Source organism: Mycoplasma imitans ATCC 51306, assembly GCF_000518305.1.
In the GTDB taxonomy this organism is placed as follows: Bacteria; Bacillota_I; Bacilli_A; order Mycoplasmatales; family Mycoplasmoidaceae; genus Mycoplasmoides; species Mycoplasmoides imitans.
This window is the reverse complement of record NZ_JADI01000004.1, coordinates 1-57671: the sequence shown is the minus strand read 5'-3', so window position 1 is coordinate 57671 and position 57671 is coordinate 1. Positions and strand designations below refer to the sequence as shown.

The following is a 57671-nucleotide window of genomic DNA, read 5'->3' as shown; positions in this document are numbered from 1 at the left end:
AAGCTGCTGCATTCATTTTTTCCAAATTATATGAAACATCTTCACCTGGTGAAGTGTTTGATGTTAAAAATAATCTTAAAGCATCAGCACCATATTGTTCAATAACCTTGATTGGATCTATTCCATTATTAAGTGATTTAGACATCTTACGGTTTTGTTCGTCTAAGATCAAACCATGCAATAATAAATCCTTAAACGGAATTGATTTTTTTAATAACCATGACATCATGATCATTCTTAATACTCAGAAGAATACGATATCATAAGCAGTTACTAAAAGCGAATTTGGGAAATTATCATTAAACTCTTTATCATCAATTCCTTCATCAAAACAGATTAGTGGTCAAAGTGCTGAAGAAAACCAAGTGTCAAGCACATCACTATCCCTGATGTAATCATCACCAGGCGAACTAATGCTTACTTTAATATCATCAGGATTATCCTTGTGATACCAAGCGGGTATCTGATGACCTCAAACTAATTGACGTGAAATACATCAATCCTGATTTGAATCCAATCAGTTATTAATCGTATCTGAAAATCTTTTTGGATAGATCTTGATATTTTCTTCGTTGTTAACTAAATTTTTAATCTCATCAACAAACTTGGTTGTGATTAAAAATCATTGTTTAGATAACAACGGTTGGATAATCGTATTAGAACGATCTGAATAACCAACATTACTGATGATTTCTTCAAATTTAATATATTTTTTTTCGTTAATTAACTTATTAACGATTAATTCTCTGGCTTTATAAGCGTCAACGCCGTTAAATTCTAAAGCTAATTCGTTTAAGGTTCCATCGTAATTAATACAACTTAACTCTTCTAAGTTATGTTTTTTTGATAATGCGTAGTCATTATAGTCATGACCAGGAGTACATTTCATCACTGCACTACCAAATTCCATATCAATGTATTCATCAACAAGGATCGGGATGCTCTTATCATTTAAGGGGTTGATTACTTTCTTGTTGTGATACTTAAGATATCTTTCATCATTCGGATTAACAAATATTGCAGTATCAGCATATATCGTTTCTGGACGAGTTGTTGCAATCACCAAATAATCATTACTATCTTCTAAGAAATACTTAATGTAATGAAGTTTTTGGCGAGTTTCTTTATTAATTACTTCGATATTTGAGATTGCAGTATTTAGTTTCGTATCTCAGTTAACAAGCGTATACTTTTTAGTTATGTAACCTTGTTCATACAACTTAAGAAATACGTCTAAAACGTATTTGTTTGATTGAGGTGATAGAGTAAACTTCTCTTTTTTCCAATTAAGTGCTAAACCTAATGATCTAGCTTGATTCTTAATATTTTTTGAAGATTCTTGCGACCAATTATAAATATTGTTAAAGTGAGTAACTCGATCATCTTTACGATAATCAATATTTTTAGTTCTTTGAATTGATTCAAATTTAGTTTGGGTTGCAATCCCTGCATGATCAGTTCCAGGGATTCAGTTAATTTTACCCATCACCAGTTTTTGATAACGAACAATTAGATCTTGAATTGACAGATTCCAAGCATGCCCGATATGTAAGATCCCTGTTAGGTTTGGTGGGGGCATAATTACGCTAAAAGGTTTAGCGTTTGGATTGGCGAAATCCGAATCTTGGTTAGCATAATCTGTTTCTAACCAAAAATCAACTACACCATCACTAACGTTTTTATGATCGTATTTTTCGTTTAAATCAATCTTTTTTAATCGCTTCATAATTTAAAAAATAATTAAGATATCACATCAATGATCTTCAGCATCAAATTATTTAAATTTTGTTTATTTTTTGCGCTGATTAAGATAATTCTGTCTTCATTGACTTTAAGAGCTTCTAAGATCCTATCTTTGTTGTTTTGATAAGCCGACTTGGGATATTTATCGATTTTATTAAAAACAATATAATACTCAACATCTAAGGTGGTTAATAACCTTACAATCTCAATATCTTGTTGAGTAATCACCCCAAGATCTAAGATCAAAAAGATACCTACTAAATTCTTGCGATGATTTAAATAATCGCTTAAAAATAATGAGATCTCTTCTTTTTGCGACTTTTTAATTCGCGCATAACCATACCCAGGGAGATCAACAATTCGCTGATTACTAATCTCATAAAAGTTCATCGTAACTGTTCGTCCTGGTGTTTTTGATGTTTGAGCTATCTTTGCATTAGCTAGACCGTTGATAAGAGTCGATTTACCAACGTTAGAGCGACCGATTAAGCACACCTCTTTTTTAGAATCGTTAATGCAGTCTTTTAAACTAGTTGCACTTTTAATAAAACGATTCATGATCGTTATTTTGTTTCCTTAGTATAAGCACGCATCATTTGTTTGATCTGTGCTTCTGAAGGTTTTCGTCCCATTTGGGCGTAAAGACTTCGAATCTGAGATTCGGTAATCGGTGGATTTTTACGCATCTGACGTTTGAACACCTTCATTGATACGAAATATCCCACAAGTGCCCCTACGATTAAACATAAAGGAATACTTAAACCTAACGCTAAACCTAAGACCATGTTATTAACTCCTAATTATTTGTTTTTGTGATCCTTATTACTTAAATCAATATTTGATTTTAAACCATTTTCGTTGTTTTTGTTGGCAACTTTATTTTGCAAACATAACAAAGATTGTTGATGATTTGCTTCTTTTTTAAGAAGTTGTTCATTTGAACCATCAACTTTAGATTTATTATCTAATGTTTTTATTTTATTATGACTTTTTTGTGCACGTCTGGTTTTCTTGAAATTAGTTGATTTGTTTGATGCTTCATGATCAACTTCAGGTTGGTTTTGTGATAACACATAACCTCAAGCTTTATTTTGCGCTCTTGAAATGAAATAACTTGGCAGATTATTTAGTAACACTGATTTTGATACTGCATCAATTTGATCAAAATCTGTTAGCGAGATTACCGAAATAATTCTTGCTGAAATATTGTTTTTTAACAATTTTTGACGAAAATCTAACGCCTTGATTAGATCACTACCTGTCGTTACAATATTTACTGTAGAATAACTATCGCTATAAAGTTCATAACCTGCAAACGTAATTTCGTTCACTTCAGAACTAATCAATTCGTTTGAACAAGGTAAAACAAGATAAGTTTTATCTTTGTTTTTGCTACCAAAATTACCAATCGTGTATTTTAATTCTTCGTTTGTTCCAGGTTGTAAGACAACTGCGTTTTTTTGTTCTGAAATAAAATCAAGCAAACTGTTAGTATATTTAGTTGATAACTCTTTACAATTATCAACTAAATATAAAACCTTGCTTTCATCTTGATAAAAACTAAAAGATGGGATTGTTTTAGAAATTAAATTAATATCTGCACTAATCACTGGTAAGTGAATCTTATTATCAGCAATAGCTTTAGCAATCACATTCGCTAATTCAATTCAATTACCCAACAGAACAATACGACTAGGATCAATTAATTTAATTTCGTCTTCTAATTCATCATCGTGATCGCTAACGTGTAATAAAACACTGTTAGGTTGATATCTAATCAAGCTAGCTTTAAATTTAACTAGCGGCTCATCACTACTAATCTGATCTAATGAGATTTGTCAGTCTTTAAATTCACTTAAGTAGCTAGGAATTACTTTATCTTCTTGTTTAAGTGTATCTAGTTGATCGTTAATTAATTGTTTTAATCTATTGATCCGTTCAGTGATAGTTGGATAAATATCATTAGCACTCTCATAAAGAACACTAAATTCCTCACCGCTGTATTCTAAACGTTTCATCAAGTCATTAAGTTGTTCTTGGGTCAAAGAACTTCTTAATGTTTGTTTTGTGCTAGCATCATCACAACCGTGCCCAACGATCGTGTTAATATCAACAAAAACCGGTTTCTTAGCATTAACTGCGTAATGAAAACCAGCATCAATCTTATCAAGATTGTTACCATTAAAGATATTGATGTATTTAAATCCCATATCTTTAACAATCCCCGTAAAATCGGTAACTAAATAATCTTCATTCGATCCACGCTCTTCGAAATGATTATTATTATAAATAATAATCAAATTATCTAAATTTTGATTAACAGCGGTTCTTAGTGCTGATAATCCATAGCTTGAATTTAAATCAGCTGTACTAACAACGCAATAAATCTTATTAGTAATCGTGTCGTGAGATGCTTTGTTTGCTAGTTTTGAATCGATTGCTAAACCAACTGCATATGCTAGATTATATCCTGGCTGATGATTTGAAAAATCATATAGATTTCGTACTGGCCTTTCATAAGAAAAGTTAACTAAATCTTCCAACTTAATGTCGGGGTGTTTTAATAAATAAAAACACGCCTTAATATTGGGCCCACCAATCTGTTTTGATACTACCAACTTATCATTATAGTTGGCATCAACATTATTAATATCCATAACAAAATAGTTACGGAATAAAACATAAAGATAACTAGCTGCACCAAATCCGTATGCAGCTGTGCCAATAAAATTGTTATTGACTGTATCAAACATTAAAAATCTAAAGTTATTAACGATTGAATTTGCGTTTTTAGGAAAGGGCTTGTTTTGATAAATCGACTTAATAACCATTTTTTTAAAATTTAGTAACTATCTGAACAATCGCTTATTTTCACCACTTTTTAATCTTTCTCTTAGATTGTTTGGCACCTTGAAAATGTAGTTAGAAGCCACATATTGGTTTCTTAACGGAATGATAATTTGTTTTTCAAACTTATCTTTAACAGGCAAAGCTGAACTGCGATATTCAATTCTTACTTGATCTATTATACTGGTAATTATACTAGATTTAAAATCGTTTAATCGGTCTTTAATTGACACATAATTACTGAACCACTCAACCATTTTAGGGTATTCGTTTAAGATGTAACGATATTTAGCATCTAAGAATTTAAAACGCTCTAAATCATAGTAATTGTCGCATTCAACAAAATTAATTGTAGGCTTTCATACAACTCTAAAAAAGTCGCAGTTGGCTAATAAATCATATTTAATAAAGAAATCTGGTATGTATGGATTTTTGCCAAACTTCATATCAAGAGCTTCAAAAAAGTTCTTTTTAATTAACATTCCTTGAGTATAGAAAGAATTGCCAAATATGTAATCGACCGAATTTCGATCAGACATTTTTTTATCGTTTGTTGGAATGTCATACACACCTTTCATGGGGTTAGCCGAGTTACCTACCATGTTTCTACCCATAACGATTTCTGTGAATTGTTCAATGATTGAAACCATGCTTTTGATCGCATCTTGGTTAAGAGTGTTTGGTGTTTCTAAAAACATAAAGAAATGCCCTGATGCGTATTTCACCAGTTGATCATAAACAAAACCTCTACCCTTCTGAACTGAGTTGCGATAAATTCTGATATTTTGTTCTAATGTTTCAAACCGTTTTAGCACTTGATATGAATTGTCATTCGAGCAATCATCGATGCAGATGATTTCGACGTTTTTATAGCTTTGAAACAGAGCTGAACTAACCGTAATTTCTATATTCTTAGCATTATTATATATAGGAATTAAGATAGAAATTAAAGGGTTTTTAACATGATAAAACTCAGAAGATCTTGAATTGGTTTCATTCATAGCGCATTTTCTTGGCGTGCTTATTAATTAAATTATAAAAGCAATTTTAGCAGTTTCAAACGGCCTTTTTAATAATTTTTCTAATAATTTAATATATATTTAAATTATTGTTTTTAATGGACCGAAAAATTATTTTTCACATCGATTTTGACGCCTTTTTTGCTTCAGTTGAAGAGAATTTTAATCCCCAATATAACAACAAACCGTTAGTTGTGGGATCTAAATCAAAAGGGTCGATTATTTCAAGTGCAAACTATATTGCTAGAAAATTTGGCATACGCTCAGCTATGCCTATTTTTCAAGCTAAAAAACTGTGTCCATCATTAATAGTTGCTGAAGTAGATTACCCAAAATACGAAAGAGTGTCGTCTTATGTTTTTTCATATTTAAGGGATTTTGTTTCTAATAAAATGGAAGTTGCATCAATTGATGAGTGTTATATGGATGTAACGAGCATACTTGAAAAGAATCCAGAAATGGATGCTGCTGATTTGGCTAAAAAAATTCAAAAACAAATTTACGAGTTAACAAGATTAACGGTATCTATTGGTATTAGTTCAAATTTGTTTTTAGCTAAAATGGCTTCTGATCAAAATAAACCAAATGGTATTTATGAAATTTGACCAGATGAAATTGAGGAAAAATTATGACCCATTGATATTAAAAAAATGTATTTAATTGGTTCTACAAAAATACCTGTTCTGAATCAATTAAATATCAAAAACATCGGTAATTTTGTACAATTTAAAGATAAAGAAAAATTAATCGATATTTTCAAAAATATGTTTTGAACTCATTATAATCACGCTAACGGAAAAGGAAGCAGTTTTGTTGATTACGAAAGAAGTTCAAGAAAATCAATTTCAGTTTCTAGAAACATAAGATATAAAGTTAGTTACTATGAATCTTTACTAAAGATTTTTAATGAATTATTTGATGAAGCTTTTTCTAGATTAAAAAATCACAATTTTTTAGCAAAAGGCGTTTCAGTTTCATTAAAAACGGAAAAAGTTAGGTCATTATCATTTAGTTTTAAACAATTTTTAGACAAAAGAACGTTGTTTTATAAAAAAGCTACTGAATTGTTTGAAAGATTACATAATAACCATTTAGTAGCTAACATTAGCATCTCATTTAATAACATCACTAATAAATATAAGTTTATTCCTAATATTAATATTTATCAAGAGCTGTCTAAAGATCAAAAAGATGCAATTTTATTAAAAAAAATAGTTAATCAAATTAATAAAGAACACAATAAAGAATTAGTCAATATTGCCGTCGATTTTGATTATTTTAAGTTTCAGAAATAAGCTTTTTTAGCTCGCTAAAATTCTTTTTAAGAAGATTTAAATATCGAAATAAACTTTTGTTATTTCCATAGGGAATATTAAGTTTATTGCACAACTGTAATCTTTTGTTTTTGGTGTTTAAATCTAAGGATAAATATTCTTCTCAAGTAATAGATTTTTTAATACATTCATCAAAACTAATTAAATTATTAAAAGCAGATAAAATTACTTGATCGTTAGCTTCTGCTATTCCTTTTTTCTTAGAATCTTTTAATTGATCTAAATCAATAAAAGCTTCTTTATATTGTTTTAATTCTTTAATCAGTCTTGCTCTAATCTTTTTACCTTGATAATCTGGATCTAAAAATAAGATAACACCTCTGCTTAGACTTAATTCTTTAATTAAATTAATAGTTTGATCAGATATCTCTGATCCGTTAGTTTCTATGGTTTCGCAATCAAAGAGCGATTTAAGCTTAACTGTATCGGTTTTGCCTTCAACAATAATAATTTCGTTTATTCTATATCTTTTAGAATATTCTTTAGATCTGGTGATTTTACTCATTCTTGATAAAGTGAATAAACTTCGCTAATCGAACCACCGTTGATGTATTTGTCTAAAACTAAACTATAAAAGTGGTCTAATTTAACTACTTTAAATTCTTTTTTGTCTTGTAAATTGTTTTTTGTTTGATCAATTGTATCCGTTACATAAATCTTATCGATTTCTTTTTTCTTGTAACATTCATCAAACAAATCAATTGCATTTTTATTGAACAGACCGTGTGTAGCCATTACTAAAACTTTTTTAGCTTTGTGCTTGTTTAGTAATTTAGCAGCCGAAATAATCGTTCCACCAGTATCGATCATATCATCGACGATAATACAACATTTATTCTTAACTTCACCCAAAATATTAATTGATTCAGCTACATTAGGTTTTGGTCTTCTCTTATCAATAATCGCTAAGGGAACGTTGATAGATTCTGCAATTTTTCTCGCTCTTTTAACACCACCATAGTCCGGCGAAACAACTACAAGATCATCAATTTTGTTATCTACTAATACGTGAGATAATAAAACAAAAGATGCCTTTAGAGTATCAACTGGGATATCAAAAAAACCTTGAGTTTGATCACTGTGGATATCAGTTAATGTTACTCTAGTAGCTCCTGCTTTAGTAATTAGATCGGCTACTAATTTTGAAGTAATTGGTTCTCTACCTGCAGATTTACGATCTTGTCTTGCATAACCATAATAAGGAATTAATGCAGTAATTGATTTTGCTGATGCTCTTTTTGCAGAATCAATAGCAATTAACAATTCCATCAAGTTGTCATTTACTGGTGAATTTGTTGATTGAATAAAAATAACTTCTCTGTCTCTTAGAGTGCAGTCAGGTCTAACAAAAACTTCATCATCAGCAAATTTTTGAATCGTGATCTCACCTGGTTCAATAGCTAATCTTTTGCAAATTGAATCGGTTAATTTTTTTGCGGATGATAAACCAAAGATTATATGATTATTTTTAACGTACATGGCAATTGTTACTATAACAATTCTAAAATATTAAATTGTTATCTAGGAATATCTGCAAAACAAGATAAAAATATATCTGTTTTTCTTTTGTAGCTTAAAAAAAATGAATAAGCAAATACTTATTCATAATAAACTTCATATAGGTATAACCCACTAGCTGGAGCTTTTGTAACCGCTTTTCCTTTTTTGGGGTTTTCTAATAATCATTTGAGATGATTTAGATCATATTTTTTGATCCCGATATTATAAAGCGCAGCCACAATCATTCTTACCATTGACCGTAAGAAGCCATCACCAGTGACATAAATATAAATCTTATTTCCTTGTTGTTTAAAATCAATCTTATGAATTGTTCTTAAACCCTTATCTTTATCAGCAGTTGAGAACGATCAAAAATTATGTGTGCCTTCAAGGATCGGAATCGCTTGTTTGATTAGATCGAAATCCAATTTAAAATTTACTACCCAAGCATGATCATAAAACAATGGATTATTAGCACAATAATCAATTAGATAAAGATAAGTCTTAGCTTTTGCACTAAAGCGTGCATGAAAACTGCGATCAACTTCTTTAATCCATTTAATGTATCATTTGTTTTGTCCATAACGGTTTAAGATCTCTCTTAGTTTTTCTAAACTAATTCGATCATCAATATAAAAACTGATATATTGATTAATCGCATGAACACCTTTATCCGTACGTCCACTAGCATTCACATAGATCTTTTCTTCATAGATCCATTCTAATGCGTCTTGTAGTTTGGATTGTACCGTTTCATAGTGATTTTGAACGGCGTAACCATGAAACTTCGTTCCATGGTAAGAGATATTAATTAAAACGTTTTTATTAAACTTGGCCAACGTTTTCACCTAAACCAATTGTCATTCATTCTGGTGAACCAAACACACCAAATAAGATTCTTGAAGCTGCTACATAGATAAAGAATCCTAATAAGATCATTAAAAACGTATAAACAACAAGATCTAGTGCATGAACTTTAAAGATACGGTATCTCGTTCTTGCAAATCTTGGGTTATAACTTCTTGCGTCCATTGCATTAGCTAATTCACCCGCGTTTCTAAACGCAATTGAAACCATTGGAATAATTAATGAGACCAATGAACGCATTCGTTCGATCGTATTACCGTTTTTAAAGTCGATTCCTCTTGATGCTTGAGCATTTAGAATTCTTTGTGATTCTAATAATAATGAAGGCACAAAACGAATTGAGATACTAATTGTCATCGCCAATGAATTAACAGGGACTTTTAGTAATTTTAATGGTGATAATAGTTGTTCAATTCCAAATGTTAATTCAATTGATGTACTTGATGATGTTAATATTGTTGCTAATAAGATCATCATGAAGATTTTTAAAACAATTGATAAAGTAATAAATAAAGTTTTAAAACTTAATGCGTATCATTCAAAGATTAAAACCGGTTTTAATACTAAGCTAGTTGGATTGAAATCAAATTGTTTTAGTTGTGCTCCAGCAACTTTGGGGACGGCGATTCTAAAAAATTCTTGTAACTGTAATGGTGTTAGATCAGTTCTTTTTTCATGAACTAAATTTAGCACATCATCAAAGCTGATGAACATCTTTGTTTTAGTGTTCATGATCATTGGTGTTTGTGATTTGAAAAAATCAAAATCATAAAGATTAGCCACAGAATGATCGTTATAGTTACCAATTAAAATGTAATTATGCTTGCTATTTGCTAATACTGATATGTTTAAAAATCCAGGGTTCCGATAGGTAAACCAGTTGATCAAAAACAAGAATAAAAACATTATGATAATCGTTTTTAGTGTTGATCAATAGATTCTAAACGGTAGTTTTGAGATCGCAAAAATCAATGAGATAATTGATAAAACGATCAACTGGAAGATTAGTCCGGTTGGTAAAAAAATAATTACAACAAAAGCAATAAAAATCATCAACTTAATTGATGGATTTGTCTTGTGGACAACTGAATTGCTTAATATATACCCATTAATTGCGTTTTTCATAGTTATTAATTACTTCATTTATTGCTTTTGCTAACTCTTTAACAGTTCTTGGTTCGTACTCATACAGTTTTTTAAACACAGGATTTTTTAATGACAAGTCATTAATTACTTGAACAACATGAGGTAGTGCGATTGATGTTGTTTGCATGATTTCGGGATTGGTGAAAATCTGATAAGGAGATCCAGATGTTAAGATCTTACCTTTGTTTAATAATATTACTTCATCAGCAATCTCTAGCACTTTTTCCATCTGGTGAGTAATTACAATTACGGTTTTATTCTCTTTTTTTGATTCAAGAATCAAATCAACCATCTCACTTTCACCTTTAGGGTCCAAACCTGCAGTTGGTTCGTCGAAAATGATAATTTCAGATTGAATTGCTAAGATTCCAGCGATCGCCACTCTTCGTTTTTGACCACCCGATAACTCAAATGGACTCACATCTAAATAAGAAGAATCAAGGCCCATTCGATTAAGATAGAATTTAGCTAATTTTGCTGCTTCTTCTTTATGAACACCAAGAGCAACAGGACCAAACATAATATCTTTTTGTACCGTGTCTTTGAACAACTGGTATTCGGGGAATTGAAACACCATCGAGATGATCTTTCTTAACCGCTTGAAATTTTTAATCTTCTTTGTGTTAGGTGAGATCACAATATCGTGATTGTTCTTGAAATCACGAATAGATAACGTTCCGTATTTTGATGTTAATAAACCATTAAAGTGGGTAACTAAAGTTGATTTTCCACTCCCAGAATTACCAATAATACAGTAAATCTTATTCTTTTCAAAGGTAAAATCAATTCCGTTAAGTGCCCAAAACTCCTCTGAAGTTTTTTCATCAAAAACACATTTTAATCCTTCAGCACGCAATACCTGATTATCAACTAAAGGAGCTGGTGTATACTTTAATCTTTTTGATCAACTCTTGAACATATATTATCGATTAATTCCTTATATCTTAAAGTCGAATCAATTTTCTCATCCAACTCATTTAATTGCATTGCTAAGTCTAAAGTAAAAGGGATATCTAAATTGATATCTTTTAAAAATTGTTTGTCTTTAAAAATCTCATCAGGACTACCTTGCTTGATTAAATTTCCGTGATCCATAACCAACACACGATCGCAATTAACTACTTCTTCCATATCGTGGGTAATCGAGATTACAGTCTTACCCTGATTACGTAGTTGGAGCATAAAACTCTTAATATCTTTTTTACCCTTAGGATCCAACATTGATGTTGATTCATCGAATAAGATAATACTTGGGTTGATCGCTAAAACTGAAGCAATTGCAACACGTTGTTTTTGTCCACCAGACAGTTTGTGTGGCTCAAATTTCAAGATATCTTTAATTCCTATTCGATCTGCTACAGATTCGATTATTCTTTTAATCTCTTGACGGGGAATCTTACGATTCTCTAGCCCAAAGGCAATATCATCTTCAGCAGTAATTCCAATAAATTGATTATCAGGGTTTTGAAAAATGATCCCAACGTTATCGCGTAAAAACTTAATGTTGTCGCGCGAAATGGCATAACCAAATAAATAGATCGTACCTGCAAGTGGTTTTAAGATCCCAGTCAACAATTTTGACATTGTTGATTTTCCAGACCCATTATGACCAACGATACAAACGTATTCTTTTTCATAAATTTCATAAGATACGTTTTTTAGTACTTGTTTTTTTGAATTATATGAAAACGATACGTTTTCAAACTTAATAACACAATTCTTATTATCCATTTATCTAATTATAAAAACCAAACGACTAATTTTGATCAAAAATAGATTAAATTAGTGATTCTTGATCCATCTCTTTAGGAATAGCTATTCCTAAGTATTTTAAGATTGTTGGTGCAACGTTAGCTAAAATACCCTGTTTTTTAGTAAATTTTACTGACGAATCGGTAATACTAAACGGAACAACATTAGTTGTGTGCTTAGTAACTTTTTGATTGTTTTCATCAATCATTTCTTCTGCATTACCATGATCTGCTGTAAAGAATACAGTGATATTATTTTTTTTAGCATCAGCTAACAATCTACCGATTTGTACATCTAAAGCTTCTAGACCTTTAAGAGTTGCTTCGTAATTACCAGTGTGTCCAACCATATCTGGGTTAGCAAAGTTTAAAACTGTTAGATCATATTTCGTATAAACTTTTAATAATTGATCAACGATCGCTTCTGCTGACATTTCGGGTGCTAAATCATAAGTCTTAACATCTTTTCTAGAAGGGACTAAAATTTTGTCTTCGTTTTCATATTCAACTTCAACACCCCCATCAAAGAAGAAAGTTACGTGAGCGTATTTTTCAGTTTCAGCTATTCTTAATTGTTTTTTCTTAGCGTCTTTTAATACTTCACCCAAGGTGTTCTTTTCAATCTTAGGTGGGTAACAGATTGCTGAAGGATTAATTCCTTCGTATTGCATCATGATTACAAAGTATAGATTGTTTCTTCTGATCTCTGGGTTTTTATCATAGTAATTAGAACCAAAGATATAATGACTTAATTGTCTTGCACGGTCAGGTCTGAAGTTAGCAAACACAACACTATCATTGTCTTGAATTGTAATTTGATCGATCTTGTAGTTACTATTGTAAGCTGGAACGATAAATTCGTCGGTTACATTATCTTTATAAGATTGTTCTACATAAGTTTTGATCTCATCAAAACTTTTACCGGTGTTAAATAAAATATTGTTATAAGCTAAATCGATACGGTCTCATCTTTGATCACGATCCATTGCATAAAATCTACCAGAGATACTACCAATTTTAGTGTTAGTTGCTTTAGCTTTTCTTAATAACTCATCCAAATCAGATAATAATTGTGTTGGCGGAACATCTCTACCATCACCAAAGATGTGTAACACACTTAATACACCGTGTTGGTGTGCCATTTCCATAATCGCGTAGATATGATTGATATGAGAGTGTACCCCACCTTTAGATACTAAACCTAAAATATGTAATTTAGATTTATTTTTCTTAGCATGTTGGATTGCATTTAATAACGCTTGGTTATTAAAAAATTTTTTATCTTCAATCTCTTTGTTAATCAAAGATAAACCAGTGTAGATGATTCGACCAGTTCCGATATTTAAGTGACCTACTTCAGAGTTACCAATCTGATTTTTTGGTAAACCAACATCTTCACCACTAGCTCCTAGCATAATGGTCGGATTATCCTTCATTAAACTGTCTAAATGTGGTGTGTGTGCATTTTTAACGGCATTACCGTGGGTGTGGTTACTAATTCCATAACCATCAAGAATCATTAATAGTGCTTTTTTCATAGTTTAGTTTGCTTCAATTAGTTGAATGAATTTTTGTGGGTCTAATGAAGCTCCACCAACTAGTGCTCCATTGATATCTTTTTGTGCTAATAATTCTGATACATTATCAGGAGTAACTGAACCACCATAAAGGATTGGTACTTTCTTAGCCACTGCATCTGAAGATAATCTAGCTAATACTTCTCTTACATAAGCGATTGCATCTTGAGCAATTTCACTTGATGCAGTTTTACCTGTTCCGATTGCTCAAACTGGTTCGTAAGCAATAATTAAGTTTTTAAAAAGTGCGCTGTCAATCTCTTTAAGATCTTTTTGTAATTGACGTCTAAGCACGTTTTTGGTTTGTTTTTTTTCGTATTGTTTTAATGTTTCACCAATACATAAAATTGGTGTCATCTTATTTTCTAATAAAGTCTTAACCTTTTGGTTAATCATTTCATCAGATTCGTGAAATAATTTTCTTCTTTCAGAATGACCGACAATTACATGCTTAACACCAATGTCTTTTAGTTGTTCATAACTAACAGTTCCAGTGTTTGCTTTATTCATTACGTAGTTAGCATCCTGAGCTGCTACTAAACATTCAGATCTTTTTAGTTCATTTGCTAAGCTTAAATAAACAAAAACTGGTGCTACACCAAAAACAACATCTTGTGTTTTAGTTAACTTTGCTTTATTCAAAACACTAAAGAAGTCTTTTACTTCTTTGATGTTTTTATATGTTTTTCAATTTCCGAATATGTATCTTTTCATATTAATTTATTCTATTTGGTTATTTAATTAAACCGATGTATCGCTTCAGCGTTTTTGTTATCTCGTCTGCTTCGTGTTTTAATTGCTTTAGCGAATTACCATAGAAATTATAATAAAATTTAAATTTCGGTTCAGTACCTGAAAGTCTAAATCTGATTCAAGAATCGTTTTCTAAAATCCAGTCTAAACAATCACCATCTTCATTTCATTTGATCGTTACAATCTTGCGATCATTGATATAAGATTGGTTGTATTTTTTAAACATTTCCATTCAGCTGTTAGCTTTTTTCTTCCAATCTAAATCATTAATTAGTGTTGTGATCGTATCGTTATGAATAAACCCAAATTGTGGGTAGATTTCTCTTTCTAAGAAATCAACCATAGTAATCCCACGTTTTAGACATTCATTGTGAATTTCTAAAGCTAGTGCTGAAGTTTGGAACGAATCTTTATCTGAAGCAATTGTTGTAGGTAGTGCACCAATCGCTTCTTCAAAACCTAAGATGAAATCTTCTTTGTCTTTATGATCAATTGCTTTATTACCAATTCACTTAAATCCAGTGCCTACGCGATAAACCACACCGTTGTATTTAGCAATAATACGATCAGTTAAATTAGTTGATACATATGATGAAACGATATAAGGACGTTTAGTTAGTTTTTTGTGTTTTAAGATGTAGTATGAGAAAATAATTCCTATTTCATTACCACTGAAATACCTAAATTCGTTCTTGTGTCTTACAGCAACTGCTAATCGGTCAGCATCAGGGTCTGCAGCTAGCATAATATCAGCTCCGTAGTGATCAGCATACTTAACTGCTAAATCTCAAGATTCTCTGGCTTCTGGATTAGGTGTTCTTGTGTATGTGAAGTTTTCGTCATACTTGCATTGTTCTTTTACAGGAATAACGTTGTAATTAAATCTTTTTAGCATCTCTGGTAATCAGTATGATGCAGCTCCGTGTTGAGCAGTGAATACCACTTTAAAGTCTTTAACTTCTTTGTGATCAGTTGTGTATAGATCGCGATAAATATCAGCAAAATAACGATCATACACATCGTCAGTAATAAACTTAACCAAACGATCGTTTGGTTCATATTCAAGATTTAAGATTTCATAGCTTTTTGGCATGAAATCAATGATCTTTTGGCCATCTTCTTTTAAAAGTTGTGCACCTTTTTCATTGTATGTCTTAAAACCATTATCGGTTTTTGGATTGTGAGATGCTGTTACATTAATTCCACCATCAGCATTAAATCTTGGGATTGCATAAGATAGCATTGGTGTTGAAGTGATCGCATTATTATCAAATAAATAAACTTCAATACCCATTGAAGTCAATACGTCAGTTATCACACTTGCAAAATGAACACCGTTTTTACGGTTATCATGCGCAATAATACATCTAGGTGAATAACCGAATTTATCAATTAAAAAACGACCATAACCAAATGCCATTTGCGCATATGTAAAGTGGTTTAAATATTGGTATCCAGGGCCCATCTTTTGTCTGATTCCAGCCGTCCCAAAACCTAATGGTTTTTCACTAAAAGCATATGCTAGTTCTTCTTCTGACATTGCTTTTATCTGTTCTTTTAGTTCATCGCTTACTTTTGGATGAGCTAATCAATATTTAACAATATTATTCATAGTTCTTATTCCTTAAAAAAAATTATTTAGTATTCAGCGCTTTATTATTAAAACCTAATGGTAATAATTGTTTGAACTGATAAGTCTTTTTGGTCTGATCTTTATAGTAGATCGTAACTAAAGTATTATCATCACTAAACTCTCATAATGCCTGGCGACACATTCCACAAGGTGAAGAGTTCTTATCAATTGAATCTGTCATTAAGTGAATGTGCTTAATCGTTGGTAAATGATCAGAATTATTGTTAGTTATCATACTACCAATCGCATTTCTTTCAGCACATAGGCTTACTGGGTAGGATGCACATTCAACATTTACTCCTTTATGTTCATTATCTTGATCATCTACTAGAATGCAAGCAACATGAAAGTTAGAATAAACACAATAAGCTTTATTTAATAGTTGCAATAATTCGTTATGTTTCATATCTTATTGTTTGATTGGCTTTATCAATGATTGATTGATTAATTGGTTTTGATGAATACAAGGTCATAATTGGTTCATTAACATTAATCTGATCATCATTTTTCTTGTGTAAGTAGATTCCAGCTTGGAAATCAATTGGTTGATCTTTAACCATTCTTCCAGAACCTAATTCAACTGAAACCATTGCTAAATCAACTGGTGAACTATATTTAATATTCCCTTTTTGTTTTGCTTTAAGAATATATTCATATTTCGGGTGAAAATATGTATCGTTAATAACTGCTTGATAATCACCTTTTTGTGATTTAATTCAACTGATAAATTTATCAAATGGTTTGGTTGTTTTTAATAATTCGTTTAGTGCTATTAATGCTTGTGTTTTATCACTATACTGTTTGGTTTCAACTAAAATTTCAGCAATCAAATTATCCATTAAAAGCTTGAATGAATTATTAGCTGCTAATTCGTTTTTTAGATAAGCAACCGCTTCTTTAATTTCAATTGCATTACCAATACTATTACCTAGCACTTCATTCATATCGTTTAGTTCACATTTTAAATGACGATTGAACTTATTAGCTAAATTAAGCATACGTTTTTTCAATTCATTAGCTTGTTCAACCGTCTTACAAAACGCTCCTAAACCATACTTAATGTCGATGAAAATATAATCCGAATTAAGTGCGAATTTTTTCGAGATAATTGATGAAGCAATTAGATCTAAACAATCTGTAGTTGAGGTAACGTCTCTTAGTGCGTATAAAATTTTGTCAGCCAAAACTAAATCGTTAGTTTGAGCAATGATAAACATATCATTGGTTTTAAGAATTTCTTTAGCTTGATCAATACTAATAAAACAATCTACACCAATTGCTTCTAGTTTATCGATCGTTCCACCTGTATGTGCCAACCCTCTTCCAGACATCTTAGCTACTTTGAAATTAAAGCATGCTAAAATTGGTGCAAGCGCGATTGATACCTTATCACCAACACCACCAGTTGAATGTTTATCGATTAATTTTTTATTATTTGATTCAAAATTTAACGTTTTTCCTGATTTAATCATGAAATCAGTTAAGTAATATAACTCGTCCTGATTCATGTCGTTGAACCAAATCGCCATTAATAATGCGCTAATCTGGTAATCAGGGATTGTTTTTTTTACACAACCATCAATGAAATAACCGATTTCTTCTTTAGTTAAAACTTGTTTTGTTTTTTTCTTCTCAATGATCTCAATAATATTCATAGCTTTTTTGATTATTTAGCTAAATCCAATGTTTTCAACTCTTCCATCAGTTTAACTGAACGCGATGTTCCAATTCGATCAGCACCAGTCTTGACGAATTCAACTAATTCTCGAGCAGTTGAAATTCCTCCACTAGCTTTGATTAGGATCTTATCTTGACCTGCTTTTTTCATAATCTTAATATCGTTTAAGCTAGCACCTCGAGTTGAAAAACCTGTTGATGTTTTAATGAAATCAGCTCCAGCATCAATACATGCTAGTGTCGCTTTTGCGATTTGTTCTTCTGTTAGTAAAGCGGTTTCTACAATTACTTTTAAAACTTTTTCACCACACACTTTTTTCACTTGTCTAATCTCATCAATTACACAAGCACAACCATTAATTAATTCTGAGATATTAATCACCATATCAATTTCATCTGCACCCATTTTGATCGATGTTTTAGCTTCGTGAACTTTTTGTTCGGTAAATGTTTGACCTAACGGAAAACCAACAACAGTACATACTTTTACTGGTGATTTTGCTAAGATCTTTTTAGCTGTTTTGATGTAAGCTGGATTAACACAAACGCTGAAAAAATTATGTTCAATTGCTTCATGACATAGTCTTTCGATCTCTTCGTATGTCGCGTTGGGTTTTAAGTTAGTGTGATCGATTAATCGATTAAAATCTAAAATGCTCATATTCTTTATAGTTTTGTAGCAACATTAAGTGCTAATTCAATCATATTCTTAAATGTAGTTTGTCTTTTATCTGGACTCATTGATTCATGAGTAATTAATGAGTCAGATACAGTTAAAATAGTCATTGCATGTTTTTTAGCTTTTGTTGCATTTGCATTTAATGCAAATCCTTCCATTTCAACCGCAATTGCTTTTCATTTTTCATTTGCTTCTTTTGGTGTGTATAAGGTCTGATAAAACGCATCTTCACAGATTACTAAACCTTCGTGATATTTCATCTTTAATTCTTGCGCTGTTTGTCTTGATAAATCTAATAATTTCTTTGAAGGGTAATTTGTTTTATTAACCACATCAACACCAATTAACATCGCATAGGGCGATTCACTATATGCTTGACTTTCTAAGATCACATCGCCTAAATTAACATCCTTAACTAAAGCACCACATGAACCAACACGGATGATATTTTCAACATCATAAAAGTTATAAAGTTCATGAGTATAGATCCCGATTGAAGGGTTTCCCATACCATGTCCCATAACTGTTACTTCTTTATTTTTGTATGTACCAGTGTAAGCAAACATATTTCTTACTTCATTAACTAATTTAGGGTTTTCTAAAAAAGTTTCTGCAATTCATTTTGCACGTAATGGATCACCTGGCATGATTACTGTTTTAGCAATCTCTTCTTTTTTCGCTTTAATGTGTGGAGTCATTTTTAATTACCTTTTGAAAATGTCTATATATTTATTATCTAACTTTATAAAACTCTTTGTTCAGATTATTTTTTTGCTATCTTAATCCTTTATCAAAGTGGTTTCCAGCATTCTTAGGACCGATTGAGAACTTACCAAGCAATAGCATTGTCACTAATGTTAATGCGTATGGAATCGTTCTTAGTAAGAACTTGTTTGCATTGCTTACAGCTGTGTTTGCAGTTGAGTAAACTAATAATGAACTGAATACTAAACCAATAATAGTAATTGGTAATAGTTTTCAACCACTCACGATCAGAATTGCTAAAGCAATAAATCCAACACCATCAACATCACCCGCAAACGCTCTACCTGATTGGTAGTAACCAAATAATGCACCACCACATCCTGCTACAACGCTAGCAAAAATGATTCCAATTCATTGATACTTAGTTACATTGATCCCTTGTGAGTCAACAGCATTTGGGTTTTCACCAACCGCTCGATATCTTAAACCGATCTTTGAGAAATTCATCACAACATATAGGATGATGAAAAACACAACAAATAACACAAATACTACAATTGCTTGGATACTCACACTATTTGCTCTTAGTGTTCTGGTATAAAAGTTCTGTAATGCTGGTGTTTCAAAGAAAGTAGTTGCGCGGTCAGATAAAATTTGTCCAATTCCAGCTGCTAACAAGTTAATACCCGTACCAGCAATAACATGATCGGCTTTCAATTTTATCGTTGCAAAACCAAACAACGCTCCGACCACAACCGAAAGCACTGCGGATAATAATATTGAAACCAAGAATGTTCAGCTATAAGTTGTACTTTGAGCTGAACCCATAGCTTTGTAAAAAATGTTTGAAAATAAAACAAAGAAAGTTGCGCCAAACGCCATTGTTCCATTAATCGCAATATTAACGATACCCACGCGCTCTGATAGATAACCACCAAAAACACCAAGGATAAGTGCTGGAGCTAGAATTAATCATTGATCAAGTTGTGTTAGTGAAAACATTATCTAGCCTCCTTTTTAATATTTAGATTATGAATCTTTTCATTTATTGATTTAATGTGTTTGTCCACTTGCATTTTCATTTCATCTTGTAATGTTACAGCAAGCTTTTGAATTCGTTTTTCTTCATTTTTTCATTTAATTAGTTTCTGTAACAGTTTTTTATTTTTAGAACCTTCGTAGTCTTTAATCGCTCTTTCAGTTTCAACAATTGAGTTAAATACACAACTGTGATAAAACTCATTAATTACATTGACACGTTCTTGAATATATTCTTTTTTATATTGAGCGATCTTATCTTTGTATTCTTTTAAGAATAAAACCTTGACTGGGATAACTAGACTCATCAGCGCAATCTTAAATTTACTATTGTACTGTTCGTTAAGTTTGTTGTGAAGATCTTTCTTTAACTTTTTAACTTTGAATAGGTAATTTTCGGACAACGCAGCTATATTATTTTCTAAGTTTTGGTAATATGTAATGTTTTTGTTGCCATAAATCTTTATGATGATTCAACGTCATGGTTTTAAGTAGTTCATTAATCCATAAATTGAAACGATGTACATTAAAACACCTAAAGTTAAAGACAGCGTTTGTGGAGTGGGTAAGTTTGCTGGACTTTGTCCTACTGAGATTAATGAGAATAACATTGATATAATCACAATTCCTCAAGGATTGTTTAACGCGATTAATGAAATCGCAATACCATTAAATCCTTCAGCAGGAACTGCAGTCAAACCAAAACTACCAACTGTACTAAAATCAATTGCTTGAGAAGCTTGACCAGTATAAACGACAACACCTAAGATACCAGCTAGAGCACCTGATATACCAAATGAACTTAGTTGTAATAAGTTTTTGTTGTAACCAAAATATTCAGCTGAAGTGCTTGATAAACCAGTTGTTTTAATTTTGTGACCAAATACAGTAAATCTTAATAAAACTCAAACAATAAATACACACACAATTGTTACAGCAATTGTTCATACTCATCCAGTATTACTTGTGAATGCAGTTGCTCCTTCATTAACATAGAATGAATATTGATCAGGGAATCTTACTGATAAAAAATTTCCATTAATTCTTTGAGCATTATCAAGAAAATAATTATTGACAATCGTTCCAACTATTAAAAGAATAATTCAGTTTAATAAGATCGCTGATACAACTTCATTAATTTTTAAGTAGATCTTAAACACGCCTGTTAAAACTGAAACAAAAGCAGCAGCAAACATCGATAGAAGGATCGTAATAATCTGACCACCTACTGATGGAGTGAATCCCGCTTTTGCTAAGTAATGAGTAATAATAAACGCAAAAGATGCACCCGCAAGCATTTGCCCTGATATACCAATATTAAAGATCTTGGCTTGCATCGCAAAACCAAACGATAGTCCTGCTAAAGTGAAGATTCCAATATTAGTAATAAAATCTTGTTGTTGTTTTTGAAAACTTAACCCTTTACTAAATAAAGAAAAAAACGCATTAGAGTTTACGCTTGTTGCTACTAAAATTAAGAAGATTAATAATAAAGAAACAATAATTAAAGTTATAATGCTAAGAAATCTTCTTCTACCTGATTTGTTTTCTTTACGGTAGAAAAACCGATCAAAACCGATCAAAAAATTCGGATATTTTTTAAATTGATTCATTCATCGCTTCCCCTGCTAATAGTTGACCGATTTTAGATCTAGTCATTTCTTTTTTAGGTCCTACACCAATAAAGTTGTTACGACTAATAACTGCAATCGTATCAGCTAGAGCCATAATCTCATCTAGTTCATAAGAAACTAGTAAAACTGCTTTACCTTGTTTTTTAGCTTCAATAATCTGACCATGAATATATTCAATCGCACCAACATCAAGACCTCTTGTTGGTTGAGCTAAGATTAATAATTCATGTTTTTTAGTCATCTCTCTACCAACAATCAACTTTTGTTGGTTACCACCAGATAATGATCTAGACATCGCTGTTCCGTTTGCTGTACCTCTAACATCAAATTGATCAATGATATCTTGTGCATATTTAGCTATTTCAAACGGAACAATAAAACCTTTATCTGAAAAAGGTTTTTTATCAATTAAATTATTAACTGAATTTAAACGAACATTTTCATCGAGAGTCAATCCGTGTTTGTGTCGGTCTTCTGGAACGAAAGAAATTCCTAAATTAGAACGTTTTTTGATTGACATTCTTGAGATGTCTACTAATTTATTGTCGTGTTTAAAGAAAATTTTATTTTGTTCTGATTTTTTTAAACCAGATATAACTTCAATCAATTTAGATTGACCATTACCCTCTACACCAGCAACCGCAAAGATTTCACCTTTTTTAATTTCAAAATCAATCTTGCTCTTTCGTTGGTTTGAAGCACTAAGTTTTTCTCACGTTTGCTTACCTTTTTGCAAACCTTTAGTTACTGCAACTTTAGCGACTGAAGAAGCTTTATTAATTATTTCATCATATTTTTCTTCAACTGTTTTAGTATCTAAGCTTAAATCCTTAACGCTTAAAATAACTTCATCACTAGTAACCGGCAAATCATTGATTGATGGAACAATGGTTCTACCAACCATCAATTCAGCCATTTCTTCGATTGATGTCTTCTTAACATCAACAGAATCAACGTACTCACCTTTTCTTATAATTGTCGCATTATCAGCTATTGCCTTAATTTCATGAAGCTTATGACTAATAATAAGAATAGTTTTATTTTTAGATTTAAATTCTTTAAGAATGTCTAAGAAACTTTCGATCTCATTATCAGATAAAACTGCCGTCGGTTCATCAAAAATCAATAAGTCAGCATCGCGATAAAGTACTTTTAAAATTTCAACTTTTTGTTGTTCACCAACAGTTAAAGTAGAAACCTTAGCGTTTAGATCGATTTTAAAATTGTACTCATCAATAATTTTCTTTAACTTATTGAAACTTTTTTTATAGTGAATAATTCCAGCTTTAGTTGTTTCTGAACCTAAGATGATATTATCAATCACCTTAAAGTTATCAATCAACTTAAAGTGTTGGTGAACCATTCCAATTTTTGCTTTTGAAGCATCTTTTGAAGACTTGAAGTTTACTTCTTTATCTCAGACAAAAATCTGTCCTTTATCTTGTTTGTATAAACCAAATAAGATGGACATGAGAGTTGATTTACCAGCTCCATTTTCACCTATAATGGCGTGTATTTCATTCCTCTTAACTGACAGATTAATCCCTGAATTAGCTTTTATCTGGCCGTTATTAAAGGATTTATGGATATCAACCATTCGAAGCGCGTATTCTTGTGTATCCAAACTAATATCCTTTCTGTTTTTCGCTTTAATTTTAACTAATAAAAAGAAAAAAACCTATTCCACAAAGCATCAATGCTATATTGTTGTTAGATAGAAATAGAAATAAATATATATTTATAATTGCAATATTTTTTTATAAAAATTATGTTCTAAAAAATTCGAGAAAAAAATAAGTATTATATTTTTGTAGGTTTTCAATCAACGCAATTTTCCTGTTGTTTCATAACCCTCAAATCATATACTAAAGATATGTAAAAAAATATCTAAAAAGTGAGGAAATTTTTGAAAAATTTATAAAAATGATTAAGCCATAAATATCGGTTCTTAATTTGGTATAAAATAAAAACAATAATTCTTCTAACGAACGAATTATTGTTTTTCTTTTTGAATTATATTTTATGCTTTTAAACTATAGCTTATTGAACTCAAATTTCTTGTCTGATTGGTTTAATAAAGTACCTTCAGTAGCTTGTTGGAATGATCCAGAAATAATTGCTGCTTTGTGGCTTAATGATGTAGCATCATCTTGTGCATTACCTGTTGTTAAAACTGGCAATAATTTAGCATCAGCTGTAACTGAAGTTTTGAATGTAGTTAATTCATTACCCTTAATTTTTCAATTTTCTCTAGAATCAGCTGGTAATGAAGTAGATGTTCCAGATAGGATTTGAACGTATTCTTGAATTACTTTTTGATTGTTAGAATCATTAACGGTTACTAATTGATTAGAAGGTATTTGTTTGTTTTGATTAGTTGGCATTGTTGGTGTTGTGCCTTCTTCAACTAGTCTACTTGATGATGATTGCATCATCATACCATTTCCTTGACCAGTTCCTTCTTGTCCTCCAGTAGGTGTAGTTTCCATTGGTTGCATAGGTGTAGCGCTTTCAGTAGCTGGACTTGAAGTTTTAGTAAATAAATCATTTAAATCAGGTAAATAACTTAATCCAGCTTTTGATAATGAAACACCACCGTTAGCTAAACTAGCTAAGTTGTTTCATCCATATCCATAGAAACCATTAACTTCTTTACCACTTTTAATAGCTTTTAAAGTTGAATCAACAGCAACGTCTAAAGCTTTAACAGTTGAGAATGCAATTGTTTTACCACCAGGAGCATCTTGTAATGCTTGAGTTGTTGTTAAATTTTCTTGAGCTGTATCAACACCAATTAATTGTGCCTTGTAAGTGTTTTTGCTGTTAAGAATAGCAGTTTGACTTAATGCTGTTTGAGGACCAGCAATTGGATAAACTAAAGATGCACCATTCTTTAACAATTCATCTGTAATCGTAGTTGCTTTTTGCTCATTTGCGTTGAATGATCCAGATACATCTGCAAGTAAGCTGTCGCGAGTACCACTGTTGCTTGCTTCATTAGATGATACTCAAGATAATTTTTTGAAACCTTCAACTCTTGGTTGAATGTATTGGTTAAAGAAGATAGCACCCATTCTAAAACCGTTTAAGAAACTAATAGTTGAAGGAATTGCTAGACCAACGTAAGCACCAATTCCATAAGTTTCTTTGCCATCAACCATTACAGTTTTAAAGAATCCGCTGTTTTTATTTACTAAAACACCAGCAGCAACACCAGTTAAGAATGCTGCACTTTCAGTTTGGAATGTAACAGCTGAAATGTTAGTACCATTTTTCTTAGAAATAACACCATCGATGAAGATGAAACCGAAATCTTTAAATTCATTATAGAAAGATGGAGTATCTAAAATCTTGTTTAAAGCGGGTTCTTGGTTGAAACCAGTAGCTACAGCAACAAGTGAACCTTCGTTCTTAATTTGTCTGTAAGTGTTAATTCTTGAGTCATCAGTTGTACCTGGTCTCTTCCATAAACCGTTATTAACAGTAACAGTTTGAGGAGCTGGAAGATCGATGTTAAATTCACTCTTATAGAAATCTGAAATTCCTTTGTATGAAGTTTCAGAGAATGATTGGTCAGCTAACGTAGATGTATTATCTGAAACAACTAATTGAACAGATGATTTATACGAAAGTGAAGAACCACATGAAGCCAATGTTCCTCCAACAATTGAAGCTACACCAGCAATACCTAAAGCAATTGATATTTTTTTAACTTTAGTTTTATTTATCATAAATTTTACTACCTTATAAATTAAGCTTAATCCAATAAGCATAAAACTTATTTGATTACCTCTTATATTATCAAATATATTATCGTTATTAATAAAAAAATACAATGTGAAGATAAAATATTGATCAATTACTTTTTATCTTTTATTAATTGTTTATTTTCAAAAGCCCCTTTTAGGCTGAATGAGTCGGCATAATCGATTGAAGAATTGTATGGTAATCCCATTCCTAAACGATATATTTTAAGATCATAATCAGCTAATAAAAGCTGTAAATAATTTGCGGTTGTTTGACCGTCTTGAGTGAAGTTAGTTGCTATTATCACTTTTTGAATTTTATGTTTCTTAATCAAATCTAATAACAAATCAAAATTAATTTCATCAATTATTTTTTTATTCTTTTTAGAAATTTCATGATTAAGAATAAAGTACTTGCCATGATATACTTGAGACTCTTCAATCACATTTAAGTCATCAAAAAAACTGACGATACACAATTCGTCATTATTTCTTGAATCATCTGAACAAATTCGACATATCGAACGATTAGATCAACCTTGACACATTTCACAAATCTTAATTGATAACTTAGCACGTTTTAAAACATCAATTAGATCATAAACGTAACGATCTGATTTTGTCATTAAGTATTGCGTTATCTTTTTAGCTTGTTTTTTGCTAACGCTTGGTAAATCACTAATCTGTTCTACTAAATTGTTAAACTCATTCAGATCTACATCTGATACCATAATTACTAAAATCCAGGGAATTTAATTGGTGGGGTGATTGAGTTAGAGATCTCATCTCTTTTCTTTTCAACATCAGCAATCGCTTCATTAATTGCTTCACTTACCATATCTTGCAAAGTGTCTGGATCTTCTGGGTCAATTAAATCTTTATTAATCTCAATTTTAATAATTTTAAGATTGCCTTTAATGGTTGTGTTAACTAACTTTTTATAGTCGTATTGATATTCTTTTTCTTCAAATTCTGCAAGCTTTTTTTCCATTTCGCGTTGCATCTTTTTCATTTGATTAGCTAAATTTTGAAAATTCATAATTATCCTTATTTTTTAATAAATAAATGATTACTTATCTAATAACTCACTTAAGATTTCGGCTTGTGTTTTTTGTTTTTTAATTGTTCTTAGTTTTTCAACATCAAGCGACTGATACAAATCATTATAATAGTTTATTATATTTAAATCTTTTGTTTTCTGTGTTTGTTTGAAGATTGGTTTCATAATTGCTTCAGTTACTGCAAACACATATATTTCCTTATCAAAAATATGATTGATGGTATGAACTTTACTGTTGTTGTAACTTTGATTGTTAATAAGTTCAGCAATGTTTTCATCATCAAGAATAATTATTGCTGCTTTATCAGTAGCAAAAAATACTTTAGACCCTGTTAAATATAAATCAACATTCTCATAGAATGAATCTTCTTTGTTGTCACCTTTTTTAAACTTTTCTTGAGCTTTTAAAAAATGATCTTGTAATTTCTTATTTATTAAATTTTTATTTTTAACAACGTTATATGTAATCGCCATTAAATAATCATTAATCTTCTGGCTATCTAAATCAACAACAAGTGCATCATCATTAGTTGCATTAGATTCTTTTGTTTGATCAACAGGTTTGCTTTTAGTTTTTTTAACTTTTTTTATCTGAACAACTTCTTCTTTTTCTGTTAAATCTTCTTCTTTTATTGCATTCTTATTGTTTTCTTTAATCGGTTTAATTTGATCATTAATTTGTTGTTGTGTAATTTTTGGTTTAACACCAACAGCACTATCCATTAACATATTAGGCTTAATTTCTTCTTGGCTAACCTTTTTAGTAAGAGCAAAATGTTCTTCTTGTTGATGATTTAAACTGTTTTTTTCTAAATAATCAAAAACTGCTAACAACAAACTTTCTTTTATGTTTGTGTGAGAAACTTTAGTTGATAATAACTGATTAATCTTTTCAGATAAAATTAAAAGATTAATATTTTTTATACTAATCGCTTGAATTTGCTTATCATCTAAAGTTTTTAATAGATTAATGTTTTTGGTTTTTTTATAAACCAAAATATCGATCAAAATTGCTAATAAGTCTTGAATAAATAAAACAAAATTAATTCCTTTAATTTCAATTTCGTTTAAAAGGTTAATAATTTTTTCAAGACTATTTTCATTAATTAATTCCAAAAACTTCAGTTTGATTTCTAAATTAATTAAACCGAATGTTTCATTGATCTTTTCAACAGTTATCTTCTTATTTTTTTCATAAGCTAGTTGTTGCAAAATACTTAATGAATCACGCGCAGAGCCAGAAGCCAGACCAGCGATTTTGATAATTGCATCTTCTTCAATCTTGATCCTTTCTTGATCAATAACATTCTTTAAAACGTCAACAATGTCGTTCTTATCAAGTTTTTTAAAATTAAAGCTCTGACATCTTGAAACAACCGTCAATGGAATCTTGTGAAATTCGGTCGTAGCAAAAATAAACACAACGTGTTTAGGTGGTTCTTCTAACGTTTTTAATAGTGCGTTTCATGCACCGTTACTTAACATGTGTGCTTCATCAAGAATGTAAACTTTTTTAGTTAAGTTCATTGGTGCGTAATTAATTACATCGATGATTTTTCTAATTTCATCCACACCGTTGTTAGTAGCAGCATCTAATTCATAAACATCTTGCGACTTATTTTCATTAATTAATTCACAAGCTGAACATTTGTTGCAAATATCGCCATTTTTCTTATTTAAGCAATTATAAGCTTTAGCTAAAATCTTAGAAATTGATGTTTTACCAATTCCTCTTGAACCCTGGAAAATATAAGCGTTAGCTAATTGATCATTAGCACTAGCTTTTAATAAGATGTTAGTAATATGAGATTGACCAATGATACTTGATAAGTTATTGGGTCTATATTTTTGATAAAAGTTAACCATATTATTTTTGTTTCAGATGTTTTTGAATTAATAAGTAAGCGTTTAATAAACTAGATAAATAAATTTGTTTTTTATTAAACAATATTGCTTCCAATTCTTTTTGAGAATGCCATTTGTTTTTAGCCACTTGTTCAAAAATTGAACCATCAGTTGATGGTTCGTGTTGTTCTATCCCTGTAACATCAAAGACAAAACAATGAACAATTTCATTCATTTGTGTAGAAGCAACATAATCAACTTGATCATAAAATTTATTTAAATCTACTTTAATCCCACCTTCTTCTTGCGTTTCTCGAACCGCTGCTTCTAAAGCAGATTCGTTTGGATCGATTGATCCTGTTATCGGACAAGGATAAAGATCGTCTCATTTAGTTTTGATCGCAATTTCAGGCATTGGTTGGTAATGAACTAAATAAAATACTTCATCACCAACATATTTAAAACATAATGATGCAATGCTATTAATCGATTGTCTTTGTGCATAAACAAAACCTTTTGGTGTTTCATACAAACTTAAATATGTAGTTTTGTAAAGTAATTTATTTTTCATTATTTTTAATTCATATCCCTTTAGATTAAATGATCAAATTGTGTTTGAAAATTATTACATATCAATAATCAAAAAAGAATATCAGATTGTATTAACCTAATATTCTATTTTGCTTTGCTTATTGAAGTAATTTAATTGCTTTTGAAATCTTAGAAAGTAATACTGGGTAAGATACTAAGCTAGCAATTTCAAAAAACACACTAAATGATAAAGTTGCTTTCAATGAATCGAAGTCGTAACTGTATACCTTCTTATGGGTGCCTATCTGGTTACTTGATAAAACACAAACCAGCGCTAAAAATCGATAGATCGAACTAACAACAACATAAACGATTATTGCTGCAACAAAGATTGCATTAAATGTATCAAGTTTTAGTTTTAATGTTGTTTCAACATTCAATATTTCAAAGTGTTGAAGATTGAACAACACCGCTAGCCCTAATACTCCTAATGAAAGTATTAACGAAAATATTCCCATAAAAATTGAACCAATACCGAATTTTTTTAATTTTTTCAATCTTCAAATTTCGTATTGAATTTCAAAACCCGAAAGCTCTTCTTCTTGACTTACTTCTTCGTGAACAGGATGATGTTGAGCAACAGTTACAGCTTTAGCATCTTTTTCTTCTTGCTGTTTTTGAATTGTTTCTTCATCTACAATAACTAAATTAGTTGCTTGTTTTTTGCGCATGAACTCTTCAAGAGTCATTCCACTAGGATGGGTAACCGCAACTTTTTTGGTTGGCTCCACTTTTTGAGTAGGTGTTGCTTCTACTGTTTGTTCAGGCTGGACACTAACAGTGGGTTGAGCTTGAGTTGTTCTAGCAGTATGCTGAGCTAGTCCCGTTTCTACAGATTGTTCAGTTGTAACAGCTTGGGGTTGATTGTTTGAAAAATCGAGAAGTGATGTTATTGGAGCTTCGTTTTGTTCTTCTTCATCCACTGAACTAGTTTCGTCAACAGGAACAAAATTTCTTAATGAAGGTCTCGGTGTCGGTGCAGGCTTAGGACCTAATCCTTGACTATTTGGATTAGGTTTAGGTTGAACTGCAGCTTGTTGACTTGCAACTTGTTGAGTAGGAGTTTGTCCAGGATTAGGACTTGTGTTCAACTTATTTAAGATATTAATAGCACCATTAGGATTAGGATTAATTGCTTTATTATTTGGTGCTTGACTATTTAAATTAGGTGTCGGTCTTGGATTTAAATTACGGTTTAAATTATTAGGAACTAAATTTCCTGCTGGGTTAGCAGCTTTATTTTGAGGACTTAAAACCGGTCTAGGTCCGTTTAAATTAGGTGCAACCTTATTATTAGGTTGCCGTGGTTGATTTAAAACTGGACCAGGTTTTGGTTGCATACGATTTGCAACTACTTGCGTCCCTTCTTTTTTAGAATCACTTCTAACAATTTGTGCCTGCGCTTGGTAAACGTTGTTATTTGGGCTTACCGGTTGCTTATTTGCTAAATTAACCGAAGGCCTAATAACTTGCTGCAGGTTATTATTCTTGATTGGTGCAGAGTTCGTCTTTTGATTCATATACTTAGAACAACTATATTGCTATATTTTAAAATAATTAAAAAATAAGACAATTAGTAATCTAATTATCTTTAAAGTGTTCAATTGTTTTAGATGTTATTTGTCTTCCTTTTGAAGTTTTTTTGATCAAATTGCTTTTGATTAAATACGGTTCAATTTTAGATTCGATCGTAAAACTATCAATACCACTAATCAATGAAAGTGATTTTAAACCAAGATATAGCTTTGGATTATTTTCAAATGACTTAAGGTATTCCAAATCCAAGTTTGATAAACCAAACTTATGGATATTAAGTTTATTTAGAATCGATTGAATCGTTATATTTTTATCAAACAACTTAAAATCCATAACGCGTTTATAAATTCTTAAAGCGTTTCTGGGTGTACCTTTAGAATGTTCTGCAATTTCTAGCATCTCATCTTGAGTCAATTTGATATTATCTTTTGCATTGGTTGCTTTAATAATCTCAAAGATTTCATCATTTTGATAGTAATCAAGTTTTAGCAAAATTCCAAACCGTTCTTCTAATGGATCGATGATGCGTCCATACATTGTTGTTGCACCAATTAATGTAAATGGCGGTAATTTCATTCTAGTAAATTTAGAATTGAATTCTTTACCAATCAAAATATCAACAACGTAATCTTCCATAATTGGAAATAATAATTCCATTATTGTAGATGGTAATGAATGGATTTCATCAATAAACAAGACATCGTTTTTTGATAACAAAGAAAAAGCATTCAATAAATCTGCTGGTTTTTGAATTTGTGATGCTTGTAAGATCTTTATCTTAGATCTTAATTCATTTGCAATAATTTGAGCTAGCGATGTTTTGCCAACACCTGGTGGTCCATAAAATAAAACGTGGTCTAATGCTTTATTTTGACTGATCGATGCGTTAATAAAAGTTAGTAACTTTTGTTTTAATTCATTCTTACCAATAAATTCATCAAAATTGTTGGGTCTAGCTAATTTCACTTGTTCTTAAGCCTATTTGTTTAATTACAACAGCTACAAGATCTGCCGAATCATTAATTGATTGATTTTTAAAATCAATTTCAGATAATGCGTCTTTGATCTGTTCTTGCTTGTAACCAAGATTGATTAAACAATCAATGGCTTCAATAACGATCTCTGATAATATTTCGTCTGGACTACCATCTTTGCTATCATCATCTTTTTGATTATCATCGTTTACGCTTGCGTCTTTATCAGTTGTAATCTGGTTTTTCAGATAATGTTTGCTTGCAATATCAGATGCTAATAACATTGTCGCAATCTTCTTATTAATGTTTTCTAACTTTAACAATCCGTTTAAATCGTTATTTTTAACTAGCGTTAGAACTTCTTCTTGCTTATTTGCCATTATATTCATAGCAGTTTTGGGACCTATTCCATTAATGGTTAATAAAGCTTTGAATCATTCTTTTTCTTTTAAACTTTTAAACGCATAAATTTCTTTATTAATTGAATTGTTTTGAGCTAAAAAAGTTAGTTCATGTAAGAAAACAAGAACATTGTTGTCAGTTCGACTAAAACCACTATTAGGTTTTACATTTACCCAATAACCTCAGTTATTGGCAACAAATAACATTTTTGTATTTGTAACGTATTCTATTTTTGCATATACAGAAGTGATCATATCTTACTCCTGTACAAGATATGTAAAAAATTTTAAGAAAGCACAATTTGATTTTGTTTAGCCGCTTGTTTCATTTTATTTAACAAGATAATCTGGTTATTCAAACACTCTTCATATAGACCATTCTCAAATAAACGTTTTCTAAAATCAAAAACAAAATTTCTTATTTCATCAGATTCATAGATGTACTTGTGTAAGAACATAAAAGTGTGCTCACACAGTTCTTTTAAAGCAACTTGTTTAATGCCCGTTTCTAAAACTTCAAGAAAACCCTTTTCCATCTTTTGATGTAATGCATCGAATTTAATAATGTTTTCTTTATAGTTCTTATTGAGATTTTGTTCCAATTCAACTAATTGACTAACATTATCAGAAATTAATTTATACAACTTATCGTTTTTTAAATCGTTTGCTTGATAATAGTTCTTGGTCATTGCAAATTGCAACTTCAAATTATTTGTATTAAACAAGAAGTTTTCATATTGCGCAATATTTTCAAGAATTGTTTTAATCAGAATTTCTAAACCTTCATTAAGTTTTGTCGCGTTATTAGTAATATTACTAATTAAAACTAAGAAATCTTTGTGGCTTAGCCGTTTCTGATTTTCTTCATTAATTTCATTTATCATCAGTTTTAATTGATCAGAACGAAAACTTAGTTCACGAATTTGTTCTAACAACATATGATCTTTTTCAAAATTAACGTTAAAAATTCCTAAAGTTTCTTTTAGTTGTTCGAAATTCTTTAAATAATGTTCAATCCAGTATTTAAATGCTTGATAAATAACTGCAATTGTGTTCTTAGATTTAGTTTCTAACTCCAATTCTCTTTTAAGTGGTGCGATTAGATTAAACTTGTCAGCTAACAACATCTGTGCTTGCTTAAAGTTGCGCTGCATTAATAGTTGGTGAACTTTTTGCAAATCTTTATTCGTATATTTAACGATCGTATGAATTCTTTGTTTCTTTTCTTCAGTAAAGTTTGGATCTTGAACTAACAAACTGAACGAATAATAGATATCTTCAATAAAGTATTTTAATCTAACTCTTCACTTATTTAGTACGAAATAAGTTTTGGCCATTTTAATTAGAGCTGGTAAATTTTTTAATCAGTGTTCTATAACTGAAATTAACCGTTTGTTTAGTAACTTGGTTGCAGATTCTTCTAAATGAAATAAACAATCAGAAAAACTATTAACCATTCTTAATAATTCTTCATTATCAAAAGTTGGAATAATATATTTTTCTAAAAATTTAATTAAGTTATCAAACAACTCTTTGAAATTAACGATTAACTCTGATGAATGATTCTTGTAACCTGAAATATCTCCCTTAATTTGATTAAAAGAACGATCTAACATTTCGATTTTGTCCAGGTATAAGTTAATCTGCTTCATAGTTTGTTTAACATACCTAAAATCAAAATGATATTCAAAGTTACACAACTCGTTAATCGGTTCATAAACTGAATTAATCTGCTCGCGATAATAATTATTAAACTTATTAACGTATTCAACAACGTGTTTTAAACCAGTTCGATCATTAGCTAACTTAGCCAATCTTTGAATCGTTAAATTGTAATTTTTAGCGGATAAAGCGTTATATTTTTCGCGAAACTTGTAGTTCTTATTAATTGATTTTCTAACCTTGATAAAGATCACAAAATAAACAGCATATAAGATGATTATAGTCATAGCAATAATTACTAAAACAATAATCAAAATTGATTGCGTATTAAGAGTAGGTTGAGATGCTGTTGTATTCATTTAATTAATAAAAATCTATCTGTGTTTTTGAATTAAGTCGGTTAATACTTTGATACTAACATTTGGGTTGGCCTGACCATTGGTTTTTTTCATCAATAAACCAATTAGTAATTTTTCAACACGTTCTTTGCGTTGATCGTAATCTTTTAATACACCTACGTTTTCAAGCACAATTGGTTCTAATAATGCGATGATCTCGTTTTCGTTTTTAATCTGTTTCATCTTTAAACGATCAACGATCTGAGCAACTGATTCATCTGTTTTTAGAATTTCATCTAAAACAACTTTTGCTTGTTTTTGGTTTAAGTCTTCATTCTTAACCATTACTAATAGATCGCTTAAACTATCAAATCATTGAGTATTAATTAGTTCTAGTTGTAACTTCAATTTATTAACACGGCCAATGAACTCGATTAATAATCATTTACTTACCAAGCTTAAATCGTTAATCTTATCATTAATTTCATTAAGTTTTTGATACAAGAATGCATTATCTAACAATAGGTCAACAAACTGCTGATCTAATCCTTCTGATAATAGTTTTGCTTGCAGATCTTTAATGTAAAAGACTGGCATCTCTTCAACTTCATTTAAAAATTTTTGATCTAGATTAATCCCAATAATGTTTGGTTCAAACATATAACGATAATCAACTGCATTTGATTTTTCACGCATGAAAACAGTCTCATTCAATTGATCATCATAACGCATTGTTGCTTGAATTAATTTTTTGTTTGATAACAACATTTCTTGTTGGCGATTAATTTCATAATTAATCGCTTTTTCTACGTTATTAATTGAGTTAATATTTTTAATTTCTACACGGGTACCATAAGTACTTATTCCAGTTGGACGAATAGAAACATTAACATCAACACGCATTGAACCTTCTTCTAATTTAGCGTCACTAATATCATTAAATATTAAGATTCTTCTTAGATTAGTTAAGTATTCTTTTACCTCTTGACCACTGCTAAATACAGGATCGGTTACGATCTCAATTAATGGCGATCCAGAGCGGTTGTAATCTAATAAAATTTCGTTATTATCATTAAGTTGCTTAGCCGTATCTTCTTCAATGTGAAAACGTTGAATTGGAATTCTCTTATTTGAGATATCGACATAACCGTTAGTAGCAATCGGGTGGTGTTGTTGCGTAATTTGATAACCTTTAGGTAAGTCTTGATAAAAGTAATTCTTACGATCAAAACGCACGTAGTGATCAACGTTTTGCATATTTAAAGCTTTAGCTAAAACTAAAGCTTTTTTAACAACAAAAGCGTTGGGATCAGGCATTGTTCCAGGTAAACCTAAATCAATCGGGTGGACGTTGATATTAGGGTCTGCAGTATGTGAGTTAGCAGACGGTGAAAACATCTTGGTTTTAGAGTTTATGGCAACGTGAACTTCAATTCCAATTATTGGTTCAAAATTATGCATTGATGTTTCCTCCGTTCTTATCTAATTCAGTTTCAATAATATATGCTGTTTTAATGATTAGATCATCATTAAATTGATCTGAAACTAAATTCAAACCAACAGTTAAATTATCACGGTTTTTAATCATTGGAATCGTGATTGAAGGGTGTCCTCCAAAATTAGCAATTGATAAAAAATTATCAATTAAATTTGTATCAGCTAATCCTTGTTTGAAATCTTCAATCTCAGCAGCAAAATTACTTGCACCTAAACCAAATACAACATCTACATTTTTCTTAGATTGTTCGAAATGTTCAACGATCAATCTACGCACCTTTTGCGCTTTTTTAAATAACGGTTCGTAGTTTTCAGCTAAAGTAATATAAGCCCCGATCGTAAATCTTCTTTTAATCTGATTGCCTAATAATTTTGTGCGAGCATTGATTACTTTTTGTTCGTAATTTTCACCTTCTACTTTTTCACCAAAAGGAATTCCGGTTAGATTAGCATAGCAACTATTAGCCTCAGGGAAACTTAACATCTGATATGTTGGTAAAACAGCCTTTAATAATTCGATATCAAACTCAAGTTCAACGATTTCAAACTTATTAGTTTTGTACAAGAAATCAATAACCTTTTTTCATGCGGTTAAGATATCTTCATACATAAATTGCTCTAAATTTTTGTAATAACCTAATCTAATTTTTCTCTTATGAAAATCTGGCTCTAAAAGGTGGTTTAATAATGTCTTGGGGCGTTTTTGTGAGGTGAAATCCTTTGGATCAAATTGACTCAGTGCATCTGTCACGATTGCTACGTCAGTAACATTTCTAGTAAAGATAGCAACGTGATCCAATGATGGTGCATAAGGAAAAACACCATATCTTGAAATAGATCCATAAGTTGGTTTAAATCCAACCACACCAACTAAACTTGCTGGTCGACGAACCGAATCACCAGTATCAGTTCCCACGCTAAAAACAACCGAGTTGTTAGCTACACTAATCGCGCTACCAGAAGACGAACCGCCTGGTGCATATTTCTTAGAAATCGGGTGATGAGTGTAACCAAATCCAGAATACAATCCTGTACCACCAAGACCGAATTCATCCATATTAACTTTAGTAACCATCAATGCATTTAGATTTTCTAAGATCTTGTATACGGTTGCATCATATGGAGGAATGTAATTTTCAAGAAATTTTGAACCACCAGTTGTGGGAATATCTTTTGTTGAAATATTGTCTTTTAAACTATACGGAATGTAAGCTAATAAAGAATTGTTGACAAGATCACCATCAAACTTGGCAGCCTTTTCAGTTATACGATCCTGATTAACGTATAAATAAGCATTAGTTCAGTGATACTTATTAATAAGTTTAAGTGAATCCTTAACTAATTGATCAGGAGTAATCTCTTTTTTGCGTAATTGACTATTAAACTTTAAGATATCTGATTTCATAATCTATACTTTAACGAATTCTCCCAAAGTTTCTTTCGCAGTTTTTTGTGCGATCCGTCTATCTGCTTGATAAACGGCATTGTCATCTCTTAGTTTGTTTGAACTATTTTCAATCGGATAGTTCATCGGTTTAACATTAGTCGTATCCAGTTTATCAATCTGTTTAAAATCAATTAAAATATCTTCAAACTCAACTTGAAGTTTCTCTAGTTGATGATCGTCTAATTCAAACATAACTAAACGAGAAAGTTTTTTTAAATCGTCTTTATTAATTTTCATGTCGCCCCCTTCTTTTCTGCTGGTTCAATTTTTAACAAATAATGGTGTGCTAAGATCTTCAGTTAATTCGTCCTCATAGTTGTATTTCATGATCGGTTGAATAATCATAATGATTGGGAAGATTACCACGATATCAATCATGAACAACGCCGGATTTGCAATCAATCTAATTGAAATCCATAACGGATAAGGTTGACCAGTGATCTCCTTGTCAAAAATTGGTAAAAAGAATAAATTTACCAACACCGCATTAACTCCAGCTAATACAACTAATGATACTAATGAAGAATATCAGTTTTGCTTTGCATCAATTGTAATAATGTTTTTGTGGTTAGAATGCACTTGTCGTTTATGAATGAAGCCACTTAAAGCATTAACGTTATTAGGTGAAGTTAATTTGTAGATTAAAAATGTAATTCAAATAAATGCAACGATTCCGATTCCAAAACCTAAAATGATTCAAGTGAATACTACAGATGAGATCTTGGTTCTACTAACACCAGGAATTGATAGATCAAATCCACCATTAGTTCTAATTTCTGGCATGCTAGTTATTAAAAATGTTGTTAGTAAGAACGTTAAGATTACCAATAAACTTAAATATATTGATAAAGAAAGGTTGCGATACTTTGAATACTTTGAAGTAGTTAACAGCGAACGAATCATTCCTGCTAACATCCCTGTTAAAATCGCCACCACGAAATATCCGTAATGAAAAAATCCAGCTGATAATGTAACCGCTAATAAATCAATAATGATCCCTGAGATCATCCCGATTATTGGCCCAAATAATAATCCTGAGATCTTAACTAACACCGTTTCAATTGAAACTCTAGTACCTGGATAGACTCTAAATAAAATCGATGCTAGACCACCAGTAATCGCACTTATTAATAAGATGATAGCAACCGCAATCGCGATAACCATGGCTACATTAGTCATGCCGATTACCGAAAATCGAGGGATTGTATAATAACGCTTTTTGCGAAATAGGTAGTAATATAATTTCTTAGCTAAAGATAGAATAATTACTAATCCAACAATAATCGCAAAAACAACCATAGCAAAAGAACTCGATGGTTGAATAAATGATTCTGTCATAAAGCTTTATGTCTATTTGTTATTATAAATTACATTAATTTATTATGCTTAACTCATTGTATTGGTAATTCATTATTATCCATCAAGATCTTATTTACTTGATTAAAGTGATTATTATTAAAAAATTGTTTAGCACTAAAAAAACTAGGATGAGCCGAAGTTAAAACGTGTTTTAGCTTGAATTGCTCCAAAAAATCTTGAGATTTTTTACCTCATAAAAGAAAAATTGGTTCGAACTCTTGCTTAAGTAATTTAACTATTAAGAATTTAATTAATTCTTCTCAACCAAGATTTTGATCACTTAGTGGTGATTTGTTTTTTACGGTTAGAATTGTGTTGATTAATAACACCCCTTGGTTTGCTCAATCCTTTAGCGAATAATCAAAAAATTGGTTCACTTCACCTTCGTTTTTATTAAGATTATTACTTAATTCTTTGATAATATTTCTTAATGAAACTGGCGGTTTTTTAGTATCAACTCCAAAAGCTAATCCGTTTGCTTTATTAATATCTGCATATGGATCTTGTCCGATAATTACCACTTTGGTTTTTTGATAATCAAAAAAGTTAAAGGCATTAAAAATCAATTCCTTTCTAGGAATTAATTCATTACTTTTGATTCTATTACTAATCAAATGATCTAATGCGTTATAAATATTTTTATGTGAATTAAAAAACTCATTGATTAGATCTTTTCAATTCGTTTTAATTTCACTAATAATTTCTTTTAACATTAGTTCTATTTGATGTTGTTAAAGATAATTGATATTGCTTTATTTTAGCGATTAGTTTGGTTATTATTTCCAAAGTTTGGGTATTTTATTTTACGCACCTGAATTATCTTTAGCTTCTTTTGGTTGTTCTGTTAATGCTTTGATTTCTGGATCGCTATTAGGTGGTACTAAATCAATTTTTGAATAATCTTGAACTTCAGTTAGTTTATTAAAGTATCAACCATAATAGTTCATTAAATTAGCGCCAAATGCGTTATTTTCAACAACATCTTTTTCGTTAATAAGTTTAAAGTGTGTTCCAGATAATAAATTAAAGAATAATCCGGTATTTTGACGAATGTTGGTAATCTGATTAGTTAAAGTATCAACTTTAGGATCATCACGATTGAAATATTGATCTGCAGTTAATATTTTACTTAAATCAACTAATGAATTAGTTCATTCTTGTTTAAACCCAACTTTTTGGTCTTTTAGATCACCTGATTTGTAAACTAAATTATTAGGGTTAGATAATAATCCCATTGGGATAATGCTATCAATTGCTGTTGGTTTAATTACATAATCAGCAGGATCAGTTGATGGGGTTGTGTTCGTAATGTTTGTTGCTCTTAAATCAACGTTATATCTAACTACTACACCAAGATCATTTAGTTTTAAGTTAAATACTGGCGCAGTCAGTTTGTTATTATAAACAGATTGAAACTTGTTAGCTAACGCTTGGAATCTTGCATCTGAACTAGAGGTAATATAAGAATCACGAGTTGGCGCAACATCACCGTTCAAGCCAACAACATAATAAGCAAATGAAATATTTATGTTTGAAAGTACAAATAACTTAGTTAAGTAATTTGATGTGTTAAGCAGATTTTCTGATTTGATTTGGTCTGCATTTAATTGATAATCCACATTGTAAGCTCTTGGATCATAGATTGCGTTTTTAGCTGCTAATTCTGGAGTTAATTGTTGGAATTCAAACTTAACATCTAATGGAGTAAAGATGTAATTGTTAGTTTCATTTCCAGTTAATAATCCATTAGCCATTGATTCATAAAAAGCTTTAGTAACACCAGTTTGTTCAGGATCAGTAGGTAATAAATTAGCCGCTCAGTTATCTAACTTATTAACTTGTTGATAGTTATATAGGTTACTTGAATAAAGGATTGATGGAACGCTAATTGAGTTTAAAATTGTTGTAAAAGCTTGGTTGTAAAATAATTTAAAAGCCAAATCAACTGATTGATCATTATTATTAACAAACATTGGTGTGCTATCACTGTCGTAAGCACCTACAGCGTAAGAAAAACTATTAAATGTGTTGTTAATATTTTGGGTACGACCTTGTTGGGTTGGTTGACTTAATTGATTTTGATTTCAAGCTAAATAAACAACTTCTTTAGCTGAAGTTTTTGGGTTCTGCGGATCTTTTAAAACTTCTAAAAACTTTGAATAAGTTTTATTATTTCGTCTAAAAACAGCACCCGAACAAGAACTTAGTGCAAATGTGCTAACTAATACTAACGTGGGAATTAATAGGATTTTTTTATTCATTGTTAATTTTGATCCTCGATGAATTTTGAATGTTCCTTATCAAATACAAATTTAACTTGTCCAGTTGGTCCTGAACGGTTTTTAGCAATATGCATTACAACATCAATCTGATTTTGTATCTCTTGGAAATCTTCTTCGTTTTGTTTTTTGTTTGGTGTTGAAGAATGAATAAAGATTACAATATCAGCATCTTGTTCAATGCTACCACTTTCTCTTAAGTCAGATAAGATTGGAATTGAATCAGCACCTTTACGTTCTTCAATTCTTCTAGATAATTGTGCAAGCGCAATCACAGGAACATTATACTGTTTAGCAATTCGTTTCAAGCTTCCAGAGATATAACCAATCGCTTCGTGTCTTGAACGATTTTTACTGCTATCTAAATCATCCGTATTAATTAATTGTAAGTAGTCCACAACAATTAATCTTGGGACTTTTTTAATACTTGCTAAATAATGCAGATCATTATAAATAGTTTTTATTGATGTTTCAGGTGATGAATTAATGAATAGAGGTAGTTCTCTTAATTCATTAATTCCTTGAGCAAACTGCCGATAATTTCTTTGCCGTTTTATATAAACTTCAAGCGCGTTAGATAATTTAAAACTGACAGTTGAGTGCAAACTACCCAATCTTGACAAGATTTCGTCTGAATTCATTTCGATTGAATAGAACAAACAGATCTCATCCTGTTTGTTCGTATCAAAGTCAATACTTTCAAGCTCATCTTGTTTTGCTTCTCTTTGTAATCTTAATGATCTTAATTCTTGCGCTAAGTTGTATAAGATATTAATGGCAAAAGCAGTCTTACCACGGCCTGGTCGTGCAGCAATTACTAACAAATTACCTGGCACTAAACCACTTAAATATTTATCCAATCCGCTGTATCCGGTTGAATAAATATTGTTATGTTTGTTAATAACTAGATTATTAATTTTTTCTAAAAAACTATCAGCAATCTTGTCGATTGAATCTAAATCTGTTTGAATGGAACGATTAACGATTTCGTTAATTTGTTTTTCAAACTTGTTTAATGGCAATAATAAACCATTAACGCTTTTAGTATCAAAGTTCACTTCTTGTGAAAAATCATAAGATAGATAAAATACTGATCTAAACTTACTGTGATCAACAAGCGACTTTAGGAATTTACCAAAGTTATCTGGACTAATATTTGAGTGCGCTCGGATATAAGAACACACTTCATTTAAGGTATCAATCTGCGAACTATCTAATGAAAAATTCTCATTAATCCATGATTGGATGCTATCAATTGAACCATCTGTTTGATCAAGATATAGATCTGTTGTTAAACAGTTAAAAATATGACGATTAATTCCAGTAAAGTCGTTTGCACTTAGAATTCTACGAGCCATTTCGTAACCCTGAATTCGGTGTACAAGACAACTTAAAACTAGTAATTCTAACCGATAACATTTATAGAAAAACAGTTGATTTTTCTTGTAAAGTTCATTCTGTGCTGGTCCAAAAGAAATGATATTTTTATTATAAATATCAGTAAAACTTTCGATTTCAGCAACAATTGATTCTTCGCTATCTATTACTTCAGAATTATTATTACTGACGTCTTCAATTTCATCATCTAGTGATTGGTTAAATTGATTGATCAACATTTATTATTGTGATTTAGATACTTTAACTAAGATAGTTGCGTGAGTATTTTCAAAAATATTAATTTTTACTTTATGCTCACCAATATCTAGTTTCATTTTGCTATCAAGCATATCTTTAGTTATAAAGATATGCTTTTTGCTTAGATCATCAACGATTTGCTTGAAACCAATTGTTCCAAACGCTTTATCTTCTTCGTTAGTACGAACTTCGTATTGTAAAACAACACCTTCTAATTGTTTCGCTAAATTCTTAGCTTCAATAGCTAATAAATCGTGTTGTTCGCTACGTTTAAGTGCTTTAAGATCTAAACGTCTTTGGCCACTTGCAGTGTATGCTTCAGCTAATTTATTTTTAAATAAATAGTTTTTTGCATAACCATTAGCTACATTAACTACACTATCGGCTTTACCTAAACTAGGTACATCTTTAAGTAAGATAACTTTCATATTGTTTCACCTCTAGTTTTATTTTATAAAATTAATCCTTAACAAAAGGAAGTAAAGCCATAATTCTTGCTTTTTTGATTGCGTTAGAAACGTGTCTTTGGTGTAAATTACAGTTGCCTGATTGACGTCTTGAAACGATTTTAGCGTAAGAATTTAAATTCTTTCTTAATGTATTAACGTCCTTGTAGTCAACTTTTAAAATTCCTTTAGCACAGAAGTGACAAAGTTTTCTTGAACGGTTTTTGAAGAAATTTTTTCTCTTGTTACCATCAGCTGGTGCTTTTTGATTAGCTTTAGAAACTTCTTTTTTTTCGTCGCTACTAATATTATTTGCTGGTTGTTTTGTAATATCGCTCATTGTTTTTTATCCTTAAAAAATGTGTTGATAATAATTATTTATTTTCGTTCATCCAAGTATCCATATCAATCATCATGTCATCTTCATCTTCATCGTCTACCAAACTATGATTTGGTTTAAAATTAGATGGCGTGCTGAATTTAGCAAAATCTTTTGGTTCGATTTTTTGAATATCTTCAATATCGTGATTTTCACGATAGCCTTTAATTTCAGTAGTTGCAGGTGGTTCAAATGATTCATCATTAGAATATGAATTATTGTAATTACTATATGATGATGAGCTCATTCTATTAAACCTATTTTCGTTAGGCAATAATCGATAACCCGATTTATTGAAAGATAAAGGTATCTTTCTGATTCTTTCAGTAACGATCGATAATCGTAAATATTCACGACCAGTTTGACTTACTTGTAATTCAGATTTAATATGGCCTTCGATTGAAACTAGATCACCTTTTTGTAGACCGTTCAATGCATAATCAGCATTTCTGTTTCAAACATTAACGCTAAAGTGATAGGGTTCTCTTGGATAAGCTTGTTGTGAAAAATCTGCTTGGTGGACAATTAACTTAAGTTCGCAGCCGTAGCTGTCTCGATAATCAATTTTTTCTGGATTATCAGTTAATATTCCGATGAGAATTACTTTATTCATTGCTCTTTACTTTAAGCTTGTTTTTCTACTTTTGGTTTGCTTTCTGATGATTTGCTAGCAGTTGATTTTTTTGATAGATTAACTTTTCTAAGAACAGGAATTTTTTGCTCTGGTAAATCTTCACCAAACTTTTCTCTTAAAATTCAAGTCTCTTTAGCTCCAGCTTTTTCAACTTTAGAGTTACGCTTACTTCCTTTAATTTGGAAATAACCGTTTTCTTGAACTTGTTTCATGATTTCGTTGTATCTTGCTTGTTTTTGTTTAGCAATTGCAACTTTTTTAGCGTTTTGGCTAGCTCTGTAACCGAAATCTTTTTCAGTATTAATAATTAATGTTCTAAGAACATCAGTTCTAATACCAGCTAAACGATTGTATTCATGAATTGTTTTACCATCACTAGTTAAAAATAAATTGTAGTAATGAGCTGTTACTTCTTTTTTAATAGGGTATTCTAAAGTTTTTTGCCCTAAATATTCTTCTGTAATTTTAGTTTTACCAAACACAGCCTTCAATTCATCGTTTACAGCTTGTGCTTGATTTTGGTTAAGCTTTCCGCTTACCATTAGCATAATTTCATATTTTGCCATTTGTTATTTTAATCCTTGGGTATGAAAATTTTGACTTATTTATTTTCTGATTAATTAATTAAATTTTAATTACATTAGACAAAGCAAATATGTCTTGTATATTTTACCATCTTTATCTATTTTTTGGAATACAAAAAATTTTTTATAAAATTATTTAAACATTTAAATAAATTAAGGTTTCATCATGAAAAAATTAACATTACTCGAAACAGAGTTAGCAATTAAGTACATAAAGGATTTATTCCAAAACGCTTTATCGCAAAAACTAAACCTACTAAGAGTTAGTGCACCATTAATTATCTCGCCTGAATCAGGACTAAATGATAACTTAAATGGATGAGAATCTCCTGTAGCTTTTAAATCAAAGACTAATGGAGTTAGTTCTCAAGTTGTTCAATCTTTAGCGAAATGAAAAAGATATTCAATTGCTAGATATGAAATTCCTCTATATCAAGGTTTGTATACAGATATGAACGCTATTAGAATGGATGAAAATCTTGATTCAACTCACTCAATGTACGTTGATCAATGAGACTGAGAATTAAGAATTAGTGATGATGATCGAAATATGCAATTCTTAAAAAACACAGTTAAGAAAATCTATGATGTTTTAAAAGAAGCTCAACTGAAAGTTAATGAAAAATACGCTGTTTTTGATCAAAAAGACTTATTACCTAAAGATATTCACTTCCTAACTACACAAGAATTATTAGATCTGTACCCAGAAAAAACTCCCTCAGAAAGAGAACAACTTATTTGTGAAAAATATAAAGCAGTTTTCTTAATGCAAGTTGGTAAAAAATTATCTAACAACCAGGTTCATGACGGTAGATCACCAGACTATGATGACTGATCTTTAAATGGTGATATCATGGTGTACAACCCGAAATCTAAGAAAGCATTAGAATTATCATCAATGGGAATTCGTGTAAATAAAGAGGCTTTACTTAAACAATTAGAAGAATCTAAACAAAATCACCGTTTAGAACTAATTTTTCACAAAAAACTGGTGAATGGTGAATTACATCAAACAATTGGTGGCGGAATCGGACAATCAAGATTATGTTACTTCTTGTTACAAAAAGACCACATTGGTGAAGTTCAAGCATCTCACTGAAACGATGAAGTGTTAGCTGATGCAAAAGCTAAGGGAATTAAATTACTTTAATAAATTCTCACTAAATCGTCACTGAAAAATCGCCCCGTTAAAGACTCCTTAGACTGATCAGTCTTGGGAGTCTTTTTAATGTTAAATCATTCAAATTTACCGTCGATTTCTTTTTCTATTGCAGTTAATTTAATTACAAAGCCTAACGTATCTCTAGTCGATGCTTGATATGTTGTAGCGCCAACACCAAATACGATATTATTGGATGCGTATTTTTGTCTTTCAAGTTCGGCTAAAATCATTTCACTTCTTGTCAAAGTAATAGCATCACCATAAATGATTCCAACTTTTTCATTTAATTCTTTGTAACCTTTTGAGTTTACTGTGCTACCGAAATGGTGATCTAAATAATGAATAGTTCCTCAAGTAGATTTATCTTTAGGATCGTAATTTTTACCACAAATAACTTCGATTGGATCCCCACTATCAGGTCTTACAACCAATTTTCCGTTTCTAGCAAGAATTTTGTCTTTAAAACTAGGTAATATTTTGTCTAAAACATTTCAAATATCTCAAGAGTCAATAACTAAAGATAAGATGCCATCCGGAAATTGATTCAATAATCTTTCGAAAGTTTCAGTTTCGTGATCTTGACCATCAGCACACATAACACTGTGCTCGGATGCAATAACTGATTCTGCATTATCACCGCCTAAAATAGAATCGCTTCCGTTAAAGTATTGAAGATGAGCGTTTGCTGAATATATAGAAGATTTAAACGAACTCATACCACGCATTGAAAAATCGTGACATTGATATTTTAAAAATTCATTAGAATTAGTCGTTTTTACCGCATATTTTGTACATAAATCATAAAATTCTCGTGCAATTGTTAATGATGTTTGATACTGCCAAATATTTTGCAAAAGTATAGTTTCAAAATAGTTAATTAACCAAACGTGCTTTTTGCTGATCCCTTTATCACCATAGATTGTTAACAATGGTTCATTGAAATGAATATACTGATCTGACTTCCTAACTGAAATAACCAATGGCAATCGTTTATGCTCGTTTGCGTATTTAGCAATATCAATTAAAGCATTAGTAAAATCTTCACTTAATTCTTTGTTTCCAAATACAGAAAACAACTTATTTTTAACTAAATTTTTAATTTCATCATCTTTTTCGTTATGTAATTCAATTAATGAATAAACGAAACGATCCATAATATCACATACAACTTTAGTAGTTAATTCAGCATTTCATGCGTGAGTTGTAATGTTTTTAAGTGATGTTTTTCTTGCTGTTAGTGTTGAGAATAGATTAGTAGTATTTTTTGGATACATTAATCTATGACATAATTTGTAAGCATCAACCGGTATTAAATTGATTAAATGCTCACTAATTTCGTCAGAAACTAACACGCTTTTTCCGTGTTTTAACATATCAATTTTTATCTACTATTATATTATTATAATAAGTTTGATTTTTATGAATAAAACGATCAAAGGTGTCGATATTAGTCATTTAAAAATTATTAAAAAAATCAACAAAAAAGCTAATGTTGACTTAATTTTTTGTCATGGAATTGCAACCGAACCTGGTTTGCATTACAAAATAACTAAAGAAATAAAAAACGTTAATCATTATGATTTAGGATTTCCTGCTCATTTTGATACAGAAGTAAAGTTTACCTATAAGCAACTAAATATTCAATATTTTGCGAAATTATTAGTACTTTTTTTACGCAAAAATCCAGATTTAAAGAATATTGTTCTTGCTGGCCACTCAATGGGTTGTGCTGTTATTATGATCGCGCTTAAAATGATGAACAAAGAAGATCGTAATAGAATTAAGCAAATCGTTTTAAGTGCACCATTAACAATTAATACGATATTTACAGCTATAAAATTTTCTAAATATTTTACTGTGAATGCTTATAAGGTTGATGAAAAAATAATAACAAGATTTTTTAAAGATTTATTTCATGATTATCAAAAATTTGTTAAAGATTTTAATAAATGATTTGATTTAGAGTTCTATAAAAAACATCAAAATGATCAGAAAAAATTAGCATTATCAATTATGAGTCCTGCGACAATTAAGAGCATTTTGACTTCTTATCATTCTTTTAAGAATTATGAAAAAGTTACTATCATAACTGCTGATAAAGATACTTTGGTACCTTTCACAATTATGAGATCTTATATTAAGAGATTTTTAAAAGGCGCTAAACATATCGAGCTTAAGAAAGCTGGTCACGCCTTTATCCTAGAATACAAAAAAGAATACATAGATATCTTAAAAGGAGTTATCAAAAATGCAAAAGCTAAATAGATATATCAAAAACTTGAAAGAAATCTTGTCTGAAATTAATTTAGAAAGATTAATTGATAACTACAACATTATCTTTGAAAACTCAACTCATACTCGTATCATGTATGATGATGATGAATATAGCGAAATTGATTTCTTTGAAAAAAGCATCGAAGGCGAACTTAATTACATAAAAAAGAAATTAATTCAAGAAGTTGATGAACACATTGAAGATGTACTAAAAACCAAATTTGATGACAATAAAAAATTAGCGATATTGCACGATCAATTTTATAATTTGACTCAAGCAATAGCGCTAACTAAAAATATAAGTATTAATCGGTTAAATAAACTATTAGAGAACGAATAGTTCAATTGCGTCTGCTACTACTTCTGATGCTTTCACATCAAGAATATTAGTTGCATTATTTTGTACTTCGCGGTGTGATGATTCCAAAGTAACACTTACCCCTGTAACTTTGAACATCGGAATATCATTAAATGAATCACCAATACTTAATGTTTTGGTTAGATCTTTTTTTAAGATGCGATTTAATTCTAAAACTGCATTACCTTTGTTGCAATCTGATGAATTTAATTCAAACGACATAGGCGAAACTACAACACAATCATTTGATTCAATTTTCGTTAGTTTTAAAAACTTTGCTAAATATTCAGTGATATCTTCAGTCATCGAATTTCGATCATAAAAGAAGATTAATTTGATTAAATCATCATGTGCATTTAGATCATCAATATAAATGTAGTTATTTGATGAGAACGAACCTTCATATAAAGTTAATTTATCTAAGATCTTTTGATTAGGTTGTTTGTTGCTATCATAAACATAGATGTTGTTGTTAATATCATAAGAAAACAACAAGAAATCTTGAGTCATTTCTTTGAACTCATCAATATGTTTCATAACAGCTGTTTTGGCTTTTTTGTTTAAATAGTTGTATTGAACAATCTTATCTTCTTTGGTATCATAGATTACTGCACCATTGCAAGCAATTATGTATCTGATAGCATCGCCAATATTATAATGCTTAATGAAATTGATTACATCAGATTGTTTACGACCAGTAGCAATAGTAAAAGTAATGTCTCTAGCAGCTAGTTTTTCGATTGCTCTAATTGCTGCAGGTTCAACAATATGTTCGTTGTTTTCAAAGCGAATAAGCGTACCATCAAGGTCGCTGATTACTCATTCAATGTTGTTTTTCATTTTTATGACACAGCTTGACTAGCTGTAATAATAGCAACTGAGTAAATTTCGTGTGCATCAGCTCCGCGACTTAAGTCGTTAACAGGTTTAGCTAAACCTGTTAAAACTGGACCAATCGCTTCATATCCACCTAAACGTTGTGCGATCTTGTAACCAATGTTACCTGCGTCTATATTAGGGAAAACATAAACATTAGCACCTTTTTCTCAGTTTAATTTAGGAGCTTTTTGTTTTCTTACTTCGTCAACATATGCAGCATCAAATTGCATTGGACCACAAATTGAAGCTAGTTTACCCTCTTCAGATTCTTCAACTAGTTTAGTTGCAACTTTAACTTTATCTACAGATTCACCAGCACCTGAGTTAAGTGTTGAATAACTTAACATTGCTAAGTTAATTTTTTCAGCATGTAAAACATCCTTAGTGAACTTGATCGTTGATTTAGCAATTTCAGCTAATTCTTCGGCAGTTGGATAAACATTAATTGCACAGTCAGAAAATACTAAACGCTCATCACCTTTTTCTAGTACCATTGCTGAAGCAACTATATTTGCGTTTTCTGATGTTTTAATAATTTGTAAAGCTGGTTTAAGAGTGTCTTTAGTTGTATATTCTTTACCGCAAACTTCACCATCAACTTCTTCAAGTTTAACTAATAAAGAAGCTAACACGTTAGGTTTTTGAACTTCCTGTTGAGCTACTTCTAAAGTCATTCCTTTCTTTTCGCGTAATTTAAATAAGTATGTAGCATACTTAGATAAATCCATTTTTTCAATTACGTAACGTTTAATTCTTGGATCAAAATCAGCAGGAATTTCATCCATTGTTCTAAACATTAAAACTGGCTTAACTAGTTTTTCTAAAACCAATTGCTTAGCAGCTTGTTGCACGTAAGCATTTCAACCTTCAACTAGAAGGATTTCAGGAACTTTCTTAGAGTTCTTGATCTTGATTTTTAATTGTTCAATTAATTTACTCATATTTTCACGTTTTGCTAAATTATAAAAAATTTAATTTTTTTCGTAATTTACTTTAGCTATTTTAGCTAAAGAGATATCTTGATAAAAATTCATATATGTTGCGTTCAAATCAATGAAACCACTTTTATTTAAAAACCCTTTTTGATAAGCATATAGGTCGATAAATTGATGGAAATGTTCGGGTAATTCTTCTTGTTTAAATCAATCGATTAATTTTTTATGATAGTTTTTATTTAAATAATCATAAGCAAAAGCTAGCACTTCTTGCATTGGAATAACTTCAAGATTAATCACATTTAACAAACTTAATTTAGCCCCTAAATTAAAATCGTCAATTCGTTTATATAACACTCCAGGGGTATCATATAATGTAAAGTTTTTGTTTAGCTTAACAAACGTTTGACGTTTTGTTACCCCGGCTTTGTTCTCAACTTTATTATGATTCTTCTTAATTAACTTATTAATTAAAGATGACTTACCAATATTCGGTAAGCCAATCACCATAATGTTAAAATGTGGGGTAACTAAACCCTTCACTTGCAACTTCTTAATCTTTTCATTCATGATCTGATAAAGTTTGTTGATTAAGAAATTACTAAACTGGTGATCTTTAATGTTGGTAATAATCGTATTAGGATCGTACTCATAGTTTAAATCAGCTAAATCCGATTTAAGCGCAACATTAATGATCGTTTTGTTATTAAAGATACTTAATAGATCTGGATTAGAGGTTAAATTAATCGCCCTAGCATCTAAAACTTGGATAACTAAATCAATATGTTTTTTAACTTTATTGATATCGTCCAAGGTCTTTTTCATATGACCTGGGAATCAATTAATTTTGGAATGATTCATTCTAATTTTAATTATTCTTCAGTAATGTAAATAAAACCATCAATACCCTTAATTTGGCTGATCGTAATGAAACAATTCTCATCAACCGAACGGATTAAACGAATAATTCTTGGAATCTCAACGAATAGCGTTGTTGTTGTAATCATTTCGTGTTCTTCACGCTTGAATCCGCCCGTAATCTTAGAGATTGACATTGTGTGTGAGTGGTGATCAGACAATAATAACTGTCTGATCTTTTCACAATTAGCTGAATAAATCTCAACCTTTGCCATCTTATATCGAGGGAATAGGGCATCTAAGAACGCAGAAACTACGATAGCTGAAGCAATCGAAGCAATGAAATTAGGTGAAAATAATAATGATACGTTTCAAGCAAGATCTCTAAAATGAAGGTTAGAATTTGGAATCATTATTTCTTGCGGAATTTGTTTTAAAACAACTGATGCAGGAACGTATGAACCAATCGTTACAGATACCAATAATGTAACGATATTTGCATAAAAGATTATTGAAGCAATTGATTTACGTTTAATCTTAGCAACGTATTGTGAAATAAAATCCATTCCCCCAGTTGATGCTCCGATAACAAATAAGATCGTATATAAGAATGATGATAATACACCAGCTATACATGCGTATAAGAACATTGAGATGATCTTATTTACTTCACTATTGTTTTGTCAAATTAAAGGAATGTAGGCAATCTTTTGAGCAAGGTCAGTAAACTTACCTTCAGAAATAAAGAATAGATTGTAAATCTGTGGATTAGTATCCTTGAATTTGGTTACTTCATAAATGATAGTACTGTTTTCTGTGGTGTTAATTGTAAAAATTCCAATATTTTGCACACCCGGAATCAAACCAATCATAAAACCGACAACGTTAGCCATAACAACATAAACTGTTGTTAAAATTGCAAACCGTTTACCAACTTTAAAATAAGCAAATATGATTAAAGGTATATTAATCACAATATACATGATCCAGAACGTTAGATCAAAGATTAGTGATTTTGGTAAATTTTCTGGCAAGAAAACAAAAAGTGTTCTTGCTAACCCTTGAGTTATTGAAGAAACACCTAAGTTATATAGACCTGAATTACGAATGAAAAATAAACTAATTACCCCTTGAATTAAAGAGATAAAAGTAATTACTGCGATTCTAATTCAGATTTTTTTGGGACCGTATAAGCCAGCAAAAATTAATAATGAAGATCGTAAGCGTGTTCTTGTTACGGTAACTTCATTAAGTGCTTTGCTAAAATTTGCTAGTCGGTCTTTTGACTTTTTTAAGGACATAAAATCACTCTAATTAAATTAAAAAGTAGATTATTTGCTATTAACAACTTTTTCTTTAATACGAGCAGACTTCCCTGAACGTTCTCTCATGTAAGAGATGTAAGCTCTTCTAACTTTACCCTTACGTTTTAGTTCGATTTCAATGTTTGGGTTATGAACATGAAAATTCTTTTCAACACCAACACCGCTTGATTCTTTACGTACAATGAAAGTTTCAGATAGACCTGAACCTTTTCTTCTTAGCACTAAACCATCAAATTTTTGAATTCTGGTTCTTTTTTCATCAGCAATTTTGATTGATACTGAAACAGTGTCACCTACTTGGAAGTTAGGTAGATCTTTTTTTAATTGTAAGTTATTAACGTGGTTAATAATATTGTGTTTGCTTAACTTATTCATAATTACTACTTAATATTTGATTTGTATTTTTTATACAGATCTGGTCGTTTAAGCTTGGTGTTATTAATTGCTTCTTGTTGATTGAACGCTGCAATCGCTTGATGGTTGCCGCTTAATAACACATCAGGAACTTTATAACCTTCAAAATCATAAGGTTTTGTATACATCGGGTAATCTAAGAGGTAATTATTAAAAGATTCACTAGATAAGCTATCTTTATTAATTACATTAGGTAACAACCTAACGATGCTATCTACCACAATTAGTGCAGCTAACTCGCCACCAGTGATCACAAAATCACCAACAGAAAGTGCACCATCAACATAATGATAAATGCGTTCGTCAAACCCTTCGTATCTTCCTGCGATCAAAATTAAATCGTTATCAGATTGAGATAAAGTCACTGCTTTATTTTGATCATAAACTTCACCTTGAGGTGATAATAAATAACTTTTAATTTTGTTTGGGTTTTTAAATTTATTTTTCTTAATATCTCTTAAGCAGTTTACTAACGGTTCGAGTTTTAATAACATTCCCGCTGATCCACCATAAATCGTATCATCTACGGTTTTATGTTTGTCAGTAGCATACTGTCTAAAATTAATTACTTCTAGTTCAACAGTTTTTTTATCCAAAGCGTTTTTGATGATTGAAAAATCGTAATACGACCGAACAAAATCATCAAATAACGTTAGCACAACAATTTTCACAACTAAGCTTTTTTAGAAACTTTAGAAGCTGCGTATTGTTTTCAGATTCCTTCTTTAGAAAGAATTGATTTTACTGTATCAGTTGGTTGCGCACCTTTTTTTAATCATTCGATTGCTAGTGCGCCGTTTAATTTGTTAGTACCAGTAATTGGATCAATGTGACCAATTAGTTCGATATAACTTCCGTCTCTTTTAACTCTAGAATCAACCACAACCATACGATATGATGGTAACTTGTGGCGTCCTAGACGCATTAATCTAATTTTTACCAAGTTATTTTGTCCTTAAAATTTTGTAACTGAAATATTATAACATATCGTTAAGTAAAATTACTTAACTGATTGTTCAGCACTTGATGCTGGTTTAGTTGGCTTAGTTGGTTTAACTTCAACTTTAGGCTCAGATGGTTTAGCTGGCTTAGTTGGTTTTTTAGCTCCAAATTTAGCAACTTTATCAACAAATTGTAAGATTGCCATTTCAGTAGCATCACCCATTCTTGCACCTAACTTAATTACTCTAGTATAACCACCTTTGCGGTCTTTAAATACTGGAGCAACTTTGCTAAATAAGTGAGAAACTAATTCATCAGCAGTACCAACTTGAGTATTTAAAAGCATTGCTTTAGCTCTTCTTTTGTTTGCTACTGTATTATCTTTAGCAATCGTAATTAATTTTTCTAAGTGCTTTTGAGTTTCTTTTGCTTTCGTTAAAGTTGTTGTGATTTCGTTATAACTTAAGCAATCACTAACTTGTTGACGAATAATCATCAAACGAGTTGATGTAGTTTTACCTTTTTTATTAATGTATGACATAGCTTTTATTAGTTATTCTTAAGTTTTAAATCGTACAGTTCGCTAAGTTTTTTATTAATTTCACGAACAGACTTCTTTCCTAAATTACGAATGTTTTCAATTTCAGATTTTGAACGTGTAACAAGTTCTTCAACTGTTTGAATCCCATGTCTTTTTAGACAGTTATAAGAACGAACAGTTAGATCGAGTTGCTCAATTGGAATTGATAACTTCTTGTTTTTTTCTTCAACATTCTTTTCATTAAGCACTTGAATATCGTGTAATGATTTGTTGATGTCGATTAATGGTTTTAAGTGGTCAGATAAAATCTTAGAAGCAATCGCAATTGCATCACCAGATTTAATTAACCCGTTAGTACCTACTTCGATGATTAACTTATCAGTGATTACATCCGAAGTTTCTTCTTCAACGTGGTAACCCACTTTGATAATTGGGTTAAAGTTTGAGTCGATTGGAATAATTGACAATGATCCGATTTCTGAACGATTTTCAGCAGCAGTTTTAAAGCCACGACCTCTAGTTGCATAAATATCAATCGCAACTTCAGCATCTTCTGATAAAGTACAAATTTCTAAATCTTTGTTAAAGATTTCAAAACCTAGCGGACATTCGATGTCTCCAGCTTTAATAATTCCTGCTTTGTTAGCACGAATAGTCATTACTGGTCACTTTTCGATTGGAGTTTCAGATAATGTTTCATCAGTGATGATATTATCACTAATCCAAACTACTAGGTTTTTAAGGTTTAAAATGATTTGAGTAACGTCTTCTTTAACACCAGGAATAAAACCAAATTCATGTGAAATTCCTTTGATTTTTAAAGCAAATACTGATGAACCTGGAAGGTGACTTAACATAACTCTTCTAAGCGCATTACCTAAAGTAATCCCAAAACCTTTTTCTAATGGTTTAACGATGTATTTACCATAGTTCTTGTCGTTATCTTCTTTAATAACATTAATGTTGTATCGCAAAAATTGTTGCATGTATTGCTCCTGGGAAATTAACGAGGTTTTTTGGGAGGACGACAACCGTTATGAGGAATTGGTGTTACATCGTGAATTTCAGTAATTGTTAAACCACAAGCAGCTAATGATCTGATTGCTGTTTCTTTACCACGACCTACACCATTTACGTAAACCTTAATGGTTGCTAATCCCATAGCCATAGCTTCTTTAGCAGCTTTTTCAGCAGCTACACCAGCTGAATAAGGCGTTTTTTTCTTAGCACCTTTGTACCCAATTGCCCCTGAAGATGATCAAGTTATAGCATTACCATTGATGTCGGTAATTGTGATAATTGAGTTATTTGAAGTTGCATGAATGTGTGCAATACCATTGCTGGCAACTGTTTTTTTCTTCTTAGCCATATTCTCTTATTACTTACTTTCGATTTTCTTGTTAGCAACGGTTTTTCTTGGACCCTTACGAGTTCTTGCGTTTGATTTAGTTCTTTGACCTCTTACAGGTAAACCTCTTCTGTGACGAAGTCCAGCGTATGAACCTACTTCCATTAAACGTTTAATGTTTAATGCAACATCACGTCTAAGATCCCCTTCAAGTACGTAAGTACTAGCAACAGAACGGATTAAAGCTAATTCTTCATCGCTTAAATCTTTAACTCTCTTGTTTAAGTCAATCTTTGCTTTTCTTAAAATTTCTTGAGCACGTGGCTTTCCAATTCCATAGATGTATGTCAATGAAATTTCAACGCGCTTGTTATTTGGGATGTCAATACCTAAAATACGAGCCATATTCTATCCTTGTCTTTGTTTGTGCTTAGGGGTTTTGCAGATAACTCTTACAACCCTTTGGCGTCTAATAACTTTGCAATCCTTGCAAATTGGTTTTACTGATGATCTTACTTTCATAGTTTTTGTTGATTAATGACGATAAATAATTCGACCCTTGGTTAAATCATAAGGGCTGAATTCTACTTCCACACTATCGCCTGGTAATATCCGAATTTTGTGCATTCGCATTTTACCTGATACGTGTGCTTCAATTAAAAGATTATTTTCTAGTAATACTTTAAATTTATCACCTTTAATAATCTCTTTTACAACACCTTTAATACTGAGGTTTGTTTCTTTCATTTATATCTTTTGTTTATTATCCTTGAAAATATGGATGTTTAAATAACTAGATAAAAATTTATTTGGATATGTATAAGCAATAGCAAATTATTGCCCAAACATTTTCAAATACATCATATTTAAAATATATTGATGAAGGTAATCAATATTTAAACAACCGTTATTAATTTTATCACAAATTGTGATTTTATTTCATAAAAAAATGCCCAAGTTACCCTAGGCATTTTAGAGACTTTTATGAAATTAAAACAAATGCCCCTTGATAACTGAATAGAATCCGACCAACAATTTTTAAGTTATAAATTTGCTTTAATGGGTTTAACTTGTCTTGTTGGGTTTTAATTGTTTCACCGTTATATGTAACAGGTGTATATCGTGTTAGTGTATTAATATACTCCATAGAAAGGAGGTAATCCACCCCCACGTTCTCGTAGGGGTACCTTGTTACGACTTAACTCCAATCACCGGCCCTACCCTAGACATGCGCTTCCTTGCGGTTAGCAACACGGTTTTAGATATTACCAGCTCTCATAGTTTGACGGGCGGTGTGTACAAGACCCGAGAACGTATTCACCGCGACATGGCTGATTCGCGATTACTAGTGATTCCGACTTCATGAGGGCGAATTGCAGCCCTCAATCCGAACTGAGACCAACTTTACAGATTAGCTCCACCTTACGGATTTGCAACTGTTTGTATTGGCCATTGTAGCACGTTTGCAGCCCTAGACATAAGGGGCATGATGATTTGACGTCATCCCCACCTTCCTCCAACTTACGTTGGCAGTCTCGTTAGACAAAGTAACTAACGATAAGGGTTGCGCTCGTTGCGGGACTTAACCCAACATCTCACGACACGAGCTGACGACAACCATGCACCACCTGTCATTGGGTTGACCTCCACTATATTTCTATAGCTTCGCCCAAGATGTCAAGTCTAGGTAAGGTTTTTCGTGTACCGTCGAATTAAGCAACATGCTCCACCACTTGTGCGGGTCCCCGTCAATTCCGTTTGAGTTTCATTCTTGCGAATGTACTACTCAGGCAGGATGTTTAATGTGTTAACTGCAGCACCGAAGTATTCGCTCCGACACTTAACATCCATCGTTTACAGTGTGGACTACTAGGGTATCTAATCCTATTTGCTCCCCACACTTTCAAGCCTAAGCGTCAGTATTGGCCCAAGTCCTCGCCTTCGCCTCTGGTGTTCTTCCATATATCTACGCATTTCACCGCTCCACATGGAGTTCCAGGACTCTCTACCAAACTCTAGACTAGAAGTTTCCAATGCATACAATCGTTAAGCAATTGCTTTTAACACCAGACTTTCTAATCCGCCTGCGCTTGTTTTACGCCCAATAAATCCGGATAACGCTTGCAACCTATGTATTACCGCGACTGCTGGCACATAGTTAGTCGTTACTTATTCAAATGGTACAGTCAAATTAGTAGCTTTCCACTCTACTAACTGTTCTTCCCAAATAAAAGAACTTTACAATCTAAAAAGACCTTCATCGTTCACGCGGCATTGCTCCATCAGACTTTCGTCCATTGTGAAAAATTCCCTACTGCT

Annotated in this window: 58 protein-coding genes, 1 rRNA gene and 1 pseudogene (1 of these 60 running past the window's edge); 4 read left to right on the top strand and 56 right to left on the bottom strand. The window is 31.0% G+C overall.

Translation table 4 applies throughout. The annotated features are described in order from the left end of the window. The 5 genes in view from valS to P690_RS0100275 are tightly spaced (at most 18 nt apart) and all read right to left on the bottom strand, a layout consistent with a single transcriptional unit that may run on beyond the window. Positions 1-1726, bottom strand: the 5' portion of a protein-coding gene (gene valS / locus P690_RS0100295; RefSeq protein ID WP_027121816.1) for a valine--tRNA ligase. 857 nt of this gene lie to the left of the window's left edge; 1726 of the gene's 2583 nt are visible here — the first part of the coding sequence; it begins with the start codon at positions 1724-1726; its stop codon lies off the left edge, out of view. Positions 1727-1740: 14 nt separating this feature from the next. Beyond that, complete coding sequence (gene yihA / locus P690_RS0100290) at positions 1741-2301, bottom strand: ribosome biogenesis GTP-binding protein YihA/YsxC (protein ID WP_027121815.1); 561 nt, start codon at positions 2299-2301, stop codon at positions 1741-1743. Between the two features lie 5 nt (positions 2302-2306). Continuing rightward, complete coding sequence (locus P690_RS0100285) at positions 2307-2528, bottom strand: YneF family protein (RefSeq protein WP_027121814.1); 222 nt, start codon at positions 2526-2528, stop codon at positions 2307-2309. A gap of 15 nt (positions 2529-2543) precedes the next feature. Further along, positions 2544-4574, bottom strand: a complete 2031-nt coding sequence (locus P690_RS03880; RefSeq protein WP_084318487.1) for a thiamine pyrophosphate-dependent enzyme — start codon at positions 4572-4574, stop codon at positions 2544-2546. 18 nt (positions 4575-4592) lie between these two features. Beyond that, positions 4593-5591: a glycosyltransferase family 2 protein gene (locus P690_RS0100275; RefSeq protein WP_027121813.1), complete on the bottom strand. Its 999-nt coding sequence runs from the start codon at positions 5589-5591 to the stop codon at positions 4593-4595. A gap of 116 nt (positions 5592-5707) precedes the next feature. Between P690_RS0100275 and P690_RS0100270 the strand changes: the two genes are divergently transcribed. Further along, complete coding sequence (locus P690_RS0100270; RefSeq protein WP_245576628.1) at positions 5708-6904, top strand: Y-family DNA polymerase; 1197 nt, start codon at positions 5708-5710, stop codon at positions 6902-6904. On the opposite strand, the gene rnmV is transcribed toward P690_RS0100270, so the two are convergent. From rnmV to rpsF, 35 genes are all read right to left on the bottom strand, one after another. Next, positions 6888-7448: a ribonuclease M5 gene (gene rnmV, locus P690_RS0100265; protein WP_027121811.1), complete on the bottom strand. Its 561-nt coding sequence runs from the start codon at positions 7446-7448 to the stop codon at positions 6888-6890. The genes P690_RS0100270 and rnmV overlap by 17 nt on opposite strands. Beyond that, positions 7400-8422 carry a ribose-phosphate diphosphokinase gene (locus P690_RS0100260; RefSeq protein ID WP_027121810.1) on the bottom strand — a complete coding sequence of 341 codons (1023 nt, stop codon included), beginning with the start codon at positions 8420-8422 and terminating at the stop codon, positions 7400-7402. Before P690_RS0100260 ends, rnmV begins: the two co-directional genes overlap by 49 nt. A 119-nt stretch (positions 8423-8541) precedes the next feature. Beyond that, the gene (truA, locus tag P690_RS0100255) at positions 8542-9291 is read right to left on the bottom strand and encodes a tRNA pseudouridine(38-40) synthase TruA (protein ID WP_245576626.1); all 750 of its coding nucleotides are present in this window, start codon (positions 9289-9291) and stop codon (positions 8542-8544) included. Continuing rightward, the gene (locus P690_RS0100250) at positions 9269-10435 is read right to left on the bottom strand and encodes an energy-coupling factor transporter transmembrane component T family protein (RefSeq protein ID WP_027121808.1); all 1167 of its coding nucleotides are present in this window, start codon (positions 10433-10435) and stop codon (positions 9269-9271) included. Before P690_RS0100250 ends, truA begins: the two co-directional genes overlap by 23 nt. Then, complete coding sequence (locus P690_RS0100245) at positions 10419-11375, bottom strand: ATP-binding cassette domain-containing protein (RefSeq protein WP_027121807.1); 957 nt, start codon at positions 11373-11375, stop codon at positions 10419-10421. Before P690_RS0100245 ends, P690_RS0100250 begins: the two co-directional genes overlap by 17 nt. Next, the gene (locus P690_RS0100240; protein ID WP_027121806.1) at positions 11348-12187 is read right to left on the bottom strand and encodes an energy-coupling factor transporter ATPase; all 840 of its coding nucleotides are present in this window, start codon (positions 12185-12187) and stop codon (positions 11348-11350) included. The genes P690_RS0100245 and P690_RS0100240 overlap by 28 nt, the downstream gene beginning before the upstream one ends. A 46-nt stretch (positions 12188-12233) precedes the next feature. Then, complete coding sequence (gpmI, locus tag P690_RS0100235) at positions 12234-13745, bottom strand: 2,3-bisphosphoglycerate-independent phosphoglycerate mutase (RefSeq protein ID WP_027121805.1); 1512 nt, start codon at positions 13743-13745, stop codon at positions 12234-12236. Positions 13746-13748: 3 nt separating this feature from the next. After that, positions 13749-14498 carry a triose-phosphate isomerase gene (gene tpiA, locus P690_RS0100230; protein ID WP_036459389.1) on the bottom strand — a complete coding sequence of 250 codons (750 nt, stop codon included), beginning with the start codon at positions 14496-14498 and terminating at the stop codon, positions 13749-13751. 19 nt (positions 14499-14517) lie between these two features. Beyond that, positions 14518-16149, bottom strand: a complete 1632-nt coding sequence (locus tag P690_RS0100225; RefSeq protein ID WP_027121803.1) for a phospho-sugar mutase — start codon at positions 16147-16149, stop codon at positions 14518-14520. Positions 16150-16171: 22 nt separating this feature from the next. Continuing rightward, complete coding sequence (cdd, locus tag P690_RS0100220) at positions 16172-16576, bottom strand: cytidine deaminase (protein ID WP_027121802.1); 405 nt, start codon at positions 16574-16576, stop codon at positions 16172-16174. After that, a complete protein-coding gene (locus tag P690_RS0100215; RefSeq protein WP_027121801.1) occupies positions 16566-17825 on the bottom strand; it encodes a thymidine phosphorylase in 1260 nt (419 codons plus the stop codon). The genes cdd and P690_RS0100215 overlap by 11 nt, the downstream gene beginning before the upstream one ends. An 11-nt stretch (positions 17826-17836) precedes the next feature. Next, positions 17837-18508 carry a deoxyribose-phosphate aldolase gene (gene deoC / locus P690_RS0100210; RefSeq protein WP_027121800.1) on the bottom strand — a complete coding sequence of 224 codons (672 nt, stop codon included), beginning with the start codon at positions 18506-18508 and terminating at the stop codon, positions 17837-17839. 5 nt (positions 18509-18513) lie between these two features. Continuing rightward, positions 18514-19224: a purine-nucleoside phosphorylase gene (gene deoD, locus P690_RS0100205; protein WP_027121799.1), complete on the bottom strand. Its 711-nt coding sequence runs from the start codon at positions 19222-19224 to the stop codon at positions 18514-18516. Positions 19225-19300: 76 nt separating this feature from the next. Next, positions 19301-20233, bottom strand: coding sequence for an ABC transporter permease (locus P690_RS0100200; RefSeq protein WP_027121798.1), 933 nt, complete (start codon positions 20231-20233; stop codon positions 19301-19303). Further along, positions 20233-21882, bottom strand: a complete 1650-nt coding sequence (locus P690_RS0100195) for an ABC transporter permease (protein ID WP_027121797.1) — start codon at positions 21880-21882, stop codon at positions 20233-20235. The genes P690_RS0100200 and P690_RS0100195 overlap by 1 nt, the downstream gene beginning before the upstream one ends. Then, positions 21869-23527, bottom strand: coding sequence for an ABC transporter ATP-binding protein (locus P690_RS0100190; RefSeq protein WP_027121796.1), 1659 nt, complete (start codon positions 23525-23527; stop codon positions 21869-21871). The genes P690_RS0100195 and P690_RS0100190 overlap by 14 nt, the downstream gene beginning before the upstream one ends. Positions 23528-23936: 409 nt before the next feature. Next, positions 23937-25634, bottom strand: coding sequence for a BMP family ABC transporter substrate-binding protein (locus P690_RS0100185; protein ID WP_027121795.1), 1698 nt, complete (start codon positions 25632-25634; stop codon positions 23937-23939). A 128-nt stretch (positions 25635-25762) separates the two neighbouring features. Then, positions 25763-26380 carry a toprim domain-containing protein gene (locus tag P690_RS0100180; protein WP_027121794.1) on the bottom strand — a complete coding sequence of 206 codons (618 nt, stop codon included), beginning with the start codon at positions 26378-26380 and terminating at the stop codon, positions 25763-25765. 5 nt (positions 26381-26385) lie between these two features. Continuing rightward, positions 26386-26688, bottom strand: coding sequence for a YbaB/EbfC family nucleoid-associated protein (locus tag P690_RS0100175; protein ID WP_027121793.1), 303 nt, complete (start codon positions 26686-26688; stop codon positions 26386-26388). 30 nt (positions 26689-26718) lie between these two features. After that, positions 26719-28575, bottom strand: coding sequence for a DNA polymerase III subunit gamma/tau (gene dnaX / locus P690_RS0100170; RefSeq protein ID WP_036459386.1), 1857 nt, complete (start codon positions 28573-28575; stop codon positions 26719-26721). 1 nt (position 28576) lies between these two features. Continuing rightward, a complete protein-coding gene (locus P690_RS0100165; protein WP_036459383.1) occupies positions 28577-29125 on the bottom strand; it encodes an NUDIX hydrolase in 549 nt (182 codons plus the stop codon). 118 nt (positions 29126-29243) lie between these two features. Next, on the bottom strand, positions 29244-30665 hold the full coding sequence (locus P690_RS03875) for a hypothetical protein (protein ID WP_084318485.1): 1422 nt from the start codon (positions 30663-30665) through the stop codon (positions 29244-29246). A gap of 61 nt (positions 30666-30726) precedes the next feature. Beyond that, positions 30727-31647, bottom strand: a complete 921-nt coding sequence (gene ruvB, locus P690_RS0100155) for a Holliday junction branch migration DNA helicase RuvB (RefSeq protein WP_027121790.1) — start codon at positions 31645-31647, stop codon at positions 30727-30729. Continuing rightward, positions 31634-32311 carry a Holliday junction branch migration protein RuvA gene (gene ruvA, locus P690_RS0100150; RefSeq protein ID WP_027121789.1) on the bottom strand — a complete coding sequence of 226 codons (678 nt, stop codon included), beginning with the start codon at positions 32309-32311 and terminating at the stop codon, positions 31634-31636. Before ruvA ends, ruvB begins: the two co-directional genes overlap by 14 nt. Positions 32312-32343: 32 nt before the next feature. Then, complete coding sequence (locus P690_RS0100145) at positions 32344-34077, bottom strand: hypothetical protein (protein ID WP_027121788.1); 1734 nt, start codon at positions 34075-34077, stop codon at positions 32344-32346. Between the two features lie 15 nt (positions 34078-34092). Then, positions 34093-35517 (bottom strand): Asp-tRNA(Asn)/Glu-tRNA(Gln) amidotransferase subunit GatB, encoded by a 1425-nt coding sequence (gatB, locus tag P690_RS0100140; protein ID WP_027121787.1) that lies wholly within the window; start codon positions 35515-35517, stop codon positions 34093-34095. Next, the gene (locus P690_RS0100135; RefSeq protein ID WP_027121786.1) at positions 35510-36958 is read right to left on the bottom strand and encodes an amidase family protein; all 1449 of its coding nucleotides are present in this window, start codon (positions 36956-36958) and stop codon (positions 35510-35512) included. Before P690_RS0100135 ends, gatB begins: the two co-directional genes overlap by 8 nt. 3 nt (positions 36959-36961) lie before the next feature. Continuing rightward, complete coding sequence (gatC, locus tag P690_RS0100130; protein ID WP_027121785.1) at positions 36962-38338, bottom strand: Asp-tRNA(Asn)/Glu-tRNA(Gln) amidotransferase subunit GatC; 1377 nt, start codon at positions 38336-38338, stop codon at positions 36962-36964. A gap of 29 nt (positions 38339-38367) precedes the next feature. Continuing rightward, the gene (locus P690_RS0100125) at positions 38368-39072 is read right to left on the bottom strand and encodes a uracil-DNA glycosylase (protein ID WP_027121784.1); all 705 of its coding nucleotides are present in this window, start codon (positions 39070-39072) and stop codon (positions 38368-38370) included. A gap of 90 nt (positions 39073-39162) precedes the next feature. Beyond that, positions 39163-40620 (bottom strand): hypothetical protein, encoded by a 1458-nt coding sequence (locus P690_RS03870; protein ID WP_245576624.1) that lies wholly within the window; start codon positions 40618-40620, stop codon positions 39163-39165. A gap of 2 nt (positions 40621-40622) precedes the next feature. Continuing rightward, positions 40623-42254, bottom strand: a complete 1632-nt coding sequence (locus P690_RS0100115) for a DnaB-like helicase C-terminal domain-containing protein (protein WP_027121783.1) — start codon at positions 42252-42254, stop codon at positions 40623-40625. A 3-nt stretch (positions 42255-42257) separates the two neighbouring features. Next, positions 42258-42701, bottom strand: a complete 444-nt coding sequence (gene rplI, locus P690_RS0100110; RefSeq protein ID WP_027121782.1) for a 50S ribosomal protein L9 — start codon at positions 42699-42701, stop codon at positions 42258-42260. Between the two features lie 31 nt (positions 42702-42732). After that, positions 42733-43059 carry a 30S ribosomal protein S18 gene (gene rpsR / locus P690_RS0100105; protein WP_027121781.1) on the bottom strand — a complete coding sequence of 109 codons (327 nt, stop codon included), beginning with the start codon at positions 43057-43059 and terminating at the stop codon, positions 42733-42735. A 34-nt stretch (positions 43060-43093) separates the two neighbouring features. After that, entirely contained in the window at positions 43094-43711 is a 618-nt protein-coding gene (locus P690_RS0100100) for a single-stranded DNA-binding protein (RefSeq protein ID WP_027121780.1), read from the bottom strand. An 11-nt stretch (positions 43712-43722) separates the two neighbouring features. After that, positions 43723-44298 (bottom strand): 30S ribosomal protein S6, encoded by a 576-nt coding sequence (gene rpsF, locus P690_RS0100095; protein WP_027121779.1) that lies wholly within the window; start codon positions 44296-44298, stop codon positions 43723-43725. A gap of 184 nt (positions 44299-44482) precedes the next feature. On the opposite strand from rpsF, the gene asnA reads away from it, so the two are divergent. Continuing rightward, the gene (gene asnA / locus P690_RS0100090) at positions 44483-45466 is read left to right on the top strand and encodes an aspartate--ammonia ligase (protein WP_027121778.1); all 984 of its coding nucleotides are present in this window, start codon (positions 44483-44485) and stop codon (positions 45464-45466) included. On the opposite strand, the gene P690_RS0100085 is transcribed toward asnA, so the two are convergent. Continuing rightward, the gene (locus P690_RS0100085) at positions 45463-46851 is read right to left on the bottom strand and encodes a nicotinate phosphoribosyltransferase (protein ID WP_027121777.1); all 1389 of its coding nucleotides are present in this window, start codon (positions 46849-46851) and stop codon (positions 45463-45465) included. The two genes, asnA and P690_RS0100085, sit on opposite strands and share 4 nt — an antisense overlap. Positions 46852-46897: 46 nt before the next feature. On the opposite strand from P690_RS0100085, the gene P690_RS0100080 reads away from it, so the two are divergent. Together P690_RS0100080 and P690_RS0100075 are read left to right on the top strand one after the other, a co-directional pair. Next, positions 46898-47743: an alpha/beta fold hydrolase gene (locus P690_RS0100080; protein ID WP_027121776.1), complete on the top strand. Its 846-nt coding sequence runs from the start codon at positions 46898-46900 to the stop codon at positions 47741-47743. Then, positions 47727-48092 carry an MG296/MPN423 family protein gene (locus P690_RS0100075; protein WP_036459379.1) on the top strand — a complete coding sequence of 122 codons (366 nt, stop codon included), beginning with the start codon at positions 47727-47729 and terminating at the stop codon, positions 48090-48092. Before P690_RS0100080 ends, P690_RS0100075 begins: the two co-directional genes overlap by 17 nt. Here P690_RS0100075 and P690_RS0100070 read toward each other — a convergent pair. The 15 genes and pseudogenes from P690_RS0100070 to P690_RS0100005 form a co-directional block, all read right to left on the bottom strand. Beyond that, complete coding sequence (locus P690_RS0100070; protein WP_027121774.1) at positions 48078-48950, bottom strand: HAD family hydrolase; 873 nt, start codon at positions 48948-48950, stop codon at positions 48078-48080. The genes P690_RS0100075 and P690_RS0100070 overlap by 15 nt on opposite strands. 2 nt (positions 48951-48952) lie before the next feature. Continuing rightward, positions 48953-49930: a phosphate acetyltransferase gene (gene pta / locus P690_RS0100065; RefSeq protein ID WP_027121773.1), complete on the bottom strand. Its 978-nt coding sequence runs from the start codon at positions 49928-49930 to the stop codon at positions 48953-48955. Positions 49931-49960: 30 nt separating this feature from the next. Then, a complete protein-coding gene (gene ylqF, locus P690_RS0100060) occupies positions 49961-50785 on the bottom strand; it encodes a ribosome biogenesis GTPase YlqF (RefSeq protein ID WP_027121772.1) in 825 nt (274 codons plus the stop codon). 11 nt (positions 50786-50796) lie between these two features. Further along, positions 50797-52083, bottom strand: coding sequence for a YitT family protein (locus P690_RS0100055; RefSeq protein ID WP_027121771.1), 1287 nt, complete (start codon positions 52081-52083; stop codon positions 50797-50799). A gap of 30 nt (positions 52084-52113) precedes the next feature. Beyond that, complete coding sequence (gene rplS / locus P690_RS0100050; protein ID WP_084318483.1) at positions 52114-52482, bottom strand: 50S ribosomal protein L19; 369 nt, start codon at positions 52480-52482, stop codon at positions 52114-52116. A gap of 5 nt (positions 52483-52487) precedes the next feature. After that, positions 52488-53192: a tRNA (guanosine(37)-N1)-methyltransferase TrmD gene (gene trmD / locus P690_RS0100045; protein WP_027121769.1), complete on the bottom strand. Its 705-nt coding sequence runs from the start codon at positions 53190-53192 to the stop codon at positions 52488-52490. A gap of 2 nt (positions 53193-53194) precedes the next feature. Further along, positions 53195-53464 carry a 30S ribosomal protein S16 gene (gene rpsP, locus P690_RS0100040; RefSeq protein ID WP_027121768.1) on the bottom strand — a complete coding sequence of 90 codons (270 nt, stop codon included), beginning with the start codon at positions 53462-53464 and terminating at the stop codon, positions 53195-53197. Positions 53465-53644: 180 nt separating this feature from the next. Continuing rightward, positions 53645-54004 (bottom strand): annotated as a pseudogene (rplQ, locus tag P690_RS0100035) (50S ribosomal protein L17); the annotation flags it as partial. Between the two features lie 8 nt (positions 54005-54012). Further along, positions 54013-54990: a DNA-directed RNA polymerase subunit alpha gene (locus P690_RS0100030; protein ID WP_027121766.1), complete on the bottom strand. Its 978-nt coding sequence runs from the start codon at positions 54988-54990 to the stop codon at positions 54013-54015. 17 nt (positions 54991-55007) lie between these two features. Continuing rightward, positions 55008-55373 (bottom strand): 30S ribosomal protein S11, encoded by a 366-nt coding sequence (rpsK, locus tag P690_RS0100025; RefSeq protein ID WP_027121765.1) that lies wholly within the window; start codon positions 55371-55373, stop codon positions 55008-55010. A 9-nt stretch (positions 55374-55382) separates the two neighbouring features. Next, positions 55383-55757: a 30S ribosomal protein S13 gene (rpsM, locus tag P690_RS0100020; RefSeq protein WP_027121764.1), complete on the bottom strand. Its 375-nt coding sequence runs from the start codon at positions 55755-55757 to the stop codon at positions 55383-55385. A gap of 3 nt (positions 55758-55760) precedes the next feature. Continuing rightward, the gene (gene rpmJ / locus P690_RS04210) at positions 55761-55874 is read right to left on the bottom strand and encodes a 50S ribosomal protein L36 (RefSeq protein ID WP_011113890.1); all 114 of its coding nucleotides are present in this window, start codon (positions 55872-55874) and stop codon (positions 55761-55763) included. Positions 55875-55886: 12 nt separating this feature from the next. Then, positions 55887-56099: a translation initiation factor IF-1 gene (infA, locus tag P690_RS0100015; protein ID WP_027121763.1), complete on the bottom strand. Its 213-nt coding sequence runs from the start codon at positions 56097-56099 to the stop codon at positions 55887-55889. A 235-nt stretch (positions 56100-56334) separates the two neighbouring features. Next, on the bottom strand, positions 56335-56499 hold the full coding sequence (locus P690_RS04415; RefSeq protein WP_169729878.1) for a hypothetical protein: 165 nt from the start codon (positions 56497-56499) through the stop codon (positions 56335-56337). A gap of 2 nt (positions 56500-56501) precedes the next feature. Continuing rightward, positions 56502-57671, bottom strand: a 16S ribosomal RNA gene (locus P690_RS0100005); the annotation flags it as partial.